This window comes from Paenibacillus sp. S150, assembly GCF_019352175.1.
Lineage (GTDB): Bacteria > Bacillota > Bacilli > Paenibacillales > Paenibacillaceae > Paenibacillus_AQ.
In genome coordinates this window covers 57,672-115,342 of sequence record NZ_JACBYI010000018.1, presented here as the reverse complement: position 1 = coordinate 115,342, position 57,671 = coordinate 57,672, and the positions used below count along the sequence as shown (strand labels likewise).

General features: G+C 52.0%; 51 protein-coding genes and 1 pseudogene (1 of these 52 only partly in view). 43 read left to right on the top strand and 9 right to left on the bottom strand.

The window, feature by feature from the left end; translation table 11 throughout:
• The 9 genes from HYD27_RS17365 to lepB form a co-directional block, all read left to right on the top strand.
• A protein-coding gene (locus tag HYD27_RS17365; RefSeq protein ID WP_228745191.1) for an ATP-grasp domain-containing protein crosses the window boundary here: on the top strand, positions 1 to 1,163 show its 3' portion. It extends 67 nt beyond the left edge of the window; 1,163 of the gene's 1,230 nt are visible here — the last part of the coding sequence; the start codon falls outside the window, past its left edge; it ends in the stop codon at positions 1,161 to 1,163.
• Positions 1,163 to 2,155 (top strand): NAD-dependent epimerase/dehydratase family protein, encoded by a 993-nt coding sequence (locus HYD27_RS17360; protein WP_219217213.1) that lies wholly within the window; start codon positions 1,163 to 1,165, stop codon positions 2,153 to 2,155. Before HYD27_RS17365 ends, HYD27_RS17360 begins: the two co-directional genes overlap by 1 nt.
• The gene (locus HYD27_RS17355; protein ID WP_219217211.1) at positions 2,152 to 3,006 is read left to right on the top strand and encodes an MBL fold metallo-hydrolase; all 855 of its coding nucleotides are present in this window, start codon (positions 2,152 to 2,154) and stop codon (positions 3,004 to 3,006) included. The genes HYD27_RS17360 and HYD27_RS17355 overlap by 4 nt, the downstream gene beginning before the upstream one ends.
• Positions 3,003 to 4,319 (top strand): F390 synthetase-related protein, encoded by a 1,317-nt coding sequence (locus HYD27_RS17350; RefSeq protein WP_219217209.1) that lies wholly within the window; start codon positions 3,003 to 3,005, stop codon positions 4,317 to 4,319. The genes HYD27_RS17355 and HYD27_RS17350 overlap by 4 nt, the downstream gene beginning before the upstream one ends.
• Positions 4,316 to 4,921, top strand: a complete 606-nt coding sequence (locus HYD27_RS32085) for a hypothetical protein (RefSeq protein WP_228745190.1) — start codon at positions 4,316 to 4,318, stop codon at positions 4,919 to 4,921. The genes HYD27_RS17350 and HYD27_RS32085 overlap by 4 nt, the downstream gene beginning before the upstream one ends.
• Positions 4,918 to 5,457 (top strand): GNAT family N-acetyltransferase, encoded by a 540-nt coding sequence (locus HYD27_RS32080; protein WP_309242084.1) that lies wholly within the window; start codon positions 4,918 to 4,920, stop codon positions 5,455 to 5,457. Before HYD27_RS32085 ends, HYD27_RS32080 begins: the two co-directional genes overlap by 4 nt.
• Positions 5,458 to 5,493: 36 nt before the next feature.
• Positions 5,494 to 6,360: an SDR family oxidoreductase gene (locus HYD27_RS17340; RefSeq protein WP_219217207.1), complete on the top strand. Its 867-nt coding sequence runs from the start codon at positions 5,494 to 5,496 to the stop codon at positions 6,358 to 6,360.
• Between the two features lie 100 nt (positions 6,361 to 6,460).
• Positions 6,461 to 6,862, top strand: a complete 402-nt coding sequence (locus tag HYD27_RS17335) for a DUF4265 domain-containing protein (protein ID WP_219217205.1) — start codon at positions 6,461 to 6,463, stop codon at positions 6,860 to 6,862.
• 29 nt (positions 6,863 to 6,891) lie between these two features.
• Complete coding sequence (lepB, locus tag HYD27_RS17330; RefSeq protein ID WP_219217202.1) at positions 6,892 to 7,389, top strand: signal peptidase I; 498 nt, start codon at positions 6,892 to 6,894, stop codon at positions 7,387 to 7,389.
• Here the strand turns inward: lepB and HYD27_RS17325 are convergent.
• Positions 7,386 to 7,688 (bottom strand): Dabb family protein, encoded by a 303-nt coding sequence (locus tag HYD27_RS17325; protein WP_219217200.1) that lies wholly within the window; start codon positions 7,686 to 7,688, stop codon positions 7,386 to 7,388. The two genes, lepB and HYD27_RS17325, sit on opposite strands and share 4 nt — an antisense overlap.
• Before the next feature lie 447 nt (positions 7,689 to 8,135).
• Here HYD27_RS17325 and HYD27_RS17320 point away from each other — a divergent pair, with 447 nt between their 5' ends.
• The 5 genes from HYD27_RS17320 (at position 8,136) to HYD27_RS17300 (ending at position 12,682) form a co-directional block, all read left to right on the top strand.
• Entirely contained in the window at positions 8,136 to 9,170 is a 1,035-nt protein-coding gene (locus HYD27_RS17320; RefSeq protein WP_219217197.1) for an HD-GYP domain-containing protein, read from the top strand.
• Between the two features lie 237 nt (positions 9,171 to 9,407).
• Positions 9,408 to 10,145 (top strand): GTP pyrophosphokinase, encoded by a 738-nt coding sequence (locus tag HYD27_RS17315; protein ID WP_219217196.1) that lies wholly within the window; start codon positions 9,408 to 9,410, stop codon positions 10,143 to 10,145.
• Positions 10,146 to 10,149: 4 nt separating this feature from the next.
• Positions 10,150 to 10,338: an HAD hydrolase family protein gene (locus tag HYD27_RS17310; protein WP_219217194.1), complete on the top strand. Its 189-nt coding sequence runs from the start codon at positions 10,150 to 10,152 to the stop codon at positions 10,336 to 10,338.
• 14 nt (positions 10,339 to 10,352) lie between these two features.
• Positions 10,353 to 11,987 carry a glycoside hydrolase family 9 protein gene (locus HYD27_RS17305; protein WP_219217193.1) on the top strand — a complete coding sequence of 545 codons (1,635 nt, stop codon included), beginning with the start codon at positions 10,353 to 10,355 and terminating at the stop codon, positions 11,985 to 11,987.
• A gap of 149 nt (positions 11,988 to 12,136) precedes the next feature.
• Positions 12,137 to 12,682 carry a YfiT family bacillithiol transferase gene (locus HYD27_RS17300; protein ID WP_309242083.1) on the top strand — a complete coding sequence of 182 codons (546 nt, stop codon included), beginning with the start codon at positions 12,137 to 12,139 and terminating at the stop codon, positions 12,680 to 12,682.
• Between the two features lie 58 nt (positions 12,683 to 12,740).
• On the opposite strand, the gene HYD27_RS17295 is transcribed toward HYD27_RS17300, so the two are convergent.
• Complete coding sequence (locus tag HYD27_RS17295; protein ID WP_219217191.1) at positions 12,741 to 13,607, bottom strand: alpha/beta hydrolase; 867 nt, start codon at positions 13,605 to 13,607, stop codon at positions 12,741 to 12,743.
• 194 nt (positions 13,608 to 13,801) lie between these two features.
• Between HYD27_RS17295 and HYD27_RS17290 the strand changes: the two genes are divergently transcribed.
• From HYD27_RS17290 to HYD27_RS17280, 3 genes are all read left to right on the top strand, one after another.
• Positions 13,802 to 15,397: a sensor domain-containing diguanylate cyclase gene (locus tag HYD27_RS17290; RefSeq protein ID WP_219217189.1), complete on the top strand. Its 1,596-nt coding sequence runs from the start codon at positions 13,802 to 13,804 to the stop codon at positions 15,395 to 15,397.
• 143 nt (positions 15,398 to 15,540) lie between these two features.
• The gene (locus HYD27_RS17285) at positions 15,541 to 16,275 is read left to right on the top strand and encodes a cupin domain-containing protein (RefSeq protein ID WP_228745189.1); all 735 of its coding nucleotides are present in this window, start codon (positions 15,541 to 15,543) and stop codon (positions 16,273 to 16,275) included.
• Between the two features lie 662 nt (positions 16,276 to 16,937).
• Positions 16,938 to 17,459, top strand: coding sequence for a chloramphenicol phosphotransferase CPT family protein (locus HYD27_RS17280; RefSeq protein WP_219217186.1), 522 nt, complete (start codon positions 16,938 to 16,940; stop codon positions 17,457 to 17,459).
• Positions 17,460 to 17,549: 90 nt separating this feature from the next.
• Here the strand turns inward: HYD27_RS17280 and HYD27_RS17275 are convergent, their stop codons facing one another.
• Positions 17,550 to 18,542, bottom strand: coding sequence for an acrylyl-CoA reductase family protein (locus HYD27_RS17275; protein WP_219217184.1), 993 nt, complete (start codon positions 18,540 to 18,542; stop codon positions 17,550 to 17,552).
• 121 nt (positions 18,543 to 18,663) lie between these two features.
• Between HYD27_RS17275 and HYD27_RS17270 the strand changes: the two genes are divergently transcribed.
• The 4 genes from HYD27_RS17270 to HYD27_RS17255 all read left to right on the top strand — a co-directional run bounded on the left by HYD27_RS17270 (position 18,664) and on the right by HYD27_RS17255 (position 23,244).
• Positions 18,664 to 19,260, top strand: coding sequence for a TetR/AcrR family transcriptional regulator (locus tag HYD27_RS17270; protein WP_219217182.1), 597 nt, complete (start codon positions 18,664 to 18,666; stop codon positions 19,258 to 19,260).
• A gap of 37 nt (positions 19,261 to 19,297) precedes the next feature.
• Positions 19,298 to 19,783 carry a hypothetical protein gene (locus tag HYD27_RS17265; RefSeq protein ID WP_219217180.1) on the top strand — a complete coding sequence of 162 codons (486 nt, stop codon included), beginning with the start codon at positions 19,298 to 19,300 and terminating at the stop codon, positions 19,781 to 19,783.
• A 14-nt stretch (positions 19,784 to 19,797) separates the two neighbouring features.
• On the top strand, positions 19,798 to 20,433 hold the full coding sequence (locus HYD27_RS17260) for a hypothetical protein (RefSeq protein ID WP_219217178.1): 636 nt from the start codon (positions 19,798 to 19,800) through the stop codon (positions 20,431 to 20,433).
• A gap of 330 nt (positions 20,434 to 20,763) precedes the next feature.
• Positions 20,764 to 23,244 (top strand): P-loop NTPase fold protein, encoded by a 2,481-nt coding sequence (locus HYD27_RS17255; RefSeq protein ID WP_219217176.1) that lies wholly within the window; start codon positions 20,764 to 20,766, stop codon positions 23,242 to 23,244.
• Between the two features lie 2 nt (positions 23,245 to 23,246).
• On the opposite strand, the gene HYD27_RS17250 is transcribed toward HYD27_RS17255, so the two are convergent.
• Both HYD27_RS17250 and HYD27_RS17245 read right to left on the bottom strand, forming a co-directional pair.
• The gene (locus HYD27_RS17250; RefSeq protein ID WP_219217174.1) at positions 23,247 to 24,251 is read right to left on the bottom strand and encodes a KamA family radical SAM protein; all 1,005 of its coding nucleotides are present in this window, start codon (positions 24,249 to 24,251) and stop codon (positions 23,247 to 23,249) included.
• Between the two features lie 28 nt (positions 24,252 to 24,279).
• The gene (locus HYD27_RS17245; RefSeq protein WP_219217172.1) at positions 24,280 to 25,224 is read right to left on the bottom strand and encodes a tyrosine-type recombinase/integrase; all 945 of its coding nucleotides are present in this window, start codon (positions 25,222 to 25,224) and stop codon (positions 24,280 to 24,282) included.
• Between the two features lie 162 nt (positions 25,225 to 25,386).
• On the opposite strand from HYD27_RS17245, the gene HYD27_RS17240 reads away from it, so the two are divergent.
• The 13 genes and pseudogenes from HYD27_RS17240 to HYD27_RS17180 all read left to right on the top strand — a co-directional run bounded on the left by HYD27_RS17240 (position 25,387) and on the right by HYD27_RS17180 (position 39,377).
• Complete coding sequence (locus HYD27_RS17240) at positions 25,387 to 26,796, top strand: NAD-dependent malic enzyme (protein WP_219217171.1); 1,410 nt, start codon at positions 25,387 to 25,389, stop codon at positions 26,794 to 26,796.
• Positions 26,797 to 27,428: 632 nt separating this feature from the next.
• Entirely contained in the window at positions 27,429 to 27,968 is a 540-nt protein-coding gene (locus HYD27_RS17235; protein ID WP_219217169.1) for an AAA family ATPase, read from the top strand.
• 117 nt (positions 27,969 to 28,085) lie between these two features.
• Positions 28,086 to 28,436 (top strand): GNAT family N-acetyltransferase, encoded by a 351-nt coding sequence (locus HYD27_RS17230; protein ID WP_228745194.1) that lies wholly within the window; start codon positions 28,086 to 28,088, stop codon positions 28,434 to 28,436.
• 4 nt (positions 28,437 to 28,440) lie between these two features.
• A pseudogene (locus HYD27_RS17225) lies at positions 28,441 to 28,545 on the top strand (hypothetical protein); the annotation flags it as partial.
• A 366-nt stretch (positions 28,546 to 28,911) separates the two neighbouring features.
• Positions 28,912 to 29,682: a GntR family transcriptional regulator gene (locus HYD27_RS17220; RefSeq protein ID WP_219217167.1), complete on the top strand. Its 771-nt coding sequence runs from the start codon at positions 28,912 to 28,914 to the stop codon at positions 29,680 to 29,682.
• Positions 29,683 to 29,749: 67 nt separating this feature from the next.
• Entirely contained in the window at positions 29,750 to 31,795 is a 2,046-nt protein-coding gene (locus HYD27_RS17215) for a hydantoinase/oxoprolinase family protein (RefSeq protein WP_219217165.1), read from the top strand.
• Entirely contained in the window at positions 31,792 to 33,486 is a 1,695-nt protein-coding gene (locus tag HYD27_RS17210; protein WP_219217164.1) for a hydantoinase B/oxoprolinase family protein, read from the top strand. Before HYD27_RS17215 ends, HYD27_RS17210 begins: the two co-directional genes overlap by 4 nt.
• Positions 33,476 to 34,507, top strand: coding sequence for an SIS domain-containing protein (locus tag HYD27_RS17205; protein WP_219217163.1), 1,032 nt, complete (start codon positions 33,476 to 33,478; stop codon positions 34,505 to 34,507). The genes HYD27_RS17210 and HYD27_RS17205 overlap by 11 nt, the downstream gene beginning before the upstream one ends.
• A 5-nt stretch (positions 34,508 to 34,512) precedes the next feature.
• On the top strand, positions 34,513 to 35,481 hold the full coding sequence (locus HYD27_RS17200; protein WP_219217162.1) for a carbohydrate kinase family protein: 969 nt from the start codon (positions 34,513 to 34,515) through the stop codon (positions 35,479 to 35,481).
• A complete protein-coding gene (locus tag HYD27_RS17195; protein WP_228745187.1) occupies positions 35,474 to 36,298 on the top strand; it encodes an ABC transporter ATP-binding protein in 825 nt (274 codons plus the stop codon). The genes HYD27_RS17200 and HYD27_RS17195 overlap by 8 nt, the downstream gene beginning before the upstream one ends.
• Position 36,299: 1 nt before the next feature.
• Positions 36,300 to 37,130, top strand: a complete 831-nt coding sequence (locus tag HYD27_RS17190; RefSeq protein WP_219217161.1) for an ABC transporter permease — start codon at positions 36,300 to 36,302, stop codon at positions 37,128 to 37,130.
• 22 nt (positions 37,131 to 37,152) lie between these two features.
• Positions 37,153 to 38,358, top strand: a complete 1,206-nt coding sequence (locus tag HYD27_RS17185) for an ABC transporter substrate-binding protein (RefSeq protein ID WP_219217160.1) — start codon at positions 37,153 to 37,155, stop codon at positions 38,356 to 38,358.
• Entirely contained in the window at positions 38,355 to 39,377 is a 1,023-nt protein-coding gene (locus tag HYD27_RS17180; RefSeq protein WP_309242085.1) for an aldose epimerase family protein, read from the top strand. Before HYD27_RS17185 ends, HYD27_RS17180 begins: the two co-directional genes overlap by 4 nt.
• Positions 39,378 to 39,655: 278 nt before the next feature.
• On the opposite strand, the gene HYD27_RS17175 is transcribed toward HYD27_RS17180, so the two are convergent.
• The 3 genes from HYD27_RS17175 to HYD27_RS17165 all read right to left on the bottom strand — a co-directional run bounded on the left by HYD27_RS17175 (position 39,656) and on the right by HYD27_RS17165 (position 42,243).
• Complete coding sequence (locus tag HYD27_RS17175) at positions 39,656 to 40,447, bottom strand: ABC transporter permease (RefSeq protein ID WP_219217158.1); 792 nt, start codon at positions 40,445 to 40,447, stop codon at positions 39,656 to 39,658.
• 6 nt (positions 40,448 to 40,453) lie between these two features.
• On the bottom strand, positions 40,454 to 41,284 hold the full coding sequence (locus tag HYD27_RS17170) for an ABC transporter permease (RefSeq protein WP_219217157.1): 831 nt from the start codon (positions 41,282 to 41,284) through the stop codon (positions 40,454 to 40,456).
• A 143-nt stretch (positions 41,285 to 41,427) separates the two neighbouring features.
• Complete coding sequence (locus tag HYD27_RS17165) at positions 41,428 to 42,243, bottom strand: ABC transporter ATP-binding protein (protein WP_309242082.1); 816 nt, start codon at positions 42,241 to 42,243, stop codon at positions 41,428 to 41,430.
• Between the two features lie 480 nt (positions 42,244 to 42,723).
• On the opposite strand from HYD27_RS17165, the gene HYD27_RS17160 reads away from it, so the two are divergent.
• From HYD27_RS17160 to HYD27_RS17135, 6 genes are all read left to right on the top strand, one after another.
• Positions 42,724 to 44,283 (top strand): response regulator transcription factor, encoded by a 1,560-nt coding sequence (locus tag HYD27_RS17160; RefSeq protein ID WP_219217156.1) that lies wholly within the window; start codon positions 42,724 to 42,726, stop codon positions 44,281 to 44,283.
• A 6-nt stretch (positions 44,284 to 44,289) separates the two neighbouring features.
• Entirely contained in the window at positions 44,290 to 46,107 is a 1,818-nt protein-coding gene (locus HYD27_RS17155) for a cache domain-containing sensor histidine kinase (RefSeq protein ID WP_219217154.1), read from the top strand.
• A gap of 154 nt (positions 46,108 to 46,261) precedes the next feature.
• A complete protein-coding gene (locus HYD27_RS17150) occupies positions 46,262 to 47,593 on the top strand; it encodes an ABC transporter substrate-binding protein (protein ID WP_219217152.1) in 1,332 nt (443 codons plus the stop codon).
• Positions 47,594 to 47,624: 31 nt separating this feature from the next.
• On the top strand, positions 47,625 to 48,521 hold the full coding sequence (locus HYD27_RS17145) for a carbohydrate ABC transporter permease (RefSeq protein ID WP_219217150.1): 897 nt from the start codon (positions 47,625 to 47,627) through the stop codon (positions 48,519 to 48,521).
• A complete protein-coding gene (locus HYD27_RS17140; RefSeq protein ID WP_219217148.1) occupies positions 48,514 to 49,338 on the top strand; it encodes a carbohydrate ABC transporter permease in 825 nt (274 codons plus the stop codon). Before HYD27_RS17145 ends, HYD27_RS17140 begins: the two co-directional genes overlap by 8 nt.
• A gap of 79 nt (positions 49,339 to 49,417) precedes the next feature.
• On the top strand, positions 49,418 to 49,822 hold the full coding sequence (locus tag HYD27_RS17135; RefSeq protein ID WP_219217145.1) for a DUF948 domain-containing protein: 405 nt from the start codon (positions 49,418 to 49,420) through the stop codon (positions 49,820 to 49,822).
• Between the two features lie 460 nt (positions 49,823 to 50,282).
• On the opposite strand, the gene HYD27_RS17130 is transcribed toward HYD27_RS17135, so the two are convergent.
• Positions 50,283 to 51,959 carry an ABC transporter substrate-binding protein gene (locus HYD27_RS17130; RefSeq protein WP_219217143.1) on the bottom strand — a complete coding sequence of 559 codons (1,677 nt, stop codon included), beginning with the start codon at positions 51,957 to 51,959 and terminating at the stop codon, positions 50,283 to 50,285.
• A gap of 656 nt (positions 51,960 to 52,615) precedes the next feature.
• Here HYD27_RS17130 and HYD27_RS17125 point away from each other — a divergent pair.
• The 3 genes from HYD27_RS17125 to HYD27_RS17115 all read left to right on the top strand — a co-directional run bounded on the left by HYD27_RS17125 (position 52,616) and on the right by HYD27_RS17115 (position 56,985).
• Positions 52,616 to 54,151 (top strand): DUF4153 domain-containing protein, encoded by a 1,536-nt coding sequence (locus HYD27_RS17125; RefSeq protein ID WP_219217141.1) that lies wholly within the window; start codon positions 52,616 to 52,618, stop codon positions 54,149 to 54,151.
• Positions 54,152 to 54,358: 207 nt separating this feature from the next.
• Positions 54,359 to 55,054, top strand: coding sequence for a Crp/Fnr family transcriptional regulator (locus HYD27_RS17120; RefSeq protein WP_219217140.1), 696 nt, complete (start codon positions 54,359 to 54,361; stop codon positions 55,052 to 55,054).
• A gap of 236 nt (positions 55,055 to 55,290) precedes the next feature.
• Positions 55,291 to 56,985: a methyl-accepting chemotaxis protein gene (locus HYD27_RS17115; protein WP_219217139.1), complete on the top strand. Its 1,695-nt coding sequence runs from the start codon at positions 55,291 to 55,293 to the stop codon at positions 56,983 to 56,985.
• Positions 56,986 to 57,671 lie beyond the last annotated feature (686 nt).

Here is a 57,671-nt window from a genome sequence, read left to right as displayed (position 1 = left end):
TGGCTCTGGAGCTGTCCCGTCTGCTGCGGTCTGCGGGCCATCTGGTGTTCGCGGCCGAAAGCGCAGAATATCATCTGTGCCGCGTCTCCTCGGCTGTAGAAGGGAGCTTCCGCGTACCGCCGCCAAGGCACAATCCCGAGGCGTATATTGAGCGGCTGGCGGGGCTGGTTGAGGAACTGCGCATTGATGTGCTGATTCCGCTGTGCGAGGAAATTTTTTATATTTCGTCCGGCCTTGAGCGTTTTCGCGGCTGCCGCGTGCTCTCGGCCCCAAGGGAAACGCTGGCCCGCCTGCACCACAAGGGCGAATTCATCGCCTGGGTCTGTGAGCTGGGATTCATTGTACCCAAGACGCTGCAGCTCAGCAGTCTTGCAGAGTGGAGAAGCCACAAGGAGGAAGCGGAGCGGATAGGGGAGGCCTGGGTATACAAACCGGCTTTTTCCCGCTTTGCCTCCAAGGTAATTCTGCCTGGAAATACCGCAAGCGGGCCGGAAGGCATGGCTGGCCCGCGCAGCCTTCCGGCTCCGGGCGGAATTTCATCCGCAGCCCCCTGGGTGGCGCAGCAATATATCAAGGGTGAGGCAATATGCACTTACAGTGTCGTACATCAAGGTGCAGTAGCCGCGCATGCCGCTTATATGAGCGTATACAGGAACGGCAGGGCCGGGGCGAGTGTATATTTTGAGCATCTGGAGCATCCCGGGGTCTTCGGCTGGGTACAGCGCTTTGCCCGGGCAACAGGCTTCAGCGGCCAGATCGGCTTTGACTTTATAGAGGCGGCGGACGGCACACTTTACCCCATTGAATGCAACCCGCGCGCGACCAGCGGGATTCATTTGTTCGCACCGGAGGACGGGCTGGTCCAGGCGCTGCTGAGTCCCGGGCAGCTGATGCAGTCCGGAAGCGTCAGAACGCCGCGTTCGGGCAAAAAATCCATGCTCGCGCTCCCCATGCTCGCCTGCGGCCTGCGGCCGGGACCGGGCGGCCTGCGCAAGTGGAGCAAGGCATTCCGCGGGGCGGAGGATGTTATCTTCCGCAAGAATGACAGGCAGCCCTTTCGTGAGCAGCTCCGTGTTGTATATTACGCTTACCGTCTGGCCAGGCGGAAAAGGATTACGGTTACTGAAGCCCTGACAGAAGACATAGAATGGAACGGTGAGTGATGGCTAGAGCACTTGTAACAGGAGCAACCGGTTTTCTTGGCCGCCATACGGTAAGGAGGCTGGCGGAGCTGGGCTGGGAAGTATACGGACTCGGCAGGAACCGGGAGGCCGGGGAGCTGGTTGAGCAGGATGGCGCTGTATTTCTGTGTGCGGATCTGCGCGATCGAGAAGCTGCGGTCCGCGCCTGCGAAGGAATGGATCTGGTTTTCCACTGTGCGGCGCTCTCGTCGCCTTGGGGCAAATACAGTGACTTTTACGCATGCAATGCCGATGCTACACGCAATATTGCGGAGGGCTGCAAGCGGCATGGTGTGCAGCGGCTGATACATATCTCAACGCCAAGCCTGTATACCAGCCGCGAGAGCCGTATCGGCATCAGGGAAGAGGACCCGCTTCCTCCGAAGCCGGCCAATACCTATGCGGCAACCAAGCTTCTGGCGGAGCAGGCGGTGCAGCAGGCGGCCAGGGAAGGGTTGACGGTATTTATTCTGAGGCCCAGGGCGATCTTCGGCTCTATGGACAATGCACTGTTCCCCCGGATTCTTGCGGCCAATGAGCGCAAGGGTGTGCCGTTTCTGGATGGCGGCCGGGCCATGATTGATCTCACCTGCGTGGAGAATGTCATTGATGCCATGCTGCTGTGCTGCACCGCTCCGCTGTCGGCAGCCGGCCAGGCCTACAACATCTCGAACGGCGAGCCGGTCATGTTCCGCGAGCTGCTTGTGCGGCTGTTTGCCCGGCTGGATATTCCGCTGCACAGCAGGCAGATTCCATACCGTACCGCTTACGCTGTAGCCGGAATACTGGAAGGGGTGCATAAGCTGCTCCCCTTCCTGGGCGAGCCGGTGCTTACCCGGTATTCCGCTTCGGCACTTGGTGTCTCCCAGACACTGGATATTTCGCTGGCGCGGGACCGGCTGGGTTATCACCCCCGTGTAACTATAGACGAAGGCCTCCAGTCCTTCGCGGAATGGTGGAGAGAACAGACATGATGACTTCAATACCCGTAACCGTGTCCCTGTTATCGGCGGGGTATTGCGTCCATCCCGAAGTTCTGACGCTGCGGGGCGGTACGTACAGACCCGTGGCCTTTCCTGCGGGCTATGCTCTGCTGAGACATCCGCAGCATGGGCCGATTCTGTTCGATACAGGCTACAGTGCCCGCTTCTTTCAGGAAACGGCTAAGCTTCCGGCGTCGCTCTACCGCCATATTACACCGGTGGTCTTCAAGGACGGGGAAAGCGCCCGGGAGCGTCTCCGGAAAGCCGGAATACAGCCTGAGGCAATCCGCTACGTGGTGCTGTCGCATTTTCATGCCGACCATATCGGAGGCGTCCGGGATTTTCCCAAGGCTCAGTTTATTTACTTGCGCAAGTCTTATGAGGCTGTAAGCAGGCTTGGCCCGATCAAGGCGCTGCGGGCCGGATTTCTTCCGGGACTGCTTCCGGAGGATTTCGCTGCCCGTTCTTTGCCAATAGACGAATATTCGGCAAAACGCCCGCTGGCTCAGGGACTCCCCTTCGGGGAAGCTTATGATCTGCTGAGAGACGGCAGCCTGCTGGCGGTGGAAATGTCCGGCCACGCCTCCGGAATGATCGGCCTGTTTGTGTCCGGCGGCGGATTCGACTACCTGCTCTGCGCGGATACAGTATGGTCGAGCCGTGCCTTCCGCGAGAACCGCAGGCCGCATCCGGCAGCCGGTCTCATTATGTCCGACCGCAAGGAATACCGGCTTAATTTTGACCGGCTGCGGCAGATCCACGAGCGCTTTCCCGGCTTGCGGATTGTACCCAGCCATTGCCGTGAGGCACTGGCTCTCTGGGGAACAGGCGGTGTGAAATGAGCCGGCTGCTGCGCACGCTACGGTTCTACAGCCTTGCCAAGTGGGGACACCGCTGGAAGAACCGCGCGGCCCTGGAGCAGTGGCAGGAGAGGCGGATTCAGCGGCATGTGGAAGTGATTCGCCGGACATCTCCTTTTTACCGTGAGTTGTGGGCGGGTGTTCCAGCCGGAGAGTGGCGGCATTTTCCGGTCATTGAAAAACAGCTTATGATGGACAATTTCGATACGCTCAATACGGCGGGGATCACCAAGGACATGGCTTTTGCCGAGGCCTATGAAGCAGAGAACAGCCGTTATTTCAAGCCGACACTGCATGGAATTACGGTTGGCCTGTCGTCGGGAACCTCGGGCAGCCGCGGGATATTTCTGGTCAGTGAAGAGGAGCAGGCGGCCTGGACCGGAACTGTACTGGCGAAGCTGCTGCCGGGAGGGCTGTGGCAACGCGCAAAGATCGCATTTTTCCTGCGGGCCAACAGCAACCTGTATGAATCCGTCAGCCAGGGGCGCCTGCAATTTCAGTATTTTGATCTGCTGGAGCCGCTCCCGCGGCTGGTTGCCCGGCTGGAGCAGTATAACCCTGATCTCTGGATCGCGCCGCCGTCCATGCTCCGTCTGCTCGCCGAAGCGCGGATCGCGGGAAGCCTGACCGTACAGCCCCGCCGGCTGATCGCTGTTGCGGAGGTTCTGGACCCGCTGGACCGGCAGCATATTGAGCGTACCTTCGGACGTACGGTACATCAGGCCTACCAGTGCACGGAGGGCTTCCTCGGCTGCACCTGCGAATGCGGCACCCTGCATTTGAATGAAGATATTGTTCATATTGAAAAAGAATATCTCGACCGCGAATCCAGGCGCTTTGTGCCTGTTGTGACGGACTTCTCCCGGTCGGTCCAGCCCATTATCCGCTACCGGCTGAATGATATCCTGACCGAAGCGGCCTCGCCTTGTCCCTGCGGTTCTCTGTTCACAGCCATTGAACGGATTGAAGGACGCTGCGACGATATCCTGTATCTGCCGCATTTGGAGGATGGAGGGCTGGTAACGCTGTTTCCCGACTTTATCACCCGGGCTGTGCTGTCGGCTTCGGCGGATATTGAGCATTACCGTGTAATCCAGCGCAGTCCGCTGGATCTGGAGATTTCGTACCGGACACGGGAGGGAAGCACAGAGGATACGGAAGCATTGGTTGCCGGAGAACTGTCGCGGTTATTCAACCGGCTCAGCTGCATTCCGCCGCAGCTTCAGTTCACCGCTTACAGCTTCACGCCCGGAGCGGTGAAGCTGCGCCGGGTGGAGAGGAGCTGGAAGCTGTGAAGCAAGGGGTGGCTCAATATGACAAGGAGAGCATCGCGCAGCTGGAATGGCCGGATACGGAATATGGCCGCTATGCGCGGCAATATATTACCGGCTTGCTGGAGCGGCCGGCAGAACATTTTATCGCCAATGTGCGTACAACTGTCAGAGTGATTGCGGTTGACGGCCTGCCTATCCCCATTACTGTAAATGAAGCGGAGTATGCCAATTCTTATGTCTGTTCACCTTACACGCATTATGTCAGCTATGCCCGTGAGGAGCTGGCGCTGCTCCACAACCGCCTGCTGGAAGGAATGCTGTCCGTCCTGCTGCGGGGAACAGGACTCCTGCTTAGAACCGCCCGCTTTAACCGGGTGGTCCAGGTCAACAACTGGCTGCTGTCCACCAACCTGTATCCTCCGGCGAGTCCGGGCCAGATGCTGAAAGTGCTGGATTACCTCCGCCAGGAATATCCCGGCTATACGATTCTTCTGCGCTCGCTCAGCAATGAGACCTCCGGGCCGCTGATGGAGGCGCTTGCCGGCTATGGCTGCAAACGGGTGCCGAGCCGGCAGATTTATCTGCTGCAGCGCCTGCAGCGTCCAAGGCCAAGTGGCTGGTGAAGCGTGACCGTGCCTTGCTGGATAAGCATGGATACACGGTCGAGGGACATGATCTGATTGCAGAGGAAGACATTCCACGTATTGTGGAGCTGTATGAACTTCTGTATATACATAAATATTCGGAGCATAACCCGAGGTTCACCGGGGCCTATATCCGGCTGGCGCTGGAGAAGCGGACACTTCATCTCTATGGGCTGCGCAAAAACGGCAGGCTTGACGCCGTGCTCGGCTTCTACAGCCGGGAGGGGGCAATGACAGCGCCGCTGTTCGGCTATGATACCTCGCTGCCCCAGTCGCTTGGCCTGTACCGGATGCTGTCCGCCGTGCTGGTTGATCTTGCCGCAAGCCGAGGGCAGCTGCTGCATGAGAGCTCCGGGGTAGGGCAGTTCAAGCGCAACCGCGGAGCGGTGGCAGCTGCAGAGCTGTCCGCCGTGTATGATAAAGGCACGGCCCTGCTGAACCGCTGCAGCTGGTCCTTTCTGGGGCTGCTGCTCCGGCGGGTGGGCATGCCTCTGATCCAAAAGCTGAAGCTGTAGTTTTGCACGGGGATTTTCTGACGAAAGGAGCAAAAAATGAACAACGAAAACGGGCAGAATGCTGATAAAATCGCTCTGATCACCGGTGCTTCCTCCGGCTTCGGGCTGCTGACCGCGCTGGCGCTGGCACGCAAGGGCTACCGGGTCGCCGCCACCATGCGGGACTTAAGCCGCCAAGGGGAGCTGCTGCGGCAGGCCGGGGAGGCCGGAGTAGCGGACCGGCTCCACGTGATGACCCTCGATGTTACGGACCCGGCATCGATTAAGTCGGCGGCATCGACGATCATGGAGATTTTCGGACGAATCGATGTGCTGGTCAACAATGCCGGCTTTGCCGTTGGCGGCTTTGTGGAAGACGTCGCCATGGAGGAATGGCGGCGGCAGATGGATACGAACTTTTTTGGCCTGATCGGGGTGACTCAAGCCGTGCTTCCCATTATGCGGGGGCAGCGGGAAGGCTTGATCGTCAATGTCAGCAGTGTCAGCGGCTTAACCGGCTTCCCCGGCTATGCTCCATATGCCGCCTCCAAATACGCCGTGGAGGGCTTCAGCGAGAGTCTCCGCCAGGAGCTGCTACCCTTTGGCATCCGGGTCGTACTGGTGGAACCCGCCTCCTTCCGCACACCGATTTGGGGGAAAGGGATTGAAGGCATGCACAGCAGCGCCGGTTCCCCCTATCAGGAGCAGCTTGCCGAAGTGCTGCGGTATTCCCGGCGCAGCGCCGAAACCGCGCCCGAACCGGACCGGGTTGCCGAACTGATTGCCCGGATAACAGCGATGAAAGCCCCGCGGCTTCGTTACCCTGTCGGCAAGGGCTCCCGGCTGCTCGTGATCGGCAAGACGCTGCTGCCCTGGAAGGTGTTCGAAGGAATTGTCGCCAAATCGCTTAAGAGGCTGAAATAAATAATAGCTATATAAAAGAGCGGAATACATCATAACCGAAACAGAAAAATCACAAGTTCAATTTATAAAGGCGCTGCCTGAAAAGAATGGAGGGGCGCAGATGCCGGGTACGGTAGGACTGCATATATGCTTTGATGAGCTTGGCCGCGAGATTGAAATTCTGGATGTGACGCCGGTGGGGCAGGGGGAATACCGCATTGAAAAAACGCCGATTTTTAACCCGTGCATTGTCCTTGGCGACATCATTAGAGTTGAAGAAAAGCAGGGGATTGCCTATTATGTGGAGACGGTGCGGAAATCCGGATATGCCAGATATGCCTGGCTTCTGAGCAAGGAAGCGGCAGGCTCCAGGGAAATCCGTGAGTTTAAGCAGCGGATTACAGAATATGAGGGCAAATGGGAGCAAATCTTCGGCGGGCTGCTCGTGATTCATCTTTCCAGGCACTCCGGGATTGACGCCGAAAGCGAAATGGCCCTGATTCTTGAACGTTTTGAAATCTAATCCGAGAATGGCCGGGAGGGGCAGTTGTAATGATGAAATTTCTGAAGCAATGGGTGCCAAGCATCGCCATCGGAATTGTTTTATCTTTGTTTATCCGTACATATGTGGCTGAAGCCATGAGAGTTCCAACCGGCTCGATGATTCCGACGATACAGATCAACGACCGGCTGGTCGTGGAGAAAATGCTCTGGCTGACCACGCTGAAGCATGGCGATATTGTCGTATTCTATCCTCCGGTACCCGGCGATGAGCAGAAGCGGTATGTCAAACGCCTCGCGGGGCTGGCGGGGGATACCCTGGAGATTAAGGACGGAGCGCTGTACAGAAACGGCGGGAAAATCGATGAGCCGTACCTCCAGGAAAAGATGAACTACACGTTCGGACCGGTTACGGTTCCTGCGGACCATTATTTCTTTCTGGGCGACAACCGCAATACGAGCTATGATGCCCATTTATGGAGCACCCCTTTTGTTGCCAAGGATAAGCTGATCGGCAAAGTCCTGGTGGATGTCAACGATCTTTTCTAAAGGATAGGATAATCCACAACAACCACATTCTCAATCATCCCCTCAAGCAGCCCCACAAAATGGAGATGTGCCGGATGGGGTCCATATGTACGCAGGGCTTCCTGGTCTCTGAAGGTCACGCGGAGCCCCAGCGTATAGCCGTGGATATTCCCTGTTTCTTCCGTAACATTTAACCCCGCCGTCAATTCCGCAATTCCTGGAATGGATTCCTTCAGCGCCAGAAGAGTCTGCACCAGCTGTTCTCCGGTTTCAGGCCTATAATGCTCATTAAATTTGAAAACTACAAGGTGCTCATACATATTCTGGTGTCCTCCCGTCATTTTCTTTTGATTATAGCTGCATATTTAGTCCCTGTACATTGTTCACCATTCCGTTTCATGAAAGGAAAAAATGCCATGCAGGCCAAATTGCCTGTATCCGGAATCAAGACACCGCTCAGTATGCGCCTGATCCTGTTGTTCGGGTTGCTGTTTACGATGCAATTTTGGTTGAATTGTTCCGGTTGAACGGTGACCGTAAGCAGGCGATGAAAGAAGCTGGCCCGCTGTACGGAAGGAAATGGGGTCGGGCTGGCCTACAAAAAATTTGTCAAATGGATGTAGAAGAGGCTAAAGTAGGGGATTCAATATACCTATTCCGGGACCGTGAACGTGACTTTAACCATATTGTTACTTTGCCGGCTTATGGGCTATGATCAAATAAAGCTTGAGGGAACTATTCCTGTACATACAAAGGGGTGCTGAGACTTGAAAGTTCATGTCACGGATCTTAAACACGGCGACTGTCTTCTGACAGACACTTTCAACAGTGTAGGCCTGCACGTTCTCCCCAAGAGAACGGTCGTTCAGCGTGAAGAAATCACTATCCTGATCCGGCATAAAATCGAGTACGTGGATATCGAGCCGCGCACCACGCTGCATACCGATAACGGTGGCAGCCTGAACCACAGCCTGAATGATAATTTCGATCATGCGATTCAGAATTACGAATCAATTTTCCTGGAAGCTTTGGCCCAAGGCACGTTCACCCAATCCATGGTGGATGATACGCTGCAGCCGCTGCTGGAAACGCTGGATGCGCAGAAGGATGTCGTGTCGCTGCTGCTGCTGCTGGAGCGCGACGATATTGATACTTACCACCATTCGCTGCAGGTTGGCCTGCTGTCGTATTATATCGCCGCTTGGCTTGGCCACTCCAAAGAGGAACGGTACCAGATCAGCCGTGCCGGCTACCTGCATGATATCGGCAAAAGCCAGGTGCCCTTGTCCCTGTTGAACAAAGTGGGAATTCTGACACTTTCCGAAGAGGAAGAGCTGAAACGCCACACCTCCTACGGATATGATATTATCCGCGGCTCGAAGATGGATGAGAGTACGGCGCTCGTGGCGCTGCAGCATCATGAATTTGAAGACGGAACGGGTTATCCGAACGGAATTCTAAAAAATGAAATTCATCCGTTCACAGAAATAGTCGCGGTGGCGAACATTTACATGGGCTTGACCGCCTCACGGCCGAATCAGCCGAAGCAAGGCCTGGTCGCTGTATTGCGCAAGGTGCATGAAATGGGCTTCGGCAAATTGAATGGAACAGTGGTCCAGGCGCTGACCGGACATCTGCTGCCAAGCTTTGTAGGCAAAAGTGTCCGTCTCTCCAATGGGGAAGTCGGCACGATTGTAATCAACAATCCGACGGATATTTTCAAGCCGCTGGTCAAGGTGGATGATGTATTCAGGGACTTGTCGCGTGAACGCAGCCTGTCTGTTGAAGAAGTGATTATGTAGGCTAAGGAACAGCAAGTACGAACATAAGGTTATCCCTCCGCCTCAGGGCGGAGGGATAACCTTTTTTGAAATATAAAAATCTATATGCTCGGCATACTAAATTATCCTTCTATTTCTCGCTGAAACACGCCGTCCTCCACAAGGACGGCGTAGCTGTTTCTGCTTGCATGCCGGAAATTTGAAATCTGCTGATAGTTTGGCTATGATGAATGAAAGATTAAGATAGGAGCATTGAGCATGAGCACCCAAGATCAGATTGAGAAATTCAAGCAGATTAAATATGATTTGACCCGTTTTATGATGATTTACAAGTTTGCCCTGGAAGAAATCGAGACCAAGATTGAAATCCTGAAACAGGAATTTCAGATGCTTCATGACTACAGTCCGATTGAGCATACGAAATCACGGATTAAATCTCCCGAGAGCATTATGAACAAAATGCTGCGCAAGAACAGCGAGCTGTCGCTGCCTGCGATTAAATCCGGCATTAAGGATATCGCCGGACTGCGGATTACCTGCTCTTTTATCTCCGATATTTATCAGGTCAGCGCCATGCTGCAGAAGCAGGATGATCTGAAGGTGCTTGGCGTGAAGGATTATATCAAGAATCCGAAGCCCAACGGCTATCAGAGCCTGCATTTGCTGGTGGAGGTGCCGGTGTTTTTGTCCGACTGCCAGGAGCATGTATGCGTAGAGGTGCAGATCCGCACTATCGCTATGGATTTCTGGGCCAGCCTGGAGCATAAGATCTTTTATAAATACAGCCAGGCTGTCCCCGAGCATTTGACCCGGGAATTGAAGAATGCCTCTGACAAGGCGTATGAGCTGGATCTGCAGATGGAGCGGCTGCACCGTGAAATTCAGGAAATCAAGGATTCCCGGGCCGACGCTTCCGATGAGGAGCTGCGCCGGATCATCATTAATAACCAGCAGTATAGCCTGCCGGCCAATTTCATCAAGCTGTTAGGCGAATAACAGATTGGGGGGGGACACCGGAAATATCGTAGTGTCCGGTGATCATTGGAATGGTCCGGGTGTATTCGCCGCTGCCGGAACCCGGGTTGCCGTAACTAATGCCCGGGAGGAAGCCAAAGCCCCGGAATATATGATCACCGCTTCTAACAACGAGGATGGAGTGGCTGTCTTTTTTGAAAAATCATCCGAATAGAGGAGAGATGACGATTGAGCACGCCTGAACTTCGCCGTATTGCAGTGAATCAAATCGGTTATTCCGCAGAAGGAGCCAAAATCGCCATTTTCAGCGGTGATGGGCAGGATTTCCGGGTGGTCAATGAAGAAACAGGGGCCGTGGTGTACGCGGGGAAATCCGGTGCTGCGGCTCTGGATAAACCCAGCGGCGCCAAGGTCCATGCTGCCGATTTCTCGGAGGTGAGGTCGCCCGGAAGATATCGTATTGAACGGGAGAACGGTGCTGTGTCCGCTTCCTTTGTTATTGCCGACAAGCCTTACCGGGAGCTGCAGCAGGGACTTTTGAAAGCCTTTTATTATTACCGCTGCGGCGAAGAGCTGACCGAAGAATATGCAGGTCCATGGGGGCATGCCGCATGCCATACGGCATTAGGGACCGTCTACGGACAGCCCGAATTGCAGCTTGACAGCTGCGGAGGCTGGCATGATGCCGGAGATTACGGCAAATACGCCGGTCCCGGCGCCAAAGCCGTTGCCGATCTGCTGCTGGCTTATGAGCTGTACGGAGCAGCTTTTACTGCTGCGGTTCCGCTGCCGGAGAGTGACGGAAATACTCCGGATGTGCTGCTGGAGTGCAAGGTGGAGCTGGATTGGCTGTTTAAGATGCAGGAGGCGGGTACAGGCGGAGTATACCATAAGCTGACGACCTTGAATTTCCCGGCCCTTGATGCAATGCCGGAGGATGATACGGCAGAGCTGTATTTTTCACCGGTATCGGCAGCCGCTACGGGGGACTTTGCCGGAGTTATGGCTATGGCCGCAAGAGTTTATGAGCCGTTTGACCAAGCTTATTCCCGTCAATGCCTCGCAGCGGCGAGGGCTGCCTGGGGCTGGCTGGAGCGGTATCCCGAAATGCCCGGATTCACCAATCCGCCGGAAATTGCCACCGGCGAATACGGAGACGGAACGGATCATGACGAACGCTTCTGGGCAGCGGCAGAGCTGTACCGGACGACTGGCGAAGAGCTGTATCACCAGGCAGTCCGGTCGCTGGCAGAGCGGCCTTTTCCGAAATACAGCCTGGGCTGGGCGGATATGGGCGGATACGGGACCCTGGCTTACCTGCTGACCGGAAAGGCGGCTGCCGAGACGGCATTATATGCTTCGCTGAAGCAAGGGCTGCTGGCCGAAGCGGATCGTTTGGTCCGGCAGAGCCGGAAGGACGGCTACCGCATTTCCCTGCTGGAAGAAGATTATATCTGGGGCAGCAATATGCTGCTCATGAACAATGCGATGCTGCTGCTGGCGGCGGAGCATTTCAGCGGAGAACCCGCCTATGCCGCCTGCGCCCTGGATCATCTGCATTACCTGACGGGCCGCAATGTGCTGGACATCAGCTATGTGACCGGCTTCGGCGCCTATCCGGTGATGAACCCGCATCACCGCCCGTCCGTGGGTGACGGCGCCGCTGATCCGGTGCCGGGCCTTGTATCCGGCGGACCCAACCGCGGGCTGCACGATGAGTATGCCGCAGAGCATCTTCAAGGCAAGCCTGCCGCCCAGTGCTTTGCCGATCATGAGCTCAGCTATTCCACCAATGAGGTTACTATCTACTGGAACTCGCCGGCTGTGTTCGTGACGGCGCGGTTTAATATGCAGGGAACATAACAGTGTTGCGAGTTGTATTATAGCTTGAACTGGAACATTACGGATCAGCAGCAAGCTTTTTGCTTGAACTGCAGTTTGCCTGCGGCGAGACTCGCGCTTAAGCTCTAACTGTATTTGCTGCAGCCCAATGAATGGAGGCCTGGTGCGGAGTGTGTTCTGAACATCCGAATATAGAACAATGGCGTTATCCGATTGGTCCGTTTATGAGCCTGGGACCGCAGACAGCCGGTGAGCGCCGCGGGAGCATTGCTGAAATCCGCGGTATGGCTTCAGTCTTAAGGGAGGCCGTGCAGCCGCTTACTCCGCAACAGCTGAATACGTCTTACCGGCCGGGAGGCTGGAGCGTTAAGCAGGTGGTGCACCATCTCGCCGACAACAATATGAATGCCTATCTGCGCTTCAAACGGGGGCTGACCGAAGAGGCGCCGGAGATTCCCTCCTATCGGGAAGACTTGTGGGCAGAGCAGAGCGACTATCAGCTGGAGCCGGTGGAGACCTCGCTTGCGCTGCTTGAAAGCCTTAACCGCAGATTTGCTTGCCTGCTGGATTCACTTGGGGAAGAACAATTTCTTAGAACCTTTCTGAGCCTGATGCTGGGAACGATGACTCTGGACACAGCGGTTCAGCGTTACAACTGGCATAACCGCCATCATCTTGCCCAGATCACTTCACTCATTGAGCGACAAGGCTGGTAGTTGAAAAAAGAGCAAGCGGATTCGGGAGCGCCTCCCGCCGCTTGCTCTTTTCAGTTCTCTAATCCCGGCTGGCCTGCACGATTTTATCGGCAATCTCTTTGGGCTCGTAATGGGGAGCAGCCATATGATCCCCGGTGCCTTCGATAAAGCGGTACATTCCCAGGTGACTGGACTGGAACGGGTGCCAGCCGTTGGCTGGAGTCTGCGGCAGAGCGACATCCTCCGTCAGATAGAGATAGCTTTTTGGAGTTTGCAAGCTGTAGAATTTCTTCAGATCCAGCCTCTGAAACAGAGGGGCGGCAGGTTCTGGAATCACCTTTTTGTACAGTGACTTTGCTTGCTCCAGAGTAGCGGTATTGACGAAGGTATCACGGAACAGGTCAAAAGGAAGCATGACCGTGTTGTTGCCCGAGGCTTTGCTGAGTCCTTGGAACAGTTCAACGGCCGGGGCGGGGAACTGATCGGCTGTGCTCTGCCCGTCCAGCGGGGCAAATGCATCAAAAAACACCAGACGCTTCAAGCGGTCAGGCACTTGCTCAGCTGTTTTTTGGATAATTGTGCCTCCGAAGCTGTGTCCAAGCAAAATAATATTGTGGAGATCCTTCTGCTTGATGAAATCGACGACAGACTGTGTCTCCTGTTCATGAGAAACGTTTTTGTTCTTGTCCGCCCCATGTCCGGCATACTCCGGCGTGTAGACGGTATGTCCCATTTTGCGCAGCTCGGCGGCTGTTTCGTCCCAAAAGCTTGCATCGACCCAAGCTCCGTGTACGAGCACGAAGGTTAAGGCTCCGGAATTTGCAGATTTGATTTTTAATGCAGATGCTCCAGCTGTTGCGGAGATGCAAAGCATTGCAGTAAAAAGAGTGAGAGCTGCCATAAATATGGCGAGGGCCGGCAGCGTTTTGATTTTCATCCATTTCATTTTAAATGTGAGCCTCCTGACGATAGTTGGTGAATTCATCATCTGAAATTCTGCCCCAATACCATCCGGAAAATGTGCTTCAGCAACAATGATTTGGAAATAAAAACTGCGGTGGAATCTGTTTCTTAATCGTATATAATTAAAAATGACGTACCTGACGGCAGCTGCTGCCATAAGTGCAAGGAGGTTGAGGAATGCCCAGACTGGGAGGAGCAGGACCAAAACCGCATAAAAAACTCAGTCTTACCCTGCTGCTGATCGCTCTGGTCACGCTGGTGGTTCTGCTGACTTCAACGATTTTGCTCACTGCTTCTTATCAATCGAAAAAAAAGTCACTTATAGAAACTACCCTGAATTTGAACCTGTCCAATGCCGAACGCATGAGCCGGACGGTGGATTCGCTCTTCCGCTCCATGCGCAGCAGTATGGTATTCAGCGCGGACAAGCTGTCCAGGCTGTATGAGGCGCAGCCGGAAGAAGTGAACGATTACCTTGAAGTGATGCGCAAGAGCAGCACCTATTTCAATTCAATTCTCCTCGTGGGTGCGAATGGCATCATCCGCAACACGTCCCCCGTATCCCTGGAAATGGCCGGCAAGCCGGTGGAGTCTCCTTGGGCTGCAGAAGCACTGCGTCTCAGAGGCCCCTATCTTTCTGAGCCTTTTACCGCCCCTTTAACCGGCAGAATGATTGTTTTTATGAGCGAGCCGCTGTATGACGGGGATAAGCAATATCTTGGACTGCTGGGTGGAACGGTCTATTTGCAGAATAACAATATTCTTAACATGATTTTTGGCAGCAGCAACGATATCGATGCAACAGGCTCCTATTATTATATTGTCAGCTCCGACGGGCATCTGCTGTTCCATCCCGACAAAGAGCGGATTAATGAGGATATCGGCAGCAATGAGGTTGTACAGGAATTAATGAAGGGGAACAGCGGGCAGAGGGAAGCGGTCAATATAAAAGGCATCCAGATGCTGGCCGGCTATTCAAGTGTTCCGGCCAATGGCTGGGGGGTTGTTGTAGTCTCCCCTGTGAGCGTGATTCAGAAGGAGCTGTGGAGCCAAATCCGCACAACACTTGCCTATACGCTGATTCCATTTATCCTGCTGCTGCTGCTTGCGGGTCTGCTGGCCCATCAATTGGCCAAGCCGTTTGTTCTGCTTGCTGATCTGATGAACAGGGTAGGCAAGGAAAAGGCTGAGCTCCCTGTGCTGGAGCCGCACTGGAACCGGGAGGCGGACCTCCTGACCAAGGCAGTAGCCATCGCCTGGAGCGATATCCAGAAGCAGACAGACCAGCTCACGCAGGAGGCAATGACCGATGTGCTGACAGCTCTTCCTAACCGCAGGTCCCTCGAAATCACGATGAACCAATGGATCGCAGCGCAGGTTTCCTTCTCTGTCATCGTGCTGGATGTGGACAAATTCAAGTTTGTGAATGATACGTATGGCCATCTGGCAGGAGATGAGGTTCTGAAGCAGGTGGCCGGAATTCTAAGAGCAAGCATCCGTCCGGGCGATGTCTGCTGCCGCTATGGCGGGGAGGAGTTCGTGGTGCTGCTTCCGCGAACCAAGGCTGCGGATGCTTACGCGGTTGCGGAACGAATCCGTATTATGCTTGAAGCCAGTGACGCTCCGTTGGCAATGCAGGTGACCTCCTCCCAGGGGATTGCTCATTACCCCACCCACGGGAATTCCCTGGCGGAGCTGCTCGAGCAGGCGGACCGTGCGATGTATTCCGCCAAGGACATGGGAAGGAACCGGACAATTATAGCAAGTGAGTAAATATGAAGCATGTTCCACTGCGGCGGAGCTTTTTGCTGCATCAGGAGAAAAAATATTCACCTGGGCCTGGGCGGATACATATCCTATCGCAGAACGAAAAAAAAGGTTTTGCGGAAAGGAAGGATTGTCAGGTGACTTCATACATGGACTACAAATCACCCAATACACAATTTACTTTTGATGTGAACAGCAATACAACGTTTAAGAAGGATGACTGGAACTATATTAATACCCTGTCGATCAAAGAGCTTAATACACTCGAAAATACATCCCTCCTTGATATTTTTCTCAGCAGATCCAATGTGGTTGAACCGCATTATCACCAGAATGCCGCTGAACTCGTCTACTGCATCTCCGGCGAGGCTGTCGTCTCCCTGATTAATCCGTTTACGAATGAGCTGCTGCACTTCCCCCTTAGTCCGGGCCAGGTGGCTAATGTGCCGCAGGGCTGGTGGCATTATGAGGTTGCTACCGTGGACTGCACCCATCTGCTTGCCATCTTCGATGCTCCAATTCCAGAGGTTATTCTGGGTTCCAATCTGCTGACGCTTACCCCGGCGAATGTGCTCGCCCACACGTATTGTCTGAATGAAGCCAAGGTCAGGGAAGCGCTGGCTCCGGTCAAGCCGGACACCTTCATTGGCCCCCCTGCAGGCTGTGGCGATTCCGGCAAGACAGAGGGCGTAAACGCCGCACATGCCAATAATATGGCTCCAAATATGTATTCACAGCCTCCAATGCTTCAGCCCTTTGGCTACCAGCCTGCTCCCATGCACGGCTACTACAGCCAGCCTTATGTCCAGCAGTACCGCCAGCAGCCGTACGTTCAGCCGTATCCGGGTGTGCAGAATGCGGCTGATCCGGCCGGGAATGCATGACCTTAAGCACTAACTGAATAATCAGCGGATCAATTTGTATCCGTACGTTGGCCCGTCAAATTGACGGGTTTTTCACTGTATAGGAATTTATACAAAGCAAAAAAATGTGGATAACCAGGAAGCTTCAGAGGATAAAGGTGTAAGCTGTACAGGAGGAATCGGGACCGTCTGCAGAGTGAAGTGGACAGAGAATACGCTATTTTGTGAAAAAGTCTACGTTTCCGGTGGATTCGGACTCAGAAGCCGTTATATTGTTCATGTGGGCCCAGAATGAGGGACGAAAGGACATTTAACGGAATCTGTGTCCGTTTGACCTGCGGAACAGCCGGATCCGCCCAGATAACGGATCTCCTGTCCGGATTACTAGGATGGATCGGGAGAGGACCACGCAAAGTGCCCGACAGAGGGGCCTGGGCGAAAATCTGCACGATCAACCATGCGTAGCTTAACCACGCGCTAAATGGGCGGGAATCTTGCACATTGTGCAATCATGCATCTCCATAAGTTCCACCCCTTATTCACCCATAAGGGTGATTTTGTTCTGTGTCCGCTGATTTTATGGTATCTTATGGAAGGAGCTGCTTGCTTTTTGTTTCGGTTGTCCTAAGCGTCAGCATTGGCGCAGGATTACGGGCTGATTACGGAGTAATGGAGGAGTACAGTTGAATAAAGGTAGCATTATCTTATTGAACGGAGTTTCAAGCTCCGGCAAAACAACACTCGCCAAAGCATTGATAAAAAGCCTGCCGGATTATTTTCACTATAGTCTCGATGATTTCGACATCGTGATTGAACACATGGAGGATCGGGAGCATGACCGGTTGATTCCTGTGGAGACGGAGTATTTTTTTCACCGTTCCATTGCTATGTTCGCGGATAGAGGTATTAACCTCATTGTGGATCATGTGCTGCATTACCATTTTACAAGTGAGGACTTTGCAGTAAGCCTGTTTGGCTATTCCGTGCTGCGGGTGGGTGTGCATTGTCCGGCAGATGAGCTGGAGCGCAGAGAAGCAGCAAGAGGAGACAGGAGAATCGGGCAGGCCAGAGATCAGCTGGAGTTCGTCCACAAGGAAGAGGTGTATGATCTGGAGGTGGATACTTTTATCGATGGCTTAGAAAGCTGCTGCACCCATATCCTGCGGACAGTAAAAGGGGATCGCTATGCTGAAATTAACCTTTGAAGATTATCCGGAGATTTGAGCGTTGTATAAGATAGCTATTGATAAAAGAAAAGCCACCCGGGGATTGCTCCCTGCAGGTGGCTTCTCTGGTTAGGACAAACGGACAAGCACGCGGCCGCGTGTGTTGGATTTGAGGATATCTTCCAGCGCGGCAGGCAGCTCGGCTATAGCAATCTCACGATCTACCAGATTGTCCAGCTGTTCCGGCTTCAAATCGGACGCCATGCGATCCCAAATCTGAATACGCTGCTCCATCGGGCAAGCAACGGAGTCGATCCCCAGCAGGCTTACGCCACGCAGGATGAAGGGCAGCACCGTCGTCGCAACCGCTGTTCCGGCGGTTAATCCGCTGGCGGCAACGGAGCCGCCGTAGGTAATCTTGCTCAGCATCGCTGCAAGCGGGGCACCGCCTACCGAATCAACAGCCGCTTGCCACAGCTGCTTGTCCAGAGGCTTGCCGGAACCACCGGTCACATCCTCACGCGAGATGACCTCGGCTGCGCCCAGAGTCTGCAAATAATCGGCTGCATCTGCTTTGCCCGTGCTTGCTGTGACCTGGTAGCCTTTCTTGGCCAGTATCGCAACCGCTGCTCCTCCGACACCTCCAGTTGCGCCTGTGACCAGCACTTTGCCTTTATCCGGCACAGCACCATGTGCTTCAAGGGCCTGAATGGACATGGCCGCGGTATAACCGGCAGTGCCATAGATCATCGCTTCACGCAGGGTAAGACCCTCCGGAAGCGGCATCACCCATTCGGCAGGGATACGCGCATACTCGCTGAAGCCGCCGTAATGGGACACGCCAATGCCGTAGCCGGTAGCAATTACAGATTGTCCTTCTTGAAAGCGCGGGTCTGTGGAAGAAACGACCGTTCCTGACAAATCGACGCCCGGGATAAAAGGATAATTGCGGACGATATTCCCGTTCGGGATACTCGCTAATCCGTCCTTATAGTTCACACTGGAATAAGCAACACGGATCAGCACTTCTCCTGCAGGTAATTTCTCCAGAGTCAGCGGTTGTATCACCACGGAAAAAGCCTCCGCTTTGTCCACAACCAAAGCTTGAAAGGTTTCTGTCATACAAGTTCTCTCCTTAGGCGAGCTATAATGTGTAAGTCAGTTATATATTATTTATTCTGACCGGTCAACTTTTTATTTTCTATGATATAATGTACATTATTCCCTAATTTGTGGAGGTTCTATGGTACGCTACAAGAAATCCGAAGAGAAACGCAAGCAGATTCTGTTCGCCGCCTTTCAGGCTTTGTCCGAGCTGGGGTACGATTCCGTGACCCTGCAGACCATCGCCGATCACGCCGGGGTCAGCAAAGGGGTCGTGCATTATTATTTTGACAGTAAAGAAGCCGTGCTTGTGGAGCTGCTGGAATGGCTGACCGGCAAAATATCCGCCAAAGAGCAGGCTGCGGTGCGGGAGCAGCAGACAGCCGCCGGCAAGCTTGCCGCCTACATCGACTCCGCGTTCCCGGGCCCGGCGAAGAACCGCACCTTTTACCGTGTGTACCTGGATTTCCTGTCGCGGGCAAGCCGGATACCGGTCTACCGGGAGATTAACCAGCGGTTCTATGACAACTGCGCACGGATAAGCACGGAGGTGCTTACGCTGGGGCAACAGGAGGGCATTTTTGCGGAAGAGCTGTCCCCGGATACAACGGCCCCGGTCATCCGTGCAATTATCGACGGTTGCCTGATCCAGTGGCTGATGACCGACAACGACAAGCTGCATGCAGTGTTCAAGGAATCCTGCTATACGGCGATTATGAAAGTGCTGAGCGTGTGAAACTGCATGGAATACACCGTTGAAAGGTTGAATGGCGATGAGGACAAAATGGCGTTACCTCACTCTTATTAGTGTACTCATCCTTGCAGCTGCTGCAATTTGGATCTATTCACCGCCTGGGGCTTCGCCCCAATCCGCTGTCAGCAGGGTACGGCTGGGACCTGAAGAACCGGCAAAATATCTTATGGAAGACGAGCGGGTGGCACTGGAGCAGATAGAGATTTCCCTGGGCCGTCAGATGGACCCGCAGAATTACATCAGCATTCCGAATCATTCGGAAGAGCTATGGAGACGGACGCTTCAGCTTCCTGCAGGAGAAGGGCTCCTGATCAAGTTCCTGCATGGCGGTCCGGCAGTCCTGTCTGTCCCGGATATCACGGAATATTGGCTTTGCATTCAGCGGCCCAGCAAGGACATTAATGACATGGATACATATTATATTGAAGCCCAAGTGACCGGTGACGAGGAGGCCGCTGAACAAGAATTGCTGGAGCTTGCGCAGACTTGGGAAGTGCCAAAGTGATGGGGGGAGGCAAGTTGAATAGGAGAACATTCATCGCTAGAATTGGAACGGTAGTCCTCGCAGCATCCTTAGCGCTTAACGTATATTTTTATACCCGTAATCAGGATTTACATAACTCCTTGAGTCTTCAGCGTACTTCGGAGCAAAGCAATACTGCAGAGGGTGAAGTGTACACGCAGAATGTGGCAGAGATGATCCACTTGATCAGCACCCTGGAGCAAGCAAAAAACTCCGACAGCGGAGAAGTGGATGCCGAGCAGCTCTACAAGCTGCGGATGAACATTCTGAAGCTGCCCGAAGTGGAAGAGAAGCTCGCTTTTGTCAAAAACCTGAGCAACAGTGGAGGAGCCGTGCAACTGGACCTGGATGAGGTCGAATGGTTCTCCGGCGATGAAGCCGAGGCTGCAGCCAAAAAGGACGGGAAACCGGACGAAGGCTCCTTGGCTAACGGCTTTTATATCAGGAACTCAAGTGAAGATATTGAGAGTGTCGTACTTGAACCAGAAGTGCTTATTGCCGAATTGGACGGGGCCAGGCTGAAGTACGTTCCGTTCAATGATTTTATCACTTCGGAGGTAAAAGAAAGGCTGTTCCGGATTACGGCTGTTGGGGAGAAGGTTGTGATGCTGGAGGAGGCCTATAGACCTTGAGGAGCATGAAATAAAGAGATTGTAGAGGGAAATCTTCGGACGAAGACAGGACGGCCTAAATGGGCTGTCTTTTTTTGTCTACATTTGTAGGATTTTTATGAAATTCAAGCTCGATTACAGGAGGATTATGGAAGTTGAGGACGAATATATATTTTCGAGAATGAAAAAAGAGCATGAATGATGTTGTTTCGGGTGGGGTTTTGATTCTTGAAGACGCTTTGAGTTGCAGGCGATTCAAGAAAAATGGATGAATTCCAATCAACGCGTTTATGGCCTAATAACTACGAATTATTTGGGGGTTCTTATAAATATAAAAGGGGAGTTTTGACAATGATTATAGATAAAAGAGAAGTATACAGAGAATTGGAAGATTTCTTGAAGCATGGGGTATTTTCAAAAGAACTTTTTATTCTATCTGGTGTTTATGGGGTTGGAAAAACAACTCTTCTGAATGTTATAAGCAATAAACTGAATGGGCTATTACATATTCATTTGAATTTTAATAAAATTGAAACTGATGGTCTTATCTCTTTGAAAAATGCCATTATTAATTTTATTTCGATAAGCAAGATTGAAAAGAAAAAGCAGAAGTTTAAGGTATCCAGTTTCCTAGCAAATTTGATTAAAACGTTTGAATTAAAGATTTCAGCTTCTGTAGGAACAGAAAACTCAGCTACTTTTAATGCTGAAGTAGACGTTCTTGAAGCTATAAGATCAACTATTGAAAGTAAATATGAACGTTATCTAGAAACGATCGATAAGGCTAAGAGTAATGAGTTTCCTCAAACTTTAGCACGGATTGTCCTGGAAATCACAAGCTTGGTAGATGAAAGAATTTATATCACTCTAGATGAGATTGAAAAGTTAGATTGTAATAGCGCGATATTTATTGAAGAACTATTAAAAAGTGACTGTGATCTCAGTATTGTCTGTTCAACTGAAAGCAAGAAATCAGAAATTAACAATTATCACTTTCTAGAGACAATCAATAACTTTTTCACTCGAAATATTGAGACTACAAAATGCAATAGTTCTAAATTGAATGAATTTACTATCCTAGAAACTTCAGAGTACATTAACATGCGTTATAACAGTAGATTTAATGAGAATGATCCTCTTATAGTACGAATCCATGAGAAAACAGCAGGATTGCCGCTTCTTTTATCCGTTGTATGCGCAAATAATTCGCTTGCAGAAATTGAGACCCATACATTTAAGACAGAAACCGAAGAATGGTTAGGAAGAATTTATAATGAGACAATAAACTCGTTAGATGAACAAGTAAGACGTACTTTGTATATTATATCAATCGCAGGAGGAACTGTATCAGATTCAGTTCTGAAGGAGGTTATGAATCTACCTAAAAATGAAATTTATGGAATATTAGAAACATTACAAAAAAAAGAAATGATCAACTATGAAGAACAAAATGATGAATTTCATATTAAGTATAAAATCTTATCGGAATACATACAAAATTCAGATCATATCTCTGCATACGAAGAAAAAAAACAACGTGAATTAATTATAAATGCATATGAAAACAGCCCAAATGAAAACATTAGCAAAGCCAGAAATCTGTCTTTTTTATATTTAAAATCTAAATCATACCAGAAAGCATTTGAATGGATTAAGGTCTATGGAAACCGGGCTTTTAGTAAATGTATGCATGACAGATACATTGAAGATGTAATCAAAATAAAGCAGCGTATTATTTTGGAAGCACATGATATGGCGAAGTTAAATTTTTTCTTAATTAGAGCTTATTATAGTACTGGTGATATAAATACTAGTATCGAATTATTCAGCAGTCTTGCGAAAGCAGAGTTGGATTCACTAAAACTGAGCGAAGACTATTCTTTACTTTGCGGAATTATCGCTCAAGCCTACTATTACAAAAACGATTATAGCAATACAATTAAATATTGTAAGGAAGCTTTGGAAAATTGCAAGAACAATCACAACATTTTCCATGAATCTTTTCTTAAGCTCATTTCAATTTATGATTTAAATGGAGAATATGATTTAGCTCTGAATAATTATAATAAGGGTATTATGTTAGCTAACAACAAAGAAGATTTAATTACAAAGGGTTCATACTTAATGGTTACTCAGATGGTCCATGAGAAATATCAAGAATGTTGCAAGAATCTCAAGGAGGCAATTAGGCTTTTCGAAAATACATCATTTGTAAGGAATTTAGCTTGCGTTCATAATAATTTAGGCATCGAGTATTTGATGAATAATAATCAATCAAGTGCTTTAGATCATTTAAAGGAATCAGAAAAGATTCTATGTGGCGAATTGTCATTAGAACTTCACTTTGTTCAGAATAATCTAGGATTATATTTTCTCTTAAATAATCAGTATTTTGAAGCTGAAAAATATTTAACAGAGGCCTTAAGAAGTGCTATTTCACCGCTCCAATATGCATACATCTATAATAATCTTGCAATTCTAAATATGACCCTCAGAAACAAAAATATAGAAGAATTGTTCGAAAAGGCTTTGTTTCATTCAAACTCTTGTCCAGATCCTGTTGTACACTGTAATGTGAGGTACAATTACGCAAAATATTCTTATATGATAGGTGATCAAGCGAAAGCACTTCATCTATTTCCAGAGGATAGTCTTAGACTTGTAAACATTAAACAATACTCACCGCTAATTAGAAAAATCACTGAATTGGGCAGGAAAATAGGATTTGATATGAAAAATAGAATTTTACCGGAACAAAATCATATTACAGATAGAAGATCTTACTTTATAGACCAAGACTGGCAGCTCTGTGAATTGATGTTTTACAACTAATATTACTTATATTTCAGAACGCGCCCTTTAAAGTCTTTTACTTTAATACCACTATCAGAATTCTCTATAAGTCCATTAGGACATAAAGGGATTTTAATCCCTGTGCTATCAGGGATTAAGATGTATCTTGGGATCCACCAACCGCCTATATTTCCAACTAGATTATTAATGATTTTTTCACCTATCTCAACATTCGTTCTAAAATGTCCAATACTTTTAACATTAAAGCAATGAAATAGGTAATAAGGAATTACACGGTAAGCAGCACAATTGCTGACTAAATCTTTGATTAATCGATATTCGTCGTTTATACCCTTTAGTAAGACCGATTGGTTAAGTATAGGAGCTCCGGTTCTTTGGATACTATCAATAGCATTTACAGTTTTTTCTGAAAACTCTTCAGAACAATTAAACTGTGTAACAACTACCACTTTTTTATATTTTTCTAATATGGCACATAATTTTGAAGTGATTCGATCTGGAAAACTTGTGAAAGCACGTGTTGCTAATCTAATAGATTTAAGATGTGGAATACTACTTAATTTCTCAATCATGTATTCAATATTCTCATCTGAATTTGCTAACGCGTCTCCACCTGTTAGTAAGACATCTTCTAAATGTGAATTTTGTTTGATATATAGATAAGCTTTATCAAATAAAGAATAGGAAAAGTTATTTTTCTCATGCCATTTTTCTTTTCTACTACAGTGACGACAATGTGCAAAACAAACCCCAGTAGTATAAATCATGCACCGATTAGGATATTTCTGAACAACGATTTCAGTGTTGTGAATTTCTTCTGGGAAAAAGGCGCCAATACCTTCGTTAGCATCTAATTCACGTGCATCCGGCAGAAACTGTGCCGCAAGTCTAGTTGAATTTTTCAAAGTGATTTCAGAAATAATGTGATCGGTCACCTTAATTGGATATAGATCATCAATTTTATTGTAATGTTCTTCTGAAATTTGATTTAGCACTTCATTAGTTAAATTTAATAATTTTTTCATTAATATTGAACCCCCAAATAATTCGTAGTTATTTGGAGGTCTCCAGCCGGTTGCGGGGGTTGAATTGGGAGAGGACGTCCCGCTTTCGTTTGACCGATACTTCGGTGTAGATTTCTGTGGTGCTTACGCTGGAGTGGCCGAGGATTTCCTGGACGGCACGGAGGTCGGCTCCGTTCTCAAGCAGCTGAGTGGCAAAGGAATGACGGAGGTAGTGAGGGGTCGCCTTTTCGTTGATGCTGGCTAACTTTCTGTATTTGGCGAAAATATCTTCAACCCCGTAAATCGATAAAGCTTGGCCATATTTATTAAGAAACAGAGTATCGTTTTTCGGACGGAACAATTCCCGGACCTCCATCCAGTCGTTGAGCTTGTCGATCAGCTCGGTACTGGACAGATATAGCAGCCTCTCTTTGCGCCCCTTCCCAAAAATGACAACCACTTGGTTCTTCAAGTCGATATCCTGCAGGTGAATTTGTGCAAGCTCTCCAATACGGATGCCTGTTGAAAATAATAAATCGATGATGGCATCATTGCGGATGGACAGGCGGGTGCGGAAAGGCGTGGTCAATTGCTCCCGATCCAACAGCGGAGATTGCAGCAAACGTTCGATTTCTTCAACAGCGAGCGTTTTGGGAATTCTTTTGGCGGTTTTGAATTTCTTGCCGAAGTTATGAAGCGGAGATTGTTCAATCCAGTTTTTTTGGACCAAAAATATAAAAAAGGCTTTAATTGATATGTATTTTCTCTTGATGGTTGAATCTTTGAGCATGCCAGAACTGTTAAAGCTATGGAAGTAATGATGGAGGATGTCGCTTGTTATGGCGTCTGCCTCATTTTCGATTAACCAGTTGTGGAGCATGTTGAGGTCGGAAAGGTAAGCCTTGATGGATTTGGGGGAGAGATTCTTTTCGATAATTAAAAAAGAAACGTATTTCTCTAGATATTCATTTAATTTGGATACGGAAACGGCCAATGCTATTCCTCCTGGATGTATAGTTTCTAGGCGCAGATGTTCAAATTATATCAAAGGCAACCGGTAAAACGTGGGAATCGAAAATATATGGATACAATTATGTATAAAGTGTGAACTGTAGTATATTGGACATAGAACGGTCAGATGAAGGAGGCTTGCTCTATGTCGATTGCGACGACGATGATTATCCGGCTGGAGATCCGCAAGTCGGTGGCGACCTTTGGCGATGTGGCGTCCAGGCTGGCGGCGGTCGGCGGGGATATTGTGGCCATTGATGTGATCCGCGCAGGCAAGGACGTAACCACCCGGGATATTACGGTCAACGTTCAGGATGCGGCAAATGAAGAGATTATTACGGTACTTGCAAATATGCCGGGGATTAAGGTGGTCAATGTATCTGACCGCACGTTTCTGGCACATATCGGCGGGAAGATCGAGATTACGCCGAAGATGCCGATCAAAAACCGGGAGGATCTGTCGTTGGTCTACACGCCTGGCGTCGCACGTGTCTGCATGGCGATTGCCGAAGATCCGGGGAAAGCCTATTCTCTTACGATTAAAAGAAATACGGTCGCAGTCGTCACCGACGGAACCGCGGTGCTGGGTCTCGGCGATATCGGGCCGGAAGCGGCCATGCCGGTGATGGAGGGCAAGGCTATGCTGTTCAAGCAGCTGGCCGATATCGATGCTTTTCCACTATGTCTGAATACCAAAGATCCGGAGGAAATCATCCGTATTGTGAAAGCGGTTTCCGCCGGATTTGGCGGCATTAACCTTGAAGATATCAGTTCTCCGCGCTGCTTCGAAATCGAACGGCGGCTGTCGGCCGAGCTGGATATTCCGGTATTTCATGACGATCAGCATGGGACGGCGGTTGTGGCGTTGGCGGGTCTTTTGAATGCGCTGCAAGTGGTGGACAAAGTCATAGAGACCTGCAGAATTGTTGTTGTCGGCATCGGGGCAGCGGGCGTGTCCATCTGCCGTTTGCTGCTGGCGGCAGGGGCGCGGAAGATTTATGCCGTTGACCGGGCAGGCATCCTGCACAGGCAGCAGGCGTATGACAACGCTGAGTGGAGCTGGCTTGCCGGAGCAACGAATCCCGAGGGCCTGACAGGGGGACTCACGGAAGCCATGCAGGAGGCGGATGTGTTCATTGGAGTCTCCGGGGGAGGCATCCTGGGTGTCGATCAGCTGCGGAGCATGGCAAAGGATAGCATTGTGTTCGCCATGGCGAACCCGATCCCGGAGATCGAGCCGGAACTGGCCGAGCCTTATGTCCGTGTGCTCGCGACGGGAAGAAGCGACTATCCGAACCAGATTAATAATGTGCTGTGTTTTCCGGGGATTTTTCGCGGGGCGCTGGACTGCAGAGCCAAGGCGGTGAATCTGGAGATGAAGCTGGCCGCGGCGCAGGCGATTGCTTCTGTGGTTCATCCGGACGAGCTGAATGAGCAGTATATCATCCCGAGTATTTTTAATGAAAAAGTGGTCGAAGTGGTCCGGGAGGCGGTCATTCGGGCGGCGATTGCAACCGGTATGGCCCGGCGGATTCCGCCGGATATTTCTGGCTAAGATTGTGAAGGGCAGGACATCTAACTGCAGGCCATCTGGCCTGTGGTTTTTTTGCTGTATAGGAATTTATACAAAGCAGAAAAATGTGGATAACCCGGAAGCTTCAGAGGAGAAAGGTGTAGGCTGTAGAGGAGGAATCGGGAACGTCTGCAGAGTGAAGTGGACAGAGAAGCCGCTATTTTGCGAAAAATTCTACGTTTCCGGTGGATTCGGACTCAGGAGCCGTTATATCGTTCATCTGGTCCCAGAATGAGGGGGGAAAGGACATTTAACGGAATCTGTGTCCGTTTGACCTGCGGAACAGCCTGATCCGCCCAATTAACGGATCTCCTGTCCGGATCACTCGAGGATGGATCGGGAGCGGACCACGCAAAGTGCCCGCAGAGGGACCTGGGCGAAAATCTGCACGACAATCATGCGTAGCTTAACCACGCGCGAAATGGGCGGGAATCTTGCACTTGCACGTGGTGCAATCATGCCTCTCCATAAGTTCCAACCTTATTCACCCTTTAGGGTGGTTTTGTTGCTGTTTATTTACTTTGCCCCGGAACGGTACAGTGAAAAGTGTCGCTGTATCTTTTTTGGGAGAAAATATACAATTGGCGTAACTACAGCAACCCGAAGGAGGAGTCATGTACAGCAGAATTCATATCATGGGGGCTTCGGGAGCTGGAACCAGCACGCTGGGCCGGGCTTTGGCCGATCATCTGCCGCATGTGCATTTGGACAGCGATGATTATTTCTGGGAGCGCAAATATACGAAGCAGACAGAGATTACGGAAAGACTAGGCAGAATCACTGGTGATCTGGATCAGCGGGAGCGTTGGATTTTGTCCGGTGCGGTCTGTGGCTGGGGGGACGGGCTGCGCCCACGTTTTGATCTGGTGGTATTTCTGTGGATTCCGCAGGACATCCGGCTGGAACGCCTGAGAACGAGGGAATATGAGCGATATGGTGTGGAAAGCCTGCCGGGCGGCAGCATGTTCGAAGGGGTGCAGGCTTTTATGGAATGGGCAGCATTATATGATACGGCGGGGCGGGAAGTCAGAAGCAGGATACTGCATGAGGAATGGATGTCCTGCCTGTCCTGTCCTGTGCTGAGATTAGAGGGAGACCTGAGCGTTGAAGAACGCACGAAGGTTGTGCTGAAGGAAATGTCTGTGTCTTTTTAATCAACAGAAAGTGGGGCAAGCACACATGGTGATCATTAAAGAAATTGAATTCGAAACTCTTCAGGCATTGAACAAGCTCTACCATGAACTGATTAACGGACCACTGACCCGCAAAAGCTGGAAACGGCGTTTCAGACGATTAAGGCGGACAGCCGGTACATTCTGTTAGGCGCTTTTGTAGACGGGGAGCTGCTTGGCTCGATGATGGGCATTGTGTGCCAGGACCTGGTTGGCGACTGCCGCCCGTTTATGGTGATAGAGAATGTAGTCGTTTCTTCGCGGGCGCGCCGTCAGGGAATTGGTAAAAAGCTCATGTCAGCACTTGAAGATATTGCCCATGAACGGAATTGCTATTATATTATTTTTGTATCGGGTGAGAAGCGGAAGGAGGCGCATGTCTTCTATGAGGCGATGGGCTACCGGGAAGAGAAGGTGGAGGGCTACCGCAAACACCTAAGCTCGCATTAATGAAGCTTTGGTTTACGAATACACGATCAAGAAGAATAGGGTTGCTGTTGTCAGTGACGGAACTGCCGTGCTGGGTCTTGGCGATATAGGGCCAACAGCCGCCATGCCTGATAGCCACCGTATTCTATAGTTTTGGTTCATTTCTTTAGCTTCTGGCCGTTCGTATTAACAAAATAAGAATTGGTCTAAGAGTCGTTGTGTGATGTTATGTGACATAAATCTGGTAAAGCAATGAATTTCACAGAGAAAATTGGTTTTTATCTTCCTGAATCAAGCGTTTCCATTTATGAAAAAATATAAATTTTGTTTAAAAAAATAAATTAGGTGAGGTTTGTTGACAACATCTAATAAAACATTTATTATAACGTTAATACAAATTTGTATCATACATGTTATGAATTTATTTGAAATTAGCTAAGGAGGGTCTTTTCTGGACGCCATTGATCGTACCAACCCCTTGCCTTTGGTCCATCAATTGACTCAGCTGCTGAGAGATAAAATCTCCAGTGGCGAATATCCGCCGCATTCGCTTTTTCCAACGGAAGAGCAACTCACTAACAAATACGGTGTGAGCCGAACGACTGTACGATTGGCACTAAGCAACCTTGTGAACGATGGGATTATCAACCGCGAGCAGGGAAGAGGAACATTCGTTAATGCAGGTCCTCTGTCGACTGAGGTCAGAAATCGTTATTTAAAAAAACATGTAGCCCGGGATGCCAGACAAGTGAAAAGCACCAGCTTTATTATCGAGTCGGCAGGCATGCATCCTACTTCCAAGGTGATTTGCTTCTCGGCAGAACGACCGAGTGAGGAAGTGGCACGGAATCTGGATATCCGCATCGACCATACTGTCTGGTATATCGAACGCGTCCGTTTTGCGGATGAACTTCCGATTCTGATTGAGAAGCTGTGGATCCCGCAATTTTTATGTCCCGATCTTTCCGAAGAGCATTTAAAGGGATCGCTATACAAGTATCTTTCCTCCTCGTACGGATTTGAATTTCAGAGCGCCAGTCAAGTTTTACGCGCTGTTTCGCTAAGTCCGAGTGATGCGATTCTGCTTGATGAGAATCCAGGCTCACCGGCTTTATTTGTAACAGGCATTACGTATCTGAAGAGCGGAAAGCCGTTCGAACTTGAGAACACGGTTTATAACAGTGAGGCCATGGAATTCCTGATTGAGATTGGAGAGTCTTCGGAGTATGCCAGAATCAGGAAATCCGGAGATACACCGTTTTTATAATTGAAAACGGTGTTGTTTACCTAAATTTGTATCTACATTATAACAACAAATAGAAGGAGGGATTTTTTTGACACCGGAAAAAAGACTGGCGGTGGAGATCGGCGGCACCTTCACTGATATCATTTTGTTCGAGCAGAACGAAGGGCATGCTTCCCTGAGAACGCTGAAAGTGCCGTCGACTCCGCTATCGCCCGAGCAGGGCGTACTGCGTGGTGTCGATCAGTTACAGGCCGATTGGGGCGACACGGTTGAACTGCTGCACGGCTCGACCGTGGCGACCAATGCCGTTCTGGAGAGAAAAGGATTCAAGGCGGCACTGCTTGTCACGCAGGGCTTTGCCGACATACTGGAGATTCAGCGCGGCGACAAGGAGAATATCTACGATCTGTTTTATCAGAGGTCAGAGGCTGTAATCCCTAGAAATATGGTTTTTCCGGTGCGCGAACGTCTTACCCACCAGGGGGAAGTACTGACGGCGATCCGGGAGGATGAAATAGCAGAGGTCGCAGCAAGGCTGGCGGCGGAAGGTATTCAGGCCGTAGGCATTTGTTTCCTCCATAGCTATGCCAATCCCGTTCATGAACAGATGGCCAAAAGGATACTGGAATCCTTACTCCCGCATGCGACGGTCATTGCCTCCGCTGATATTCTTCCACAATTCCGCGAATATGAAAGGGCGAGCACCACCTCCATCAGTGCCTACATCGCTCCGGTCATGATCCGCTACATCGAAAAGCTGCAATCCGAGCTTCAGCGCCGCTCCTTCAGCGGCGATATCATGATCACCCAGTCCAATGGCGGCATTATCCCGATTAAAGCTCTCCGTAACGAAGTGGCGCGGACTCTGCTATCCGGTCCGGCAGCCGGAGTAACCGGAGCTGTATATATGGCCAATCAGGCAGGGATTTCGGATATCATTACTTTCGACATCGGAGGAACGAGCGCCGACGTGTGTCTGGTTAACCAGAGCATTCCCCTTGTATCGACCGAGAACAAAATCGACGGACTATCCATTGCCGTACCCATGCTGGATATCGCAACGGTAGGAGCGGGCGGCGGAAGTATCGCCTGGCTGGATGACGGTCATATGCTCCGTGTCGGGCCAAAGAGCGCGGGAGCGGACCCCGGGCCGGCCTGTTATGCACGGGGAGGAACGCTTCCGACGATCACGGATGCGCTGGTGTACCGGGGCTTAATCAGACCGCAGCATTTTGCAGGAGGAGCTTATCCCTTAGATGTGACTGCGGGCAGAACAGCGATCAGGAATCTGGGTGCCCAGCTCGGCGTTAGTTCCGATGAAGCGGCCGAAGCGATGGTCCGCATTATTGAAGCGCATATGATTCAGGCAATAAGGCTGGTCTCCACGGAACGGGGCTACGACGCGCGTTATTACACGCTCGTCGCTTTCGGTGGCGGCGGAGCGCTGCACGCCGTAAGTATGGCGGAAGAAATCGGGATGAATCAGGTCTTGGTTCCCCGCTATGCCGGCATCCTGTCATCGTTCGGGCTGCTCGTCGCCGATATCATCCGGGACAATGTGCAAACCCGCGTTTCCTTATGCGGTATGACGGACCGTTTGGTGGTCGAGAGCGAGTTCGGCAAGCTTCGGCAACGCGCCATGGACGAGCTGTTCTCCTATGGTCTGCACAACAAGGAAGTCGAATTCCGGCATAGCTGCGATGTCCGGTACCAGGGACAGGCGTTTGAGCTCCAGGTCGATCTGGAGGACCCGCGGACATCCGGGGAAGAGATCGCCGGGAAATTCCATGAAGTGCATCTGAAGCGATACGGCTACCACTCGTTGAAGATTCCGGTGGAAATCGTCAATTATCGCCTGCGGGCCATCGTGTCCCGTAAGGACGACAGGCTCGATAGGCTGCACTACCGTCCCGACGCCCGGCTGGCAACGCCGGAGGAGGACAAAGTCCTAATCAACGGAACGTGGATAAACTGCCTTTTCTACAACTGGAATGGTCTTGAAGCCGCTAAGCCCATTCAAGGTCCTGCGGTAGTGGAAGAAAGCTCGACAACCTGCTACATCCCAGCCGGCTGGATGGGAGTGATGCAGGAGAACGGAAGTTTATTGCTGAGAAAAGAGGTGGCCCCCGCATGAGAATCGATCCGGCACTTTTTAACATTGCTACGAACAATCTTCTTGCTATTGCACGGGAAATGAGTGCGGACCTGCTCCGAAGCGCTTACTCAACTGTTATCCGGGAGGCAGCAGACGCGTCGACCTTCCTGGCTGATGCCAAAGGAAGGATTATTGCGCAGTCGCAAAATATTCCGCTTCATATGAACTCCGTCAGTCCGGCCTTGAACGGCGCATTGAGTAAGATCGATCCGGCCCAGCTTACAGAAGACGATGTAATCATTTTGAATGATCCATACAATGGAGGCCAGCATCTGTCGGATATTTACCTCTTCTCACCGATCTTCTGGGAGGAGCAGTTAATCGCTTTCTCGGGCAGTGTGGGCCATCATGTGGATCTTGGGCATTCACCCGGCTTTAATCTGTTCGCAAAGGATATTTTTGAAGAAAGAATGCGGTTTACCCCCATCAAATTCTCGCTGTCACGGGACTGGAACGGCGGATTGCTGGAGCAGGTCATTCGTGCGAATATCCGTATCCCCGACGATACCATCGGTGATATCAATGCCCAGCTCACAGCCAATGAAACCGGCCGCCGCCGTCTGCATCAGCTGCTGCAGCGCTATGGCAAGGAGAGCCTGCTGTCCATTTGCGAGCAGTTCCTCGATTATACGGAAACGGCTATGAGACGATCGATTGCCCTCGTTCCCGACGGTGTCTATGAAGGCGAAGATCAGGCGGACGATGACGGTATTCACGAAGAGCCTGTCGTAATCCGCGTTCGGCTTGTCGTCGAAGGCGATACTCTGGCTGTCGACTTCACCGGGTCTTCTCCACAGGTAAGGACCGCCATCAATGTTCCATGGGCTTCGACCGTATCAAGTACCTATTCGGCGCTCAAGATGATCCTGGGCGATCCGCTCATTCCGTTCAATGATGGGGCATACCGGCCGATCACCATCACAGCGCCCAAAGGCTCTATTGTGAATCCGGTTGAATTCGCTCCTGTCGAAGGGCGCAATGTACTGGTAATGCGCATTTTCCAGGCAATCCAGAAAGCGTTCGTTCAGGCAATTCCCGACCGCGTGCCCGCTCCGGGCTACGATCAGCGCACAGAGCTCGATATGCACTGGCGCGGCAACAAGTTCTATGCCATCAGCGAGCAGCTCGGCGGAGGATATGGAGCCGGCCCCCATAATGACGGGGCGGATCAACTGGACGATCCGCTGGGCAATTGCAAGAATACCCCGGTGGAAACGCTGGAGATTGCCACGCCGTTCCTTCGCGTAACCCGCTACGAGCTGCGGGCCGATTCGGGCGGTGCCGGCCGGACGAGAGGCGGACTAGGAGCAGTGAGAGCTTATGAGTTCCTGGAGGACGATGTTCATATGTCCGTGTATTCCGACCGATTCAAATATCCGGCCAGAGGGCTGCATGGAGGACAGGATGGAGCCACTGCCTATCTGAAAGTAACAAGAAACGACGGGGCGGTCGAATATTTGCCGGCTAAGGGCAGCACCACCGTGAATCGTGGAGATCTGCTCGAGATGGCAATCGGCGGCGGCGGCGGCTACGGACGTCCCGAAGAGAGGCCTGCGCAGCAAGTGATGCTGGATGTGGAGCGGAGCAAGATCACACCGCAAGCAGCGGAGCAGCAGTACGGACGGAAATCAGAAAAGCAGCCGGAGAGGGGGAGCGGCTATGAGCATTGATGCATTGGTCGCGGACATCAGGGAGCAGCCGGCCTATTTATATAAACATATAGCCATGATAGAACAGGTTATTGAAACGGTCAAAAAAATAGATTTGAGCGGTGGCTATGTATTCACCGGAATTGCCACCTCCTATTATTCGCTGCAAGCCATGGAAATGTGGCTTCGCAAAAGAGGACAGTTTAAGGGGCAGCTGATCAATACCGCGGATCTGCTGGATTACGATCTGCCGCTGCATCAGGATATGCGTCCGCTGTTCATTATGAGCAGGTCCGGCGAATCGGCCGAAATTCTGCGTCTGATCCGGTCCATAGCCCCATCAAGGACCGTGATCGCGATTACAGAAAATGCAAACAGCCCTCTGGTGCAGCGGGCGGATTATTTATGCCGCTTCGAGGCCAACGAAGAAGCCTTTACCAATACCAAATCGTTCACGCTGTCTCTCACTTATGCACTGGCTATTGGCATCGGACTCGGTTACGAATTTGCGTTGAAGCCGTCCGAATGGATTGCCGCCCTCGTTACGGCTCTGAACGATGTGATGAAGCAATGGTCCAATGCGGAGCGGATCGCAGCCATGCTGCTGGACAAGCAGTCGATTCTGATCGAAGCCCAGGGCTACCTGACGGGGATTGCCAACCAAGCATCGCTGGACTTTCAGGAAATTCAGGTTCCGTCAATTCCCGTAACAGGCGGAGCGCTCCGTCATGGAACGATTGAATTGACGGCGCGTCCCGATGTAGCCGTCTTGATTCTCGCACCGTTGGACGAAACGCTTGAGCGCAAGGTTGAATTGATCAATGATCTTCATGATGATCACACGCCGGTTGCTGCCGTTCTATCCGACCGTGTCCAGTTAGAAGCCGGCATACCAGCCGTATATGTGCCGGAACTGTGCGAGGAGCTGCAGCCCGTCATGTACGCATTCGTTATGCATATGATTTACTCCAGTTACGCCATACTTAAGGGGATGACAACCGTACAGCCAAGCCTGGTGAATAAGGTAACGCGAAAGGAATGAGGAAAGTGGTTCAAACCGTAATCGGAATTGGAGATCTCACACTGGATATTTTTTTACCTCAGCTGGAACGCTTGCCGGAATGGGGACTGGAGGTCATGATCGATGAGCCACGGCGGCAATTGGGCGGCAATATCGGCAATATGGCAATTGGGGCTGCTGCTTTAGCGGCGCCATTTGTCAGCTGCGGCTTTATCGGCTCCGACCAGGAGGGGGGCTTTCTGAAGGAGCAGTTTAAACGGCTTAATCTCTCTATGGATGGTTTGCGGGAGCACCGGAAGGAAAGGACGAGTCAGACCTTTGCCTGTATTCGAAAAGACGGCGAACGATTTTTCCTTACTTATCCGGGCGTGCTAAATCAGATGGAAGAGCTGTTCGCGGATATTGCTCTGCCCCCGGGAAATATTGTTTTTTTATCCGGATGGTGCCTGCCGCCACGGGTTTCGCCGAACCGGTTGAACGAACTGATCAGGATGTGGCGGGGGGAAGGGAGATGGATCGCGGCCGATCTGATCTGGTCGGATGAGACCTGGATGAGCAAGGCGGACTTGCTTGAGGTGCTGCTGCAGTGCGATGCGGTATTCATGAATACCGACGAGCTTGCGGCTTTCACGGATTCGCAGGACCTCCAAACCGGCATAACCCGTCTTCGCAGGTGGATAGCGACCGCGCGGGAGCCTTCTGCCGGCAAGCTGTTCATTATAAAAAAAGGGAAGGAAGGCGCTGCAGCCGTTGGTGCGGAGCTGACCTGCGAGGTGAAAGCAATCGCTATCGAGGCGGAGCATACGGTGGGAGCCGGCGATTTATTTAATATTTCCTTTCTGCATGCGCGGTGGAATCGGAACAAAACGATTGAAGAAGCATTGCGGTTTGCCTGCACCTTCGCTGGATTGAGCATCCGCAAGAAAGGTTCCGGCATTCCGACGGAGTCGGAAGTGAACGGTCAATTCAGCGAAGGGGGAGGTTCTATTGAATAAGACGGAAGCCATCGGGCATACAGAGCTATCGAGTCGATCCGCCAAAATTTCTCTCCGGCAGCTTCAAATGGTTTATGAATCGAGAAGCCGGCGGATGATCGCCCTGCAGGACATCAATCTGGAGGTAAAGGAGGGAGAGTTCGTCGTATTCATCGGTCCGTCCGGCTGCGGCAAGTCGACCTTGTTGCGCGTGATCGCCGGGCTGCTGAAGCCGACCGGAGGCCGGATGCTGATCGACGGCCGGCCGGCCGATAAGCCGGGTGCGGACCGCGCCGTCGTTTTTCAGGACGATTCGGTATTTCCCTGGATGACGGTGGAGCAGAATGTGGAATACGGACTCAAGATCCGAAAAATCGGCAAGCAGGAGCGCAGGATTATGGTCGATAAATTCCTGCTGATGGTCGGCCTGTCGCGTCCGGGCATTCACAACCTGCTCCCGAAGGAATTGTCGGGCGGCATGAAAAAACGTGTGGATATGGCCAGAGCGATAGCCAACAACCCGGAAATTCTGCTGATGGACGAGCCGTTCGGAATGCTGGATGCGATGACCAAAGAAAAGCTTCAGCTGGAGACGATCAAGATCTGGGAAGAAACGAAAAAGACGGTCTGTTTCGTAACGCATGATTTGGAAGAAGCCTTGTTTCTTGCGGATCGCATTATCGTACTTGGCGCGGACCCCGGACATTTCCATACCGAAATTGAACCGGCATTCGCACGTCCCCGCAATCTGGAAGTCAAGATGACGGCAGAATTCCAGGAGAAGCGCAAAGAGCTTCAGCATATTCTTACATTCCTATCGACGAAGGGAAGGGACTAGCATGAGCGCGAAAGCAACGGTCGAGACACCGCATAAACCACCTTCTCTTATCAGTAAATTCAAAAATCAAACCTTCTTGTATAAAAGCATCCCACTTTTAGTGCTCATCCTTCTATGGTTTCTCGTCACCCGCTTCGGTTTGATTCGCCCCCTGTTTCTGCCCAGTCCGCAGTCTGTCATTCAGTCCTATGGAGATCTATGGAATTCACTGCCGAGCGCAGTGGGGACGAGTCTGACGATGATCTTTTTGGGCTTTCTGATCGGTTCCGCCGTCGGCTTTGCGATCAGCATCCTCATGGCCTACAGCAAGAGCTTTCTATTCTTCTTCGAAACCATATTCGATTTGCTGCGTCCCGTTCCGGTATTTGCCCTGATCCCGATGTTCGTCCTCTGGTTCGGCATTGGTCTGGCCCCGCAAATCGGCTTGATCGCACTTGGCTGCTCGGTCATCATGGGCGTTACCACGACGGAAGCGGTCCGAAATATTCCCAACATCTATATTCAGGCGAGCTATACGCTTGGCGCAGACCGCAAAACGGTATTCCGTACGATTGTGCTTCCGAATATAGTTCCCCATTTGGTAGGAGCGATTCGGCTTGCGGCGGCGACTTCCTTCGGGTTGGATGTGGCTGCGGAATTCATGGGCTCCCAAACCGGTCTGGGTTATTTAATGATCGTGCAGCAGCAGTATCTGAATACCAGCGGAATATTCGCCATCGTCATTCTTTACAGTGTTCTGGCTCTGGCCGTCGACCGCATTATTGCCGTTATTGAGTCCCGGGTTACAGCCTGGACCGATCGCAGTCATAAGAATAGTGCTCTGCACTATTAAATAAAAAATGGGAGTGAGCGAGATGGTAAAAAAAGTACAGTTGATCCTGCTCGTCGTTCTGACACTTATGGTCGTCCTTGCAGGCTGCGGTACGAATTCGAACGAAGGCGGATCAACGGGCAGCCAAACTACCGGAGCTGCGGCTTCCGGCAATCAGACGCCAGATAATTCGGCAGGGGAGACGGCTGCCGAGCTGCAGAAGGTCAAGATAGCCGTTCTGCCCTATTTCGACTATACGCTTTTTGTCGCCGCCAAAGAGCTGGGCGTCGACCGTGAACAGGGCATCGATCTGGAGCTGATCCCGTTCACGAACGAGAGCCAGGCGGTTCAAGCTTTGCTGAACGGCTCGATCGATGTGGCCCAAGGTGCGCTGGGATCGTTCGTACCGCTGCTGCCCAATGCTTCCGAGCTTCGTGTCGTCTTGAACAACAACCAGTTCAAGGGATTCGTCTATATCGGCCGGGAAGGAGAGTTAAAAAGCTTTAATCAATTTCTCGAAGAGGGCAACAACGATTTTGCCACCGCTCAAAAAGCGACAATGGAACAATTAAAGGACAAAACCTTCATGATGGTGGAATCGTCCTTCAGCGGTATGTTAAGCTCGGCTCTCGAGAATGTAGGCATGGGCTACGGCGATATCAAAGTCATGAATTTCCAGAACGATGCCCAGGCGGCAACGGCGTTCCTGAGGGGAGAAGGCGACTTGTATACGGGAAGCCTGCCGCAGCAAATGAAAATACTGAAACAGCCGGGATATATCGCGATAGCCGGCAACGAAGCGCTTGGAGCCGCGGGACTTTGGTTTAGCAATACGGCGGTCACAGCCGATTATCTGAATGATCATAAGGATGTAGTGGAAAGGCTGGCCGCTGTGCATTACCGCATGACCCGCTATTTGCAGGTGAAGCCGGAAGCGGCACTTCAGCCGATGATCGACTATGTTAAGAAGAATGCATCTTCCGACCTGACGATGGATGATGCCAAGCAAATGATCGCCGATTTCGTCGTTTTCAATACGGTTGAAGAATCCGGAGAAGGTGTGTATGCGGCCGATTCGCCGCTTTATTGGAAAAAGGCGGCAGACTTGTTCGTCAAACAGAATGAATCTCTCGGCAAGATCGGAGCAGGCTCGGTCAAGATTGATGAGGTCGTGCAGCAAGAACAGATTTTCAAGGACCTGCAAGGCAATCAGGCACTTATGGACTGGATTAATTCGCCAATCGAATAAGAAGAGAAGGAGATTCTATGAATGTATTCCAGCTTAGAAATAAACGGGGAATGTACTTGCGCTTTCTTGATTACGGCGGAGCCATAATTGAACTCCAGGTACCCGATTGCCATGAACAGTACGATAATGTCGTACTTGGTTTCAAGGATTTTGAGGACTACGCCCGGCCGCAGCCGTATTTCGGAGCCATTGTCGGGCGCTACAGCGGCAGAATCAGGAATGCCCGGTTCGAGCTTGATGGAACCGAATACCAATTGTCGGCCAATAACGGAAAGAATAGCCTGGCCGGCGGTTTTAAGGGATTCGATAAAGCGATTTGGCAGGTCGAAGCTTCAGCTTCAAGCGCACGGCTCACGTATACGAGTGTGGACGGTGAAGAAGGATACCCGGGGAATTTGTCGGTCATAGTTACTTATTCACTCACAGAAGACAATGAACTTCGTATCGATTACGAAGCGACGACCGACAAACCCACCGTATTGAATCTGACCAATCATTCGTATTTCAATCTGGCCGGTGAAGGAAACGGTTCAATTGAAGGACATGTGCTTACGATTCATTCGGATCAGGTGCTGGAGGTGGATCAGGAGCTTATTCCGACCGGAACCATTCTGTCCGTGGAAGGAACGCCGCTGGATTTCAGGCAGGCGGTGACGATCGGGGCGAGAATCAGATCGTCCCATCCGCTTATCCGCCATGCCAAAGGGTACGATCATAGTTACTTATTCAAGTCTTCCGGGGAACTGAGCCCGGTAGCCCGGGCTTACGATCCGGGCTCCGGCAGATCAATGGAGGTACTGACCACAGAGCCTAGTCTGGCCTTTTATACTGGGAATTTCCTGGATGGTAGCTTTGTTGGAGCTTCCGGACGTCAGTACCGACAGGGCGATGCCTTTACCCTGGAACCGAGACATTTACCGGATTCGCCCAACCAGCCGTCTTTCCCTTCTTCGGTGCTAAGGCCCGGTGAACAATACCGGGCGACGACCATTTATCGATTCTCTACGGATGCCGTCTGACCGGTTCGCAGTTAGAAGCGTTGCGCCTCACACACACATTGAAGTGACTGTATGCTGCCAGGCAGCCGAAGGGCGGCAGGCGGCAAAAGGGAAGCGGACTGCAGAGTGCGCTTCTTTTTTGCAAATACTGGAGGCGGGAAAAAGTAAATTTAATTTAAGCGTATTCCCCTAGAAGGGGCAGAATGAGATGGATTAGGTAACCTTTTTCCCGCTAACGTCGGCGGAAAAGGGGATGGGGGAGAATTAAGTTCTTATACTTGGGCTTACTCCAAACCCCCTCAGCTCCCCGTACTCTTATAATGCCTGACGCCAATCCGCCAGACCAGCAGTGAAAAACCAAGGAATGCGGCCCCGGCGGGAAGGGCAAGGTACCCCAGCCACTGCGGGTAATCCCAGCCGCACACGGTAGCCGCAGGGTAGAAGCTGATGAACAGCATGGGCAGCACAAAGCTGAACATGCTTTTCAGCGCCCGCGGCATGTACGGCTCGGGGCAACGGGTGATCTGGTAGCTGGCATTGGTCAGGAGATAAATCCAGTCCAGGCCTTTGATGGTAAAAAACGCGAGTCCTGACGTAAGCACGAATACCCCGCAATACATGATGGACCCGCCAGCCAGTGCCATGGCGAGAATGCCGGTCTTTCCCGGGGTAAGCGAAACGCCAAGCTCCGCAAGCGCCCAGCCTACTGCACAGATTCCCGTAACGGGCCGCATCAGGCGGTGCAGCTGAAATCTTGAAGCCGCCACCTGGACGAACAGGGAGCGGGGGCGGAGCAGCAGTCTGTCGAAGTCACCGGAGCGCAGCATTTCCCAGGGGAAATAATCGAAGCCCCGGCACAGACTCTCCGCGAGTCCAAAGGAAGCGACTGCCAGCGCATAGACCAGAATGATATGGGCGACCGTCCATTCTCCGATATTGCCGAAGCGGGAGAAGAGCAGGACGGTCGCAATCGGGTCGGAGATGACCAGGATCAGCACCTGGATCAGCATCAGCCACCAGCCTTTGTATTCCATGCCCGAGAGCAGGTGCATCCGCAAATATTTCAAATAGATTTTGCTTTCGGCGATCATATACGTTCACCCTCCCTGCACGATGATGCTTTGTAGTTTATGGTTCATAATGGACCGTCCGGCGGCGATGAAAGCGGCGCTCCAGAGCATCTGCAGCCCGATGCTTGGCAGAGCGTCCGAAGGTGTAAGACTGCCTATATACAGCTGCAGCGGAATATCCGCAAACCCTCCGAAAGGCTGGAAATAGAGGAATGCTTGCATAAAGCCGGGCCAGAGGCGGAGCGGAAGGTAGGTGCCGGACAATATGCCGCTGAGCAGCAACAGTATATAAGTCGGCCCTTCGCCCCAGCTAATATTCAGCCGGATGGCGGTCACGAGCATGGCGAAGGCGGAGCACAGCACAAAGGCCATTGCTAAGGACAGAAGGAAACAGGCAAATCCAAGGGCGGACGCAGGCGCGTCCAGCGCGTAGCCGGCAGGCATCAGGAGCCCTGCAAGGATGGTGGCCAGGCTGCGGAGCCAGGAGGTTCCAAGCTTGCCCGCCGAGCTTTTGACGAACCAGTGTGTGTACAGATTCAGCGGGCGGCAAAGCTCCACACCGACATCGCCGTTTCTGATTTTACCCATAATTTCACTGTCAATGCTCATCGTCTGCAGCACAAACAGGCCTTGCGCGAGCCACACATAGGATATCGTCTGCGCTAAAGCAAGTCCGTTGCTGTTCCAAGCCCCGTTATCGCTGTAAGTATAAAATACGGTGAACAAGACGCATTCCAGCAGTCCCCAGAACACACTGACGAACACGCCGGAGAACGCCGACACGCGGTACTGCAATCCCTCGGCCATGCGTATGCGGAAGAGGGAGCTGCAGGCCTTGCAGGTACTCCTGAAATTCATTTTGCACCTCCTAAAAGTTTTGTGAGCAACAGCTTCCCGGTTACAGCTTCGTACAAAACTCGCATCGGAAGCCTTTACTTAGTTTTGTGAGCAACAGCTTCCCGGTTACAGCTTCGTACAAAACTCGCATCGGAAGCCTTGGCCTAAACCAGCGACAGGTCATTATACATCGCGGCGATCATGGCATCCGTATTCACCTTCATAATGACCTCGGGCGCATATTTCTCCTGCAGGCCGCCCAGCCGCCCGTCGTAGAGCAGCTGTCCATGGCCGATGACCATTACCCGCTCGCAGAGCGCCTCAATGTCATCCATATCGTGGGTGGTCAGCACCATGGTGACTCCGTATTTACGGTTTTCTTCTTTCAAAAAGCTGCGCAGTGCAAGCTTGGATACCGCATCCAGACCTATGGTCGGCTCGTCCAGAAAGAGAATTGAAGGCCGGTGCAGCAGGGCGGCGACCAGCTCACACCGCATCCGCTGCCCCAGTGACAGCTGTCTGACCGGCGTTTTTAAGAGCGCTTCCACACCGAGAGCTGCCGTCAGCTCAGTGAGTCTTGTCTTGTAATCACCGGGGGGAATGGCGTAAATATCCTTCAGCACGTCAAAAGAATCCGCTGCCGGCACATCCCACCACAGCTGGGAGCGCTGCCCGAAGACAACGCCGATTCTGGACACATGCTCCACACGATTTTTCCACGGGACCTTGCCCATAATGGTGCATTCGCCGCTGTCCGGTGTGAGAATGCCGCTCATCACCTTAACGGTGGTGGATTTGCCGGCACCGTTCGGGCCGATATAGCCGACAAGCTCACCCTCGGCAATGTCGAAGCCGATTCCGGCCAGCGCTTCCACATGCGTCACATTGCGCATAAAGGCACCCTTCAGCAGCCCCCATTTTCCTTCGGGGCGTTTGTAGACCTTAAAGGTTTTCCGTATATCTTTTAATGAAATTTGCACCGGCGTGCACCTCCTTCGTGCAGAAGATCATAACATTAACCTGCATATGAGATAAAAGGGGACGAGACCGCCCCTTGCTCCCGCACCGCTGCCAAGGAGGGGATAAAGCATTAATTTTCTCCGCTTCCCATAAAAATGCTTGCTATCTTGACATTTTGGTGCTATATTAATTTTATAGTTAACGCAAGTGAACTATCTATTATTTTTTATATCTATCTTCAAAAATAACCTTTAGATACCGGTGAATCCTTCGCCGGTATTTTTGCGTCTGCGCATGGTCCACCTTTCATGTCTCCGCATGGTCCACCTTTTATCTTGCATCTATATATCCGCCGTCCTTCGGCATTTCCTTCCCCAAACGCTCCCGGCTATGCTCCTTCCGAAAAAATTATTCTTTGACCATACCGATGATAGCGCTTTATAATTCCTTCATAAGTCGCAGGAATATCAGAGCCATAACAAAAGAGGGCGGGGGTTCACTTGAACGAGCTATGCAGAGTGCTGATCGTGGACGATGAGATTCTGGTCCGGCAGGGGATCAAGTATGTGCTGGACTGGGAGCGGGAAGGCTTTCAGATCGTGGGCGAGGCCTCAAACGGGCAAGAGGCGCTGGGTGCACTCCACACCCTGAAGCCGCATATTCTGATCACCGATATCGTCATGCCCGTCATGGACGGGGAGGAATTGACGCGGATTGTGAAGCGGGATTATCCGGCAATGGAGGTAATCGTGCTGAGCAGCTTCAGTGAATTCGACTATGTGCGCTCCACGTTCCAGAACGGGGTGGCCGATTATATCCTGAAGCCGAGACTTGCGGCGGGGGCGCTGCTGCAGGTCCTGCAGAAGACGAGAGACCGGATTCCCGCTCTTCAGGCCAAGCCGGCATTTAAGGAGCAGCGCCAGTCACCGGAATCTCTCCTGAGCCGCCTGATCTCGGGCTATGAGCTTCAGGCGGAGGATGCCGGATTCCTGGCGCAGCAATTTCCGCACGGGCAATTTTGCTTCCTGGGGTGCGGGTACGCCGGGACGCTGCCGCACGGGGAGCAGCCGGCGGAACCCCCGTTCCGGACAGCAATTGCCGAAGCGTTGAGCCGCAGGCTTCCGGGGATGGTGCAGCTCCTTATTCCGGCAGCAGGTCAGAACCGGCTGCTGCTGATTAATCTGGAGGCCGCGCAGTGGGGAGAAGCGGTGCTGGCGCTCCAAGAGCTTGCCCGGACATATGCCGGCAATGAACCGGGGCTTCGCTTCAGTCTGAGCAGAGCTTTTGGCGGGATCAGCGGGGCGGCGGCTGTGTATCAGGACAGCTATTTGAAGCTGCAGCAGTACCGGTTTTATTTTCCCGGCGAGGTGCTGCTGGTTCATGATGAATTGCCTCCGCTCGCAGCGGAGCCGCCGAAATTCAATCTGGGCCAGTTCACCGAGCAGCTCAAGCGGCTGCAGCTGGAGGAGGCATTTGCGGAGCTGCGCCGGCATGTGGCCGAACTGCGCTCTTATTATGACAACGACGTGTTCCAGTACAAGTCCTTTCTCGGCAATATTATTTTCAATGTCACCAACCAGTTCGGCCATATCAAGGCGCTGGAGGATGAGAAATATGACCTTTTCCGCTCTATTGATGAAGCTCCGCATGCGGAGGCAGCGGCGGGGCTTCTGGATGCTTTTTTGGACCGGGTGATGGAAGAGAGCTTCTTGGCAGCCCCCGCTGCCGGCAGCCATGCCAACATGAAGAAGCTGCTGGAATATATCGAGGAGCATTATGCCGAACCGCTGAGCCTGACGGAGCTGGCCCGCCATTTTCACTTCAATCCCTCTTATTTGTCCAGCCTGTTCACGGCGCATAACCAGGAAGGCTTCAAGGAGCATCTGAACACGGTCCGCACGGACAGGGCGGCGGAGCTGCTGCGGGCGGGAGAGGCGCCGATTTCCGAGATCAGCAGCATGGTGGGCTATGGGGATCACAGCTATTTTTGCAAAGTGTTCAAGAAATACACCGGACTATCCCCAAGCGGCTACAGACGCCAATTTTACGGGCAGGAGTAGAGACTTATGCGGAGGTACTGGGAGCGCTACAAATTTCACAGCCTGTTCATCAAAATTTTCATCGTCATGGTCATCAGCATCATCGCCGTGGCCATTTCGGCATCCTGGACCACGGTCCGCATGTCGGAGAAGCTGTTCATGGAGACCTTCAGCATTACCAACTCCAAGGTGATCAATCAGATCAAGGCCGGCTTCGAAGCCTTTCATTATTCAATTGTCACGGCTACCAACAACACACAGCTCAGCGGCACGATCAAGAGCTTCTTGACCGAGGAGGATTCCGATTCCCTGCGGGTGCAGAGAACCTATTACAATATGACCACCCAGATGAAGAAGATCCAGTCCACCTTGGACACCTATCAGGTCGGGATCAAGATCATGGGCAAGAATGGGCGGAGCTACTCCACGAATACGAACAATTTGCTGATGAAAGACGACGAATTGCGGGAGCATGAGCTGACGAGGAACACACTGGCTGAGCCGAAAAGGCTGATGTACCAGTTCTTTCAGGAGAGCGGCAGGGACACGCCGGACAAGGCTTCGATGATCGTCGCCAGCAAAGCGCTGATGGAACGCACAACGGGCGATATCTATGGAACCCTGTATTTTACGATTCACGAAATGGACTTCCAGCCCTTCTACGCCAGCTTTGTCAGCACCGGCAATGACGTGGCTATTCTGAACAGGGACGGGGTTATTGTCTCGAGCAACCGCAGTGAGCTGATGGGACAGCCGGCAGTGGAGCTGCTCCGGGCTGCCAAGGAAATCGGGGAGAAGCAGCTCGATTATATGAACATTGATTTTCAGGGCAACAGCTCTATCCTGATCGCCAATTATCTGTCCTCCTACGATTTCTATATCGTCAATCTGATCGACAAAAAAACCGCTCTGGGCCAGATGGTCGACACGAAGACGGTGGCTTTGATCTGCTCGGCGATCGTGATTGTTGCACTGATTGTTGTATTTATAATTTCCAGAAGACTGACCAGATCGCTCACGCTGCTTACCCGGCAGATGTCCAAAATCACACAGCGCAATTTCCATAATTACATCACCGTGACCGGAAGCTTCGAATTCCAGGAGCTGGGACATGCCTACAACTATATGCTTGATGAATTGAACGAATACGTGGACAAGCTGGTTCAGACGCAAAAAGAGCAGCGGAATGCCGAGCTGGCCGCCCTGCAGCATCAGATTAATCCGCATTTTCTCTACAATACGCTGGCCTCGGTTAATTTCCTGGTGCAGCAGGGCAGCAAGGAGAAGGCTGTACATACGATTCATGCCCTGATCTCCATGCTGCAGAATGCGCTGAGCAATGTCAGCGAGACGATTAGCGTGGCCCGGGAGCTGGAAAATCTGAAATCCTACGTATTTATCAACCATGTGCGCTACGGTGAACGGATCAGGGTCAATTTCTTTATTTTACCGGACTGCATGGAGTTCCAGCTGCCGAAGCTGATTATTCAGCCGTTTATCGAGAATGCTTTTTTTCATGCGTTTACGCAGAAAAGCGAGGGTTATATCCATGTGCTGATCTCCCGGGAGGCCGGTGACCTGATCTGTGAAGTGGTCGACAACGGGGATGGCATGGACGGCGGGGAGGACGGATTTCCCGCATCCGGCCCCGACAGCAAACGCCAGCTGTTCACCGGCATCGGAATTAAAAATGTGCATGACCGTCTTGTGCTGCTGTATGGCGGGCACTACGGCATTACGATCAAGAGCCGCAAGGGCGAAGGGACCGCGGTCAAAATCCGCCTGCCGCTGATCCGCGGACAAAAAGAATACCAATATCCAAAGAAAGAACAAACCGGCCAATAGGCAACGCTTACAAATGGCGATAAAATGACCAAACCACACAAAGTAAGTTCTAACGAGTCCCCCAAAGCGGATGATAAAATTATTCATGTAATCAGGAAGCGCTTACAGAAAGGCAATAACAAGCATCCGAATATACAAAAGGGGAGGAAATTTAATGAAAAAGAGCTTTGCCTTATTGCTGATGTGCATGGTGCTGCTTACCGCCTGCAGTTCGAATTCCGGCTCCAAGAATAACGGAAACACGGCGGAACCAGGCAATGCGGCGGCTGTGGAGAATGGCGGGGGCGACACCGCCCAGGCCAAAGAAATCACGATCTGGGCATGGGACCCTGCCTTCAACATTGCCGCACTGGAGGTGGCTAGGGACGAATATGCCAAAACCCGCCCGGAGGTCAAAGTCAACATTGTGGAGTACGCCCAGAACGATATTATTCAAAAGATGAACACGGGCCTGAACTCGGGCACGACCAAAGGGCTGCCGAACATTGTGCTGATTGAGGATTACCGCTCGCAGGGCTTCCTCCAATCCTATAAGGATTCATTCTACGACCTCAGCAGCTATATCCAAGGCTCCGACTTTGCCGACTACAAAAGCGGCCCCACCAGTCTGGACGGCAAGCAATACGGCGTGCCCTTCGACTCCGGTGTAACCGGTCTGTATTTCAGAACCGACTATTTGGAGCAGGCGGGCTACAAGCTGTCCGATCTGCAGGACATCGACTGGAAGCAATACATCGAAATCGGCAAGGCGGTCAAGGAGAAAACAGGCAAAGCCTTATTTTCCCTGGACCCCAATGATCTAGGTATGGTCCGCATGATGATTCAATCCGCAGGGTCCTGGTACTTGGCCGAAGACGGGAAGACGCCGGATATTGCCGGCAATGCCGCGCTGAAGGAGGCCTTCGAAATCTATAAGGAGCTGACTGAAGCCAATGTGGCTAAGGTGAACGCGGATTGGAGCCAGTACGTGGCCTCCCTGAACAGCGGGGAAATCGCATCAACCGCTACCGGCAACTGGATTACCCCGTCGATTACGGCTGAGCCTTCGCAAGCCGGCAGCTGGGGAATTGCACCGTTGCCGAAGCTGCCGAACACGAAGTCGGTTCATGCCTCCAACCTTGGCGGCAGCTCCTGGTATGTGATGAACGTCGACGGCAGGGAGACGGCAGCGGATTTCATGGCCCAGACCTTCGGCTCCAATGTGGAAATGTATCAAAAGCTGCTTACCGATATCGGAGTCATCGGAACCTTGAAGGCAGCCGCCAGCGGCGAGGCTTACAGCCAGGCCAACGAATTCTTTGGCGGACAAAAGGTGGTCTCTGACTTCTCTTCCTGGACAGAGCAGATTCCGAGCGTGAACTATGGCATCAACACGTATGCGATTGAGGACATCCTGGTGGTGGAGATGCAGAATTACCTGAACGGCAAGGATATCGGCAAGGTGCTTGGCGATGCCCAGGCCCAGGCCGAATCACAGCTTAAATAGCCGGGATTGCCATTAGAGGGGGCTGGGCCATATGAAGAATGCATCTTCGAACTTAAAGTTCCGCAGAAAAAGCGCATTGACAGGATGGTCCTTCGTCCTGCTTGCCGTCATCATGATTGTCGTCTTTTATTTCTATCCGATGCTGCAGGCGCTGATCCTGTCCTTTCAGACCGGGACGGGCGGCAATCTTGCCTTCACCGGCCTGGACAATTATACACGGCTGCTCGCTGACACAACGTTCATCACCTCCGTGAAGAACACCTTTATCTATCTGCTGGTCCAGGTGCCGCTGATGATTATTCTCGCGCTGTTCATCTCGGTGCTGCTGAACGACAGCAAGCTGAAATTCAAGGGACTGTTCCGGACGGCGATCTTTCTGCCTTGCGTAACCTCGCTGGTGGCTTACTCCATCGTATTCAAATACCTGTTCGCCGGCAATGGACTGGTCAACACGCTGCTGATCAAGCTGCATGTGGTGAGTGCGCCGATTGAATGGATCACCGACCCGTTCTGGGCCAAAATTACGATTATTATCGCCATTACCTGGCGCTGGACGGGCTACAATATGATTTTTTATCTGTCCGCGCTGCAAAATATCGACAGCTCCATCTATGAGGCGGCCCGGATCGACGGCGCTTCGGCCCCGCGGCAGTTCTTCGGGATTACGATTCCGCTGCTGAAGCCGATCATCCTGTTCACCTCGATCACCTCAACCATCGGGACATTGCAGCTGTTCGATGAGGTTATGAATATTACCAAAGGCGGACCCGGCAACGCCACCCAGACGATATCCCAATATATTTATAATCTTTCTTTCAAATATTCGGCGGACTTCGGGTATGCGGCTACGGTGTCTTATTCCATCGTCATTATGATTGTGGTGCTGTCGGTCATCCAGTTCAAAGTGGCAGGTGACAAAAATGGCTAAAAGCAAACGCTTCTTCATCTATCTGTTCCTCAGCATAGCAGCCATCGTCTCCATCTTTCCGTTCCTGTGGATGGTGGTAAGCTCCACCAATCAATCTGTGGACGTCACCCGTGGACGGCTGCTGCCCGGCTCTTATCTGCTGGAAAATTTCCGCAACCTGCTGGAGACAACCGACCTGCAGCTGTCACTGGTCAACTCGGCCAAGATTTCGGTTACGACAACCGTATTGGCGCTGCTCATCGCCTCGCTCGCGGGCTACGGCTTTGAGGTATTCCGCAGCCGCGCGAAGGATATCGTGTTCAACATTCTGCTGCTGTCGATGATGATTCCGTTTGCCGCGCTGATGATTCCGCTGTACCGGATGTTCGGGCAAATTTCGAATGTTGCCCCCTGGATGGGCATCGACACGATGACTTCGGTAATTCTGCCTACGGTCACTACGGCTTTCCTGATTTTCTTCTTCCGGCAGAGCACGAAGATGTTCCCCAAAGAGCTGCTGGAGGCGGGACGGATGGATGGTCTCAGCGAGCTGGGAATCTTCCTGCGGATCTATCTGCCGACCATGAAAACGACCTATGCGGCGGGAGCGATCATTACCTTCATGTCGAGCTGGAACAGCTACCTCTGGCCGCTGATTGTATTGCAGACCCCGCAGACGAAGACGATGCCGCTCCTGATTTCCACCCTCGGCTCGGGCTATGCCCCGGACTACGGGCTGATTATGATCGCCATTGTCATCGGCACCATCCCGACGGCGCTTGTATTCTTCCTGATGCAGAAGCAGTTTGTTGCGGGAATGATCGGATCGGTGAAATAGCATTCTGCAGCCTTCCCTCCGGCAGGAATAACCCTGTTCCCCCGGACATAGATTAAGAGGAACAGAAGGGAGATGCTGCATGATTATACAGATCAGTGTGGCCTGTGCTGCGGTTGCATTTATATGGCTGGTGAGCTATGCAGTTCTCACCATGCGGAAGGGCATGGTAACGCTTGGCGAGACCAACCGGACGCTGTCTGAAGTGAGGAATGCCGTCCATGGACTGACCCGGGAAGCTTCACAGCTTATCCATACGACCAACCAGATCACCAGGGATGTAAAAGGCAAAATCAAAACCATAGATCCGCTGTTTGAATCGGTGCATGACGTAGGCGAAGCGATTCAGAATGTAACGGAATCTGTGAAAAAGGCTGCAATGGCTACCGGGGACGGGTTACATGCAGCGGCGGATAGCAAAGAGGCGGATATCCAGCCGGCCAAACTCCACAGCAATCAGGTTCGTGTCAAAATGAATTCCCAATAAATCAACAGCGCTGTAAATGCCGCTGGATATAACTGTAAGGGGCTGACCCATAAGCCATGAAATGGCTGCTTGGGTCAGCCTTGTTTTTAAAAGATAAGAATTTATTTTTATATGAAATGAACCGGCGGACCTGAACAAGCTGATGGAACGCAAGGAAGAGATTCGTAGGGGACGGAAGCGAAGTGTAAAAAGTAACATTAATGGGCTGTAATTCTGGATTTAACGGGTTTTAGTGGTATTTTGTATACTTAATGGAGGCCCGCTCCCCCCATACGGCTGATTTCAGCCGAATTAGTTGTACTTTTTCCCACTAGGGATGATTCAGTATCCGAATGCGCTACCTTAGTGGTACTTTTTACCACTAAGATGGCTGCTCTTGCCTGATTTTCAAGAGGATTTTGCCGGGTATAGCAGCCTGGAGAAGGTGAGAGCGCTGGACGCCCGCTTCCGCCGGAGCTGTTTACATGCCGCGCGGAAACCACAGATGGCGCAGGTCGACCCAGCCCTGGCTGTTGAAGGTTACGCCGCGCACGGATGGCAGATAAGCGGTCTGGACCGGCTTCTCGTATAGAATATGCAGCTGATGATCACGTGTCAGCTTGTCCTCAATGCGCTTGAAGCCCTCGGCTCTGGCCAGGGGATCAGGCTCCCGCATGATGAGGTTCAGCGTGCCCTCCATATCCGCCCGGGTGCCCGGATCAACATGCTTCGACAGCGTCTGATACAGATCGAACAGCCGGAGCTGCTCGTCCTGGTCACGGAGCAGGGAAAAGACGATAAGGTCGGACTGCAGACGCACAGGGCCCTTGAATTCCTCCGGCGAGACGGACAGAACTGTGCAGGCATAGCCATGCCGGGCCAGCCGGGAGGCAATGTGCTCCGCATCCCCGAGATATTGCGGAATGGTGGCAATTTGCAGGGCAGCCGGCTGTGTTTCGGGTACGCCCGGAGCCGGAGCCGCTGCTGATTCATCCAGGCAAGACAGAACGTTGGAACGGAGCCGGGGGTCGCTTAGCGGCCCATTTTTCTTGGTGTTGCAGGTGACAAACTTGCGGACGTGGGATTCGGAATGAATCCGGCTCCAGGAGGAGGCTTCCGCGGAGGTTGGATTCGGGATGACATGGAAGGCAGAACCCGTATCCGGCTGCGCCTGTCCAGCGCCGAACGGCACATGAAGAATTTCCACACGGTCCAAGTGGGCCCGTCCCTGAAAGTAATAAGGGAACACCTCCAGCACGCAGAGTTCCTCGCTCATCTCCACGATCTTAAAAGGCCCGGTTCCGACCGGCCTGCGCCCAAAGGCGCTCTCGCCGATCGATTCCAAATCCCGCGGGACAATCGCCGCCCGGCTGGTACAGAGGAACGGAAGGAACAGCTCGTTCGGCTTCCGCAGAACCACGCGCGCCGTGGTGGAGTTCAGGGCCTCGACCCCGGCGATTTCCTTGAAAATAGAGCTGTACAGCGTACGCTGCGAGGTCTGCATCAGCCGCTGCAGCGAATAGACCACATCCTCTGCGGACAGCACCTTCCCGTGGTGGAACAGCACCTCCTTGCGCAGATGAAACGTCCAGACCGTGCGGCTGCCGTCCGTGTCCCAGGCGTGGGCCAGGCCGGGAACGATTTTTCCCCGCTCGCCGCTCCGCCCTACCAGTCCGTCAAAGACATGGCTGGATACAAAGGACTCCGCCAGCAGATTCATATATATAGGGTCAAAGGTAAACAGCTGCTGTGTGACCGGAAGCCGCAGCGTATCAATCTGCTTGTTGCTGCGGATTTCCGAATGATGCCCGAAATAAGCCAGCAGCCAGCCCTGAAGCGTGTCCTGAAGCGAGGAGGAACGGGCGTGTCCCCGTATGCCCTCTATGGCATTGCCGATGTCCTTGCTGCTGATGGCCTGCTTCATGGATTCCAAGGCAATATCCTCTGCGCCCACGAGAAATGTCAGGGTCGAACGTTTTCCCCGGCCGCGGCTGGGGCTCCAGGTGATCCAGGACTGCTCGGCCATTTTATGGATAATATGAAGGGTGTTGCGGTGGGTGCAGCCTAAGGTGTATGCCAGTTCATCCAGGGTAACGGAAATTTCCGCCGGCCCCCCATACTGTGAATGGAGCTTCAGGAATTGGCTGTGCAGCTTCATGGCTTGAGCCTCCTTGTCCAAGTGGAAACGGCTTCGCCGTCCTGATAAGGACGGTATCCGTTTCAGCGAGAAAGATAAGGCTAATTGATAGCGTGAAACATATAAATTCTTATCTTTTGATATGAAAAAATGCCCCGATTTGTAGCTGCTTAGCGTTCATGTCAGTACTCTAGGGTTTTTGAATGATTGTACCCTCTTCAATAGAAAGCGCTGCGGTTTGTGATCAATCGCATTCTGCTGTATTTTGTACAATTGATTTTTTTGAAAATTTTAGCTCAAAAGTACTTTGCACACGAAATTCTGTTGTATAGAATGCAACAGATTCTGTTTACCGGCGGATTATGGGACGATCTGCTGTACAAAATGCAATAGAATGTGTTTGGAGCCGGGTTTAATTAGGGAACTTTGCAGAAACAGCTCCAAATGGACGGCCCGCAGCAAGCTGCGGCGAATTAAACCCGTAGCGACTGAACCCGTAGAAATTTTGATATGATAACGCCCCGGCTGGTAGCTCTGCCAACATTTTCATCCGAATTTGTGACCCGGCGGGTCATGAGCGTTTAAAATAGGAAATAAACTTTAGATTCTTTCTCTTTTTCTTCTTATTTTATCAGCTAAAATCAGGATAAGATAGTAAGAAGACGGAGGTATTTACCATGAATGATCAAACGGTACCGAAACCGGAACGGGCTCTTCAGGCTTTGGGGGCATCCTTTCTCCTGGCGGTCTTGAACCAGTATCTGTTTTACGGTAAAATGCCGGGAATTTCCTGCCCGATTTTTGTGTCTCTGTTCTATGTGTATGTGCTCTATTTTGCCAGAGACAGGCTGCGCAAGCCTACAGCGGCGGGCTACATCTGGCTGGGGGCGATTGTGCTGCTCTCCTTGACGTATGCGCTGTATGCGAACTGGCTGTTCTTCGGGCTGAATCTGCTGGTCATCCCGGCGCTGATTCTGCTGCATATGACTTACATGCTTAGCTATAAGCTGCCTTCCTGGAGCGGATTCGGGATTATCGGGGCGGCGGCGGAGCATTTTTTTGCCCAGGGCCTGCGGCACTGGGCTACAGCTCCAAGGGCCGTCCGCAGGATCTTCGGCGGGGAGAAGCTCCCGGATGAACGCAAGCAGGTGCTGATTAAGGTGCTGATCGGGCTGGGTATTTCTTTTCCGCTGCTGCTGATCGTAACGTCGCTGCTCTCATCGGCGGATGGCGTATTCCATGAGCTGCTGGCAGAGTTTCCGCAGATGCTGGAACGGCTCTCTTTTGGCGAAGGGTTTGCGCGGCTCTTATGGATTATCCTGCTGGGGCTGGGCATGTTCGGTCTTCTCTGGGGCTTCATCGATTACAAGGTGTACACATGGAACCCGAAGCCAGAGCTGAATATGGAAAGCGGGCCTGCCCCGGAATCCGTACCCGAGCTGTTTCCTGAACCGCTGACGCTGAGGGTGGACCCGGTTATCATCACTACAATTCTGACTGTGATTAATGTGGTCTATGTGCTCTTTGTAAGCCTGCAATTCTCATATCTCTTCGGGGCCTGGGAAGGTATTCTGCCGGAGGGCAGCACGTATGCCGGTTATGCGCGGAGCGGATTTCTGGAGCTGATTCTGGTGACTTCGATCAACTTCGCCCTTTTGCTGCTGTCGCTGCACTCCGCAGGACTGGCGAAAGGCCTGCTGCATAAGACCGTGACAATTCTGCTCTACATCCTTGTGCTCTGTTCCGTGATCATGCTGTATTCCGCCTACTCCCGGCTGAAGCTGTATGAAGAGGCTTATGGATATACATATATCCGCTTTCTGGTGCATGTGTTTATGATCTTTCTGGGGCTGCTGCTGGTGCTGGCGGCGGTGCGGATCAGCCGGGTGCAGTTTCCGCTTGCGCAGTGCTGTCTCGCCCTTGGCCTGCTCTCCTATGTGCTGGTGAACTATCTCGGCATGGATCGTATCATCGCGCAGCAAAATATCGAGCGCTACAAATCCAGCGGCATTCTGGACACAAGTTACTTGACGCGGCTGTCATCGGACGCGGTGCCGCTCTTGATCGAATTCAGCGAGCAGGAGAACGGCATGCTGGACGCAGCGCTGCGTGAGAAGCGGGAACGCCAGCCGCTGGCCGCAAGCCGTTGGCCATCCTTCAATGTGGCGAATTTCCGCGCCGGGCGGGCGCTGGAGCATTATTTTGCCGAATAGGAGAGTTGGCTGTGTCCCGGGCGCTGTGTTACATTTAAAAATAAGAATTTGTTGCTGAACGCTATAAATGATCCTTCTATTTCTCGCTGAAACGGATATCTGAAAGCGATATGTAAGCATAGCTCTTCAGAAGCATACGCTCCTTATAAGGACAGCGGAGCCGTTTCCGTTTGGTTCATTCGTGACAGCATTGAAAGGAGGCCGGCTATGCAGTGGATTGCAGACCGGGAGACGGTTCATGCTCTGGCCGGGCACAATGGCCTGGGGGGAATATTCAGCACCGGGGCAATTTCCGCAATGGAGCTGCGGTGCTACAGTGACGGAGAGGCCGTCTGCTCGGTAGGAGACCAGCTGGAGCATATGTTTATTCTGGTGCAGGGCAGGCTCAAGATTCATACCCTGCTGCCTAACGGGAAATCGCTGCTGGTGCGTTTTGCGAGGCCGATGTCCGTGATCGGTGATGTGGAGCTGCTGCACCAGTATCCGGTCAAAAATGAAGTGGTGTCGGTGGGGGAAAGCCTGCTGCTGGTTGCCGGAAGAAAGCTGCTGCTGAAGGAATTTGAGGAAAACACGGCGCTCCTCCGTTTTCTGGTAGGCGAGCTGAGCCATAAAATGTATACGCTGGGCCAGTCTACGGCGCTGAATCTGCTCTACCCGCTGGAAAACCGGTTTGCCAGCTATCTAATGTCCCTGTTTGCAGACAGCGGCGGCCAGCGCGTGGAGGAACTGCGTACAGCTACACTTGCGGAAACGGCGGATTTGCTCGGGACCAGCTACCGGCATCTGAACCGGATCGTGCGCCGTTTTGTGGAGGAAGGCATTATTGAACGCAGGCAAGGCCGTCTGTGTGTGCTGGACCGGGACAAGCTGGCATTGCTGGCGAACGGCAATCTGTATGAATAGTGAGACCGTCAATTCCGCCTCAGGGCAGGAACGGCGGTCTTTTTGGCGTGCATACCCTTAAGATAACTCTTAGCTTTATTTCAGCTTCATTTAAGCTTTGCGGGGTAGGATAAAAGTACCAGGAAATACCCGGCTTTCACCGGAAGGGGGAGAGCATAAATCAGCGGTTGTACCGTACATAACAGACTATCCGGAGACACTTGGCAAAAAGCACATACAGATATGGAGGAATGGATATGTTCACCAAAATACGCGCCAAAATCTTATTCGGCTTCGCCGCAGTTATTATTGTGTTTATCGCTGCCATTGCAGGCAACACTTTTTTTCAGGGCAAGGCCACCATGCTTACAGAGCAGATTAACCACAACTACAGCAAGCTCTCGCTGGTGCAGGGGCTGACGGACAAGATCCGCACGGCGGACGGGCTGGCTGCAAGATACGTAATGAGCAACACGGATGAGGAACGGACGGCTTATCTGGCCAGCTATGAGGCCCAGATTCCGGAAATCACCAAGGCAATAGAAGAGCTTCAGGCTGCAGGGCTGAATGAAGCGGAGCAGTCCGGTATGGACAAGCTGCAGAGTGAGTGGGGCAATTATCTGACGGTGCTGGAGAGTGCCTTCGCCGAGGCGAAGGCAGGGAATTTCCCTGTTGCCCAAAAAGCGTTCACCTCCCTCTCCCTGGATACGATCATCGACTCCCAGCTGGTACTGCAAAATGTCCTGACTGAAGAGATCCAGACGGAGCAGAGCGATTCCGCAAGCCACAGGGGTTTCGCGATGGCCGTAAGCCTTGGTGTGACAGGATTGTCGGTGCTGCTGGCGGCTGTCATTGCACTGCTCCTGTCGGCGCGGATTCTGAAGCCGCTCCGCAGCGTCAATGCACAGCTGCAGGAGATTGCCGAGGGAGACGCTGACCTGACCCGCAAGCTGACGGTGCGCACGAAGGATGAAATAGGCGAGCTGGCGCATAACTTCAACAAAATGACGGATAATCTGGCGGCAATGATCGGCCGGGTCACCGAGTCGGCCAGCGGGCTTGCGGCATCCTCCGTCAAGCTGACCTCTGAGAGCAGCCTGACTGCCGAAGCTACGGAAAAGATTGCCGGAATCATGGGCCGGGTCGCCTCCGGCAATGACCGGCAGATGAATGACCTGCAGACCAATATGACCACGATTGTGGAGATGTCCATCGGCATTCAGCAGATTGCTTCCAGTGTGCAGGATATTTCCGAGGCCTCGATACGCTCAAGCGAATACGCCGTTGCCGGAGATGAATCGCTGCAGGCGGCGGTGCAGCAGATGTCTTCGATCAACGAAGCTATTCAGACCTTGTCAGGGCAAGTGCTGAGCTTCGTTAACCGTTCCCGTGAGATCGGCAGCATTGTGGATGTTATTAAAGGGATCGCCTCGCAGACCAATATGCTGGCGCTGAACGCAACGATTGAAGCGGCACGGGCCGGAGAGCAGGGACGCGGGTTCGCCGTGGTAGCCGATCAGGTCCGCAAGCTGGCGGAGCAGTCCGGCGAATCGGCTAATCTCATCGCCGTCATGGCGGAGGGCATTCAGTCCGATGCCGACGAAGCGGTGAAGATTATGAAGAACAGCATAAGCGAGGTGCATGGAGGGACGGCGATTATTGAAGAAGCCGGTAAATCCTTCGGCGGAATCCGCCTCTCTATCGATTCCCTGGCAGGCCAGGTGCAGGAGGTCTCAGGAGCCGTGGAGGAAATCACGGCTGCGACTGAGGAGATTGTGGAATCCATCCGCAAGGTGGTGCAGATCTCTGAAACTACTGCGGCGAGCACCCAGCAGGTCTCCGCTGCTTCCCAGGAGCAGATGGCTTCGGTAGAACAAATCGCCTCCTCCGCGAATAGTCTGAATTCAATGGCTCAAGGGCTGCAGGGACTGGTTGCCCGCTTCAACGTTTAAGGCCAAATATTAGATTTGTGTCAGCCCCCCCTAATTGTGCGGAGTCTGCTGAGCCGTGCGGAGTTCAAGGGTTCTATGTTTTGCAGGAGGAAGCGGGAATAGAGCGGGTCCAACCGAGGCCGCTACCGGGGCAGGGGCGTGAAGTGGAATGGAGTAAAGTGGAATTCGTAAGAATTAGTACATTTATACGGACGGAAATACGGAAAAGTCTTAAAGGAATCGTGGGAAAAAGCTGGCTCCATCTGAATTCAAGCAGTAATCTTATTCCAATCAGGAAACCGGGCTATAACAGCGGCCGGAGGAACCCTCTGGACCCGCAGCGGACTTCATTCACATCGTCAACCGCTGATTTTGGCTTTGAGCCAAAAAGGTAATTTAATGTATATGAATGGAACCAGCGTACCTGAAAACGCTGATGGAACGCTGGTGGAACGCTGATGGAACGCTGATGGAACGCTGATGGAACGCTGATGGAACGCTGATGGAACGCTGATGGAACGCTGATGGAACGCTGGTGGAACGCTGATGGAACGTTGGTGGAACGCTGATGGAACGCTGGTGGAACGCTGATGGAACGCTGATGGAACGCTGATGGAACGCAAGGAGATTCATAGGGAACGGAAGCGAAGTGTAAAAAGTAACACTAATGGGCTGGAATTTTGGATTTAACGGGTTTTAGTGGGATT

What these genes read in the sequence shown, in the direction of transcription:
- HYD27_RS17360 (WP_219217213.1), top strand. Translation starts at nt 1,163, where the DNA reads ATGGCTAGAGCACTTGTAACAGGAGCAACCGGTTTTCTTGGCCGCCAT.
- HYD27_RS17355 (WP_219217211.1), top strand. Translation starts at nt 2,152, where the DNA reads ATGATGACTTCAATACCCGTAACCGTGTCCCTGTTATCGGCGGGGTAT.
- HYD27_RS17350 (WP_219217209.1), top strand. Translation starts at nt 3,003, where the DNA reads ATGAGCCGGCTGCTGCGCACGCTACGGTTCTACAGCCTTGCCAAGTGG.
- HYD27_RS17340 (WP_219217207.1), top strand. Translation starts at nt 5,494, where the DNA reads ATGAACAACGAAAACGGGCAGAATGCTGATAAAATCGCTCTGATCACC.
- HYD27_RS17335 (WP_219217205.1), top strand. Translation starts at nt 6,461, where the DNA reads ATGCCGGGTACGGTAGGACTGCATATATGCTTTGATGAGCTTGGCCGC.
- lepB (WP_219217202.1), top strand. Translation starts at nt 6,892, where the DNA reads ATGATGAAATTTCTGAAGCAATGGGTGCCAAGCATCGCCATCGGAATT.
- HYD27_RS17325 (WP_219217200.1), bottom strand. Translation starts at nt 7,688, where the DNA reads ATGTATGAGCACCTTGTAGTTTTCAAATTTAATGAGCATTATAGGCCT.
- HYD27_RS17315 (WP_219217196.1), top strand. Translation starts at nt 9,408, where the DNA reads ATGAGCACCCAAGATCAGATTGAGAAATTCAAGCAGATTAAATATGAT.
- HYD27_RS17295 (WP_219217191.1), bottom strand. Translation starts at nt 13,607, where the DNA reads ATGAAATGGATGAAAATCAAAACGCTGCCGGCCCTCGCCATATTTATG.
- HYD27_RS17290 (WP_219217189.1), top strand. Translation starts at nt 13,802, where the DNA reads ATGCCCAGACTGGGAGGAGCAGGACCAAAACCGCATAAAAAACTCAGT.
- HYD27_RS17285 (WP_228745189.1), top strand. Translation starts at nt 15,541, where the DNA reads ATGGACTACAAATCACCCAATACACAATTTACTTTTGATGTGAACAGC.
- HYD27_RS17275 (WP_219217184.1), bottom strand. Translation starts at nt 18,542, where the DNA reads ATGACAGAAACCTTTCAAGCTTTGGTTGTGGACAAAGCGGAGGCTTTT.
- HYD27_RS17270 (WP_219217182.1), top strand. Translation starts at nt 18,664, where the DNA reads ATGGTACGCTACAAGAAATCCGAAGAGAAACGCAAGCAGATTCTGTTC.
- HYD27_RS17265 (WP_219217180.1), top strand. Translation starts at nt 19,298, where the DNA reads ATGAGGACAAAATGGCGTTACCTCACTCTTATTAGTGTACTCATCCTT.
- HYD27_RS17255 (WP_219217176.1), top strand. Translation starts at nt 20,764, where the DNA reads ATGATTATAGATAAAAGAGAAGTATACAGAGAATTGGAAGATTTCTTG.
- HYD27_RS17250 (WP_219217174.1), bottom strand. Translation starts at nt 24,251, where the DNA reads ATGAAAAAATTATTAAATTTAACTAATGAAGTGCTAAATCAAATTTCA.
- HYD27_RS17240 (WP_219217171.1), top strand. Translation starts at nt 25,387, where the DNA reads ATGTCGATTGCGACGACGATGATTATCCGGCTGGAGATCCGCAAGTCG.
- HYD27_RS17235 (WP_219217169.1), top strand. Translation starts at nt 27,429, where the DNA reads ATGTACAGCAGAATTCATATCATGGGGGCTTCGGGAGCTGGAACCAGC.
- HYD27_RS17210 (WP_219217164.1), top strand. Translation starts at nt 31,792, where the DNA reads ATGAGAATCGATCCGGCACTTTTTAACATTGCTACGAACAATCTTCTT.
- HYD27_RS17205 (WP_219217163.1), top strand. Translation starts at nt 33,476, where the DNA reads ATGAGCATTGATGCATTGGTCGCGGACATCAGGGAGCAGCCGGCCTAT.
- HYD27_RS17190 (WP_219217161.1), top strand. Translation starts at nt 36,300, where the DNA reads ATGAGCGCGAAAGCAACGGTCGAGACACCGCATAAACCACCTTCTCTT.
- HYD27_RS17185 (WP_219217160.1), top strand. Translation starts at nt 37,153, where the DNA reads ATGGTAAAAAAAGTACAGTTGATCCTGCTCGTCGTTCTGACACTTATG.
- HYD27_RS17175 (WP_219217158.1), bottom strand. Translation starts at nt 40,447, where the DNA reads ATGATCGCCGAAAGCAAAATCTATTTGAAATATTTGCGGATGCACCTG.
- HYD27_RS17170 (WP_219217157.1), bottom strand. Translation starts at nt 41,284, where the DNA reads ATGAATTTCAGGAGTACCTGCAAGGCCTGCAGCTCCCTCTTCCGCATA.
- HYD27_RS17155 (WP_219217154.1), top strand. Translation starts at nt 44,290, where the DNA reads ATGCGGAGGTACTGGGAGCGCTACAAATTTCACAGCCTGTTCATCAAA.
- HYD27_RS17150 (WP_219217152.1), top strand. Translation starts at nt 46,262, where the DNA reads ATGAAAAAGAGCTTTGCCTTATTGCTGATGTGCATGGTGCTGCTTACC.
- HYD27_RS17145 (WP_219217150.1), top strand. Translation starts at nt 47,625, where the DNA reads ATGAAGAATGCATCTTCGAACTTAAAGTTCCGCAGAAAAAGCGCATTG.
- HYD27_RS17140 (WP_219217148.1), top strand. Translation starts at nt 48,514, where the DNA reads ATGGCTAAAAGCAAACGCTTCTTCATCTATCTGTTCCTCAGCATAGCA.
- HYD27_RS17135 (WP_219217145.1), top strand. Translation starts at nt 49,418, where the DNA reads ATGATTATACAGATCAGTGTGGCCTGTGCTGCGGTTGCATTTATATGG.
- HYD27_RS17130 (WP_219217143.1), bottom strand. Translation starts at nt 51,959, where the DNA reads ATGAAGCTGCACAGCCAATTCCTGAAGCTCCATTCACAGTATGGGGGG.
- HYD27_RS17125 (WP_219217141.1), top strand. Translation starts at nt 52,616, where the DNA reads ATGAATGATCAAACGGTACCGAAACCGGAACGGGCTCTTCAGGCTTTG.
- HYD27_RS17120 (WP_219217140.1), top strand. Translation starts at nt 54,359, where the DNA reads ATGCAGTGGATTGCAGACCGGGAGACGGTTCATGCTCTGGCCGGGCAC.
- HYD27_RS17115 (WP_219217139.1), top strand. Translation starts at nt 55,291, where the DNA reads ATGTTCACCAAAATACGCGCCAAAATCTTATTCGGCTTCGCCGCAGTT.